Origin of the sequence: Caballeronia novacaledonica (assembly GCF_900258035.1) — a bacterium.
Classification (GTDB): domain Bacteria; phylum Pseudomonadota; class Gammaproteobacteria; order Burkholderiales; family Burkholderiaceae; genus Caballeronia; species Caballeronia novacaledonica.
On record NZ_OGTP01000004.1, the window covers coordinates 285,528 to 343,198 of the forward strand.

General features: G+C 61.6%; 49 protein-coding genes and 2 pseudogenes (2 of these 51 cut by a window edge). 33 read left to right on the plus strand and 18 right to left on the minus strand.

The genetic code is table 11. The features are described from left to right. The 6 genes from NOV72_RS09310 to NOV72_RS09335 all read left to right on the plus strand — a co-directional run. A protein-coding gene (locus NOV72_RS09310) for an acyl-CoA dehydrogenase family protein (protein ID WP_106854287.1) crosses the window boundary here: on the plus strand, positions 1 to 670 show its 3' portion. Its footprint begins 356 nt before the window's first position; 670 of the gene's 1,026 nt are visible here — the last part of the coding sequence; the start codon falls outside the window, past its left edge; it ends in the stop codon at positions 668 to 670. Between the two features lie 164 nt (positions 671 to 834). After that, positions 835 to 1,971: an acyl-CoA dehydrogenase family protein gene (locus tag NOV72_RS09315; RefSeq protein WP_106854288.1), complete on the plus strand. Its 1,137-nt coding sequence runs from the start codon at positions 835 to 837 to the stop codon at positions 1,969 to 1,971. Between the two features lie 90 nt (positions 1,972 to 2,061). Continuing rightward, on the plus strand, positions 2,062 to 2,508 hold the full coding sequence (locus tag NOV72_RS09320; RefSeq protein ID WP_106854289.1) for a MaoC family dehydratase N-terminal domain-containing protein: 447 nt from the start codon (positions 2,062 to 2,064) through the stop codon (positions 2,506 to 2,508). A gap of 11 nt (positions 2,509 to 2,519) precedes the next feature. Then, entirely contained in the window at positions 2,520 to 2,939 is a 420-nt protein-coding gene (locus NOV72_RS09325) for a MaoC family dehydratase (protein ID WP_106854290.1), read from the plus strand. Positions 2,940 to 2,981: 42 nt separating this feature from the next. After that, positions 2,982 to 3,815 (plus strand): SDR family NAD(P)-dependent oxidoreductase, encoded by an 834-nt coding sequence (locus tag NOV72_RS09330; RefSeq protein WP_106854291.1) that lies wholly within the window; start codon positions 2,982 to 2,984, stop codon positions 3,813 to 3,815. 83 nt (positions 3,816 to 3,898) lie between these two features. Beyond that, complete coding sequence (locus NOV72_RS09335) at positions 3,899 to 5,209, plus strand: MFS transporter (protein ID WP_106854292.1); 1,311 nt, start codon at positions 3,899 to 3,901, stop codon at positions 5,207 to 5,209. Positions 5,210 to 5,282: 73 nt separating this feature from the next. Here the strand turns inward: NOV72_RS09335 and NOV72_RS09340 are convergent, their stop codons facing one another. After that, complete coding sequence (locus NOV72_RS09340) at positions 5,283 to 8,138, minus strand: LuxR C-terminal-related transcriptional regulator (protein WP_245932957.1); 2,856 nt, start codon at positions 8,136 to 8,138, stop codon at positions 5,283 to 5,285. Between the two features lie 90 nt (positions 8,139 to 8,228). On the opposite strand from NOV72_RS09340, the gene NOV72_RS09345 reads away from it, so the two are divergent. Beyond that, positions 8,229 to 8,987: a TetR/AcrR family transcriptional regulator gene (locus NOV72_RS09345; RefSeq protein ID WP_181290937.1), complete on the plus strand. Its 759-nt coding sequence runs from the start codon at positions 8,229 to 8,231 to the stop codon at positions 8,985 to 8,987. A 226-nt stretch (positions 8,988 to 9,213) separates the two neighbouring features. On the opposite strand, the gene NOV72_RS09350 is transcribed toward NOV72_RS09345, so the two are convergent. Beyond that, the gene (locus NOV72_RS09350) at positions 9,214 to 10,329 is read right to left on the minus strand and encodes a porin (protein ID WP_106854295.1); all 1,116 of its coding nucleotides are present in this window, start codon (positions 10,327 to 10,329) and stop codon (positions 9,214 to 9,216) included. Positions 10,330 to 10,834: 505 nt separating this feature from the next. Here NOV72_RS09350 and NOV72_RS32220 point away from each other — a divergent pair. From NOV72_RS32220 to NOV72_RS09365, 3 genes are all read left to right on the plus strand, one after another. Further along, positions 10,835 to 11,071: a hypothetical protein gene (locus NOV72_RS32220; RefSeq protein ID WP_181290939.1), complete on the plus strand. Its 237-nt coding sequence runs from the start codon at positions 10,835 to 10,837 to the stop codon at positions 11,069 to 11,071. 361 nt (positions 11,072 to 11,432) lie between these two features. Continuing rightward, complete coding sequence (locus NOV72_RS09360; RefSeq protein WP_106854297.1) at positions 11,433 to 12,158, plus strand: hypothetical protein; 726 nt, start codon at positions 11,433 to 11,435, stop codon at positions 12,156 to 12,158. A 570-nt stretch (positions 12,159 to 12,728) separates the two neighbouring features. Further along, positions 12,729 to 12,977 (plus strand): type II toxin-antitoxin system ParD family antitoxin, encoded by a 249-nt coding sequence (locus tag NOV72_RS09365; RefSeq protein WP_106854298.1) that lies wholly within the window; start codon positions 12,729 to 12,731, stop codon positions 12,975 to 12,977. Between the two features lie 573 nt (positions 12,978 to 13,550). Here the strand turns inward: NOV72_RS09365 and NOV72_RS09370 are convergent. Beyond that, positions 13,551 to 15,617, minus strand: a complete 2,067-nt coding sequence (locus NOV72_RS09370) for a putative bifunctional diguanylate cyclase/phosphodiesterase (protein ID WP_106854299.1) — start codon at positions 15,615 to 15,617, stop codon at positions 13,551 to 13,553. Positions 15,618 to 16,449: 832 nt separating this feature from the next. Further along, entirely contained in the window at positions 16,450 to 17,031 is a 582-nt protein-coding gene (locus tag NOV72_RS09375; protein ID WP_106854300.1) for a nuclear transport factor 2 family protein, read from the minus strand. Positions 17,032 to 17,113: 82 nt separating this feature from the next. Between NOV72_RS09375 and NOV72_RS09380 the strand changes: the two genes are divergently transcribed. Next, on the plus strand, positions 17,114 to 17,656 hold the full coding sequence (locus NOV72_RS09380) for a MarR family winged helix-turn-helix transcriptional regulator (RefSeq protein WP_106854301.1): 543 nt from the start codon (positions 17,114 to 17,116) through the stop codon (positions 17,654 to 17,656). Positions 17,657 to 17,676: 20 nt separating this feature from the next. On the opposite strand, the gene NOV72_RS09385 is transcribed toward NOV72_RS09380, so the two are convergent. Beyond that, positions 17,677 to 18,888 (minus strand): IscS subfamily cysteine desulfurase, encoded by a 1,212-nt coding sequence (locus tag NOV72_RS09385; RefSeq protein WP_106854302.1) that lies wholly within the window; start codon positions 18,886 to 18,888, stop codon positions 17,677 to 17,679. 242 nt (positions 18,889 to 19,130) lie between these two features. Between NOV72_RS09385 and NOV72_RS09390 the strand changes: the two genes are divergently transcribed. The 10 genes from NOV72_RS09390 to NOV72_RS09435 are packed head-to-tail and all read left to right on the plus strand — an operon-like array spanning position 19,131 to position 28,364. Next, positions 19,131 to 19,661 carry a flavin reductase family protein gene (locus NOV72_RS09390; RefSeq protein WP_106854303.1) on the plus strand — a complete coding sequence of 177 codons (531 nt, stop codon included), beginning with the start codon at positions 19,131 to 19,133 and terminating at the stop codon, positions 19,659 to 19,661. Between the two features lie 32 nt (positions 19,662 to 19,693). After that, positions 19,694 to 21,175, plus strand: coding sequence for a 4-hydroxyphenylacetate 3-hydroxylase family protein (locus NOV72_RS09395; protein ID WP_106854304.1), 1,482 nt, complete (start codon positions 19,694 to 19,696; stop codon positions 21,173 to 21,175). A 42-nt stretch (positions 21,176 to 21,217) separates the two neighbouring features. Further along, a complete protein-coding gene (locus NOV72_RS09400) occupies positions 21,218 to 21,604 on the plus strand; it encodes a cupin (RefSeq protein WP_106854305.1) in 387 nt (128 codons plus the stop codon). A gap of 2 nt (positions 21,605 to 21,606) precedes the next feature. Beyond that, on the plus strand, positions 21,607 to 22,950 hold the full coding sequence (locus tag NOV72_RS09405; RefSeq protein ID WP_106854306.1) for an amidase: 1,344 nt from the start codon (positions 21,607 to 21,609) through the stop codon (positions 22,948 to 22,950). A 37-nt stretch (positions 22,951 to 22,987) separates the two neighbouring features. Next, on the plus strand, positions 22,988 to 24,214 hold the full coding sequence (locus NOV72_RS09410; protein ID WP_106854307.1) for an ABC transporter substrate-binding protein: 1,227 nt from the start codon (positions 22,988 to 22,990) through the stop codon (positions 24,212 to 24,214). A gap of 10 nt (positions 24,215 to 24,224) precedes the next feature. After that, positions 24,225 to 24,914, plus strand: a complete 690-nt coding sequence (locus tag NOV72_RS09415) for a DUF2848 domain-containing protein (RefSeq protein ID WP_106854308.1) — start codon at positions 24,225 to 24,227, stop codon at positions 24,912 to 24,914. Positions 24,915 to 24,924: 10 nt separating this feature from the next. Then, positions 24,925 to 25,695 (plus strand): ABC transporter ATP-binding protein, encoded by a 771-nt coding sequence (locus NOV72_RS09420; RefSeq protein ID WP_106854309.1) that lies wholly within the window; start codon positions 24,925 to 24,927, stop codon positions 25,693 to 25,695. Next, complete coding sequence (locus tag NOV72_RS09425; RefSeq protein WP_106854310.1) at positions 25,676 to 26,440, plus strand: ABC transporter ATP-binding protein; 765 nt, start codon at positions 25,676 to 25,678, stop codon at positions 26,438 to 26,440. Before NOV72_RS09420 ends, NOV72_RS09425 begins: the two co-directional genes overlap by 20 nt. Before the next feature lie 14 nt (positions 26,441 to 26,454). Next, positions 26,455 to 27,339, plus strand: a complete 885-nt coding sequence (locus NOV72_RS09430; protein ID WP_106854311.1) for a branched-chain amino acid ABC transporter permease — start codon at positions 26,455 to 26,457, stop codon at positions 27,337 to 27,339. A gap of 8 nt (positions 27,340 to 27,347) precedes the next feature. Next, the gene (locus NOV72_RS09435) at positions 27,348 to 28,364 is read left to right on the plus strand and encodes a branched-chain amino acid ABC transporter permease (protein WP_106854312.1); all 1,017 of its coding nucleotides are present in this window, start codon (positions 27,348 to 27,350) and stop codon (positions 28,362 to 28,364) included. 356 nt (positions 28,365 to 28,720) lie between these two features. On the opposite strand, the gene NOV72_RS09440 is transcribed toward NOV72_RS09435, so the two are convergent. The 4 genes from NOV72_RS09440 to NOV72_RS09455 form a co-directional block, all read right to left on the minus strand. Beyond that, positions 28,721 to 29,776: a beta-keto acid cleavage family enzyme gene (locus NOV72_RS09440; RefSeq protein ID WP_106854313.1), complete on the minus strand. Its 1,056-nt coding sequence runs from the start codon at positions 29,774 to 29,776 to the stop codon at positions 28,721 to 28,723. A gap of 155 nt (positions 29,777 to 29,931) precedes the next feature. Beyond that, positions 29,932 to 31,230, minus strand: a complete 1,299-nt coding sequence (locus tag NOV72_RS09445) for an MFS transporter (protein WP_342753376.1) — start codon at positions 31,228 to 31,230, stop codon at positions 29,932 to 29,934. Between the two features lie 208 nt (positions 31,231 to 31,438). Continuing rightward, positions 31,439 to 32,257, minus strand: a complete 819-nt coding sequence (locus NOV72_RS09450) for a GntR family transcriptional regulator (RefSeq protein ID WP_106854314.1) — start codon at positions 32,255 to 32,257, stop codon at positions 31,439 to 31,441. A gap of 119 nt (positions 32,258 to 32,376) precedes the next feature. Beyond that, the gene (locus NOV72_RS09455) at positions 32,377 to 33,723 is read right to left on the minus strand and encodes an MFS transporter (RefSeq protein ID WP_106854315.1); all 1,347 of its coding nucleotides are present in this window, start codon (positions 33,721 to 33,723) and stop codon (positions 32,377 to 32,379) included. A gap of 244 nt (positions 33,724 to 33,967) precedes the next feature. On the opposite strand from NOV72_RS09455, the gene bktB reads away from it, so the two are divergent. From bktB to NOV72_RS09470, 3 genes are all read left to right on the plus strand, one after another. Continuing rightward, entirely contained in the window at positions 33,968 to 35,155 is a 1,188-nt protein-coding gene (gene bktB, locus NOV72_RS09460) for a beta-ketothiolase BktB (protein WP_106854316.1), read from the plus strand. A gap of 210 nt (positions 35,156 to 35,365) precedes the next feature. Next, the gene (locus NOV72_RS09465; RefSeq protein WP_106854317.1) at positions 35,366 to 36,487 is read left to right on the plus strand and encodes a porin; all 1,122 of its coding nucleotides are present in this window, start codon (positions 35,366 to 35,368) and stop codon (positions 36,485 to 36,487) included. Positions 36,488 to 36,623: 136 nt separating this feature from the next. Further along, entirely contained in the window at positions 36,624 to 37,595 is a 972-nt protein-coding gene (locus NOV72_RS09470; protein WP_106854318.1) for a quinone oxidoreductase family protein, read from the plus strand. A gap of 2 nt (positions 37,596 to 37,597) precedes the next feature. On the opposite strand, the gene NOV72_RS09475 is transcribed toward NOV72_RS09470, so the two are convergent. Continuing rightward, entirely contained in the window at positions 37,598 to 38,611 is a 1,014-nt protein-coding gene (locus NOV72_RS09475; RefSeq protein WP_106854319.1) for an AraC family transcriptional regulator, read from the minus strand. Between the two features lie 118 nt (positions 38,612 to 38,729). Here NOV72_RS09475 and NOV72_RS09480 point away from each other — a divergent pair, with 118 nt between their 5' ends. Then, the gene (locus NOV72_RS09480; protein ID WP_106854373.1) at positions 38,730 to 39,287 is read left to right on the plus strand and encodes an RBBP9/YdeN family alpha/beta hydrolase; all 558 of its coding nucleotides are present in this window, start codon (positions 38,730 to 38,732) and stop codon (positions 39,285 to 39,287) included. A 47-nt stretch (positions 39,288 to 39,334) separates the two neighbouring features. On the opposite strand, the gene NOV72_RS09485 is transcribed toward NOV72_RS09480, so the two are convergent. From NOV72_RS09485 to glaH, 3 genes are read right to left on the minus strand one after another with little or no spacing between them, the layout of a single operon-like run. Continuing rightward, positions 39,335 to 40,177: a TauD/TfdA dioxygenase family protein gene (locus tag NOV72_RS09485; protein ID WP_106854374.1), complete on the minus strand. Its 843-nt coding sequence runs from the start codon at positions 40,175 to 40,177 to the stop codon at positions 39,335 to 39,337. A gap of 56 nt (positions 40,178 to 40,233) precedes the next feature. Beyond that, positions 40,234 to 41,490 (minus strand): L-2-hydroxyglutarate oxidase, encoded by a 1,257-nt coding sequence (lhgO, locus tag NOV72_RS09490; protein WP_106854320.1) that lies wholly within the window; start codon positions 41,488 to 41,490, stop codon positions 40,234 to 40,236. Then, the gene (gene glaH / locus NOV72_RS09495; protein WP_106854321.1) at positions 41,487 to 42,407 is read right to left on the minus strand and encodes a glutarate dioxygenase GlaH; all 921 of its coding nucleotides are present in this window, start codon (positions 42,405 to 42,407) and stop codon (positions 41,487 to 41,489) included. The genes lhgO and glaH overlap by 4 nt, the downstream gene beginning before the upstream one ends. A 95-nt stretch (positions 42,408 to 42,502) precedes the next feature. Here glaH and NOV72_RS09500 point away from each other — a divergent pair, with 95 nt between their 5' ends. Further along, positions 42,503 to 43,396 (plus strand): LysR substrate-binding domain-containing protein, encoded by an 894-nt coding sequence (locus NOV72_RS09500; protein WP_106854322.1) that lies wholly within the window; start codon positions 42,503 to 42,505, stop codon positions 43,394 to 43,396. 203 nt (positions 43,397 to 43,599) lie between these two features. Here the strand turns inward: NOV72_RS09500 and NOV72_RS09505 are convergent, their stop codons facing one another. Next, a complete protein-coding gene (locus NOV72_RS09505; RefSeq protein WP_106854323.1) occupies positions 43,600 to 44,364 on the minus strand; it encodes an IclR family transcriptional regulator in 765 nt (254 codons plus the stop codon). A 159-nt stretch (positions 44,365 to 44,523) separates the two neighbouring features. On the opposite strand from NOV72_RS09505, the gene NOV72_RS09510 reads away from it, so the two are divergent. The 6 genes from NOV72_RS09510 (at position 44,524) to NOV72_RS09535 (ending at position 52,497) form a co-directional block, all read left to right on the plus strand. Beyond that, positions 44,524 to 45,795, plus strand: a complete 1,272-nt coding sequence (locus tag NOV72_RS09510; RefSeq protein ID WP_106854324.1) for an aromatic ring-hydroxylating dioxygenase subunit alpha — start codon at positions 44,524 to 44,526, stop codon at positions 45,793 to 45,795. 60 nt (positions 45,796 to 45,855) lie between these two features. Then, a complete protein-coding gene (locus NOV72_RS09515) occupies positions 45,856 to 46,635 on the plus strand; it encodes an SDR family NAD(P)-dependent oxidoreductase (RefSeq protein ID WP_106854325.1) in 780 nt (259 codons plus the stop codon). Positions 46,636 to 46,646: 11 nt separating this feature from the next. After that, the gene (locus tag NOV72_RS09520; RefSeq protein WP_106854375.1) at positions 46,647 to 47,612 is read left to right on the plus strand and encodes a PDR/VanB family oxidoreductase; all 966 of its coding nucleotides are present in this window, start codon (positions 46,647 to 46,649) and stop codon (positions 47,610 to 47,612) included. A 98-nt stretch (positions 47,613 to 47,710) separates the two neighbouring features. Beyond that, on the plus strand, positions 47,711 to 48,961 hold the full coding sequence (locus NOV72_RS09525) for an MFS transporter (RefSeq protein ID WP_106854326.1): 1,251 nt from the start codon (positions 47,711 to 47,713) through the stop codon (positions 48,959 to 48,961). Positions 48,962 to 49,057: 96 nt separating this feature from the next. Continuing rightward, positions 49,058 to 50,143, plus strand: a complete 1,086-nt coding sequence (locus tag NOV72_RS09530; RefSeq protein ID WP_106854327.1) for a porin — start codon at positions 49,058 to 49,060, stop codon at positions 50,141 to 50,143. 413 nt (positions 50,144 to 50,556) lie between these two features. Then, positions 50,557 to 52,497 carry a phage integrase family protein gene (locus tag NOV72_RS09535; protein ID WP_106854376.1) on the plus strand — a complete coding sequence of 647 codons (1,941 nt, stop codon included), beginning with the start codon at positions 50,557 to 50,559 and terminating at the stop codon, positions 52,495 to 52,497. Between the two features lie 43 nt (positions 52,498 to 52,540). On the opposite strand, the gene NOV72_RS09540 is transcribed toward NOV72_RS09535, so the two are convergent. Then, positions 52,541 to 53,710: an MFS transporter gene (locus tag NOV72_RS09540; protein ID WP_106854328.1), complete on the minus strand. Its 1,170-nt coding sequence runs from the start codon at positions 53,708 to 53,710 to the stop codon at positions 52,541 to 52,543. A 257-nt stretch (positions 53,711 to 53,967) separates the two neighbouring features. Beyond that, a pseudogene (locus NOV72_RS09545) lies at positions 53,968 to 54,099 on the minus strand (DUF3562 domain-containing protein); the annotation flags it as partial. 208 nt (positions 54,100 to 54,307) lie between these two features. On the opposite strand from NOV72_RS09545, the pseudogene NOV72_RS32675 reads away from it, so the two are divergent. After that, positions 54,308 to 54,400, plus strand: a pseudogene (locus NOV72_RS32675) (FAD-binding protein); the annotation flags it as partial. Between the two features lie 163 nt (positions 54,401 to 54,563). Here the strand turns inward: NOV72_RS32675 and NOV72_RS09555 are convergent. Beyond that, positions 54,564 to 55,334: a DUF3047 domain-containing protein gene (locus tag NOV72_RS09555; protein WP_106854377.1), complete on the minus strand. Its 771-nt coding sequence runs from the start codon at positions 55,332 to 55,334 to the stop codon at positions 54,564 to 54,566. Positions 55,335 to 55,402: 68 nt separating this feature from the next. After that, a protein-coding gene (locus NOV72_RS09560) for a beta-galactosidase (protein ID WP_245932958.1) crosses the window boundary here: on the minus strand, positions 55,403 to 57,671 show its 3' portion. Its footprint extends 77 nt past the window's final position; only the last 2,269 of its 2,346 coding nucleotides appear in the window; its start codon lies beyond the right edge, outside the window; its stop codon occupies positions 55,403 to 55,405.

A 57,671-nucleotide genomic window follows, 5' to 3' on the forward strand; every position in this document is an offset into this window, starting at 1 on the left:
CGTGCCGGGCGCGCAGATCGCGAGTCACGTGCTGGTGGGGGCCGGCGACAGCTGGCTGCTAATGCCGCGCGAAAGCGCCGAAGCGACCCCGGGCGCGTACCGGCCGCAGGTGTCAGCCTCCTTGCGATGGCGCTCGGCGCAGGCGGCCGTGGCACGCTTCGCGCGAGGCGCGGAGCGTGCCGAAACGATCGCCAATGCCGTGCACGCGGCGCAGATGGCGGGCACGATGCGGCGCGTGATGGCGCTTTCGGTCGGCTATGCCAACGACCGTACCCAGTTCGGCCGCCCGATCGGCCGCTTCCAGGCAGTGCAGCAAGAGCTGGCCGTGCTGGCCGCGCAGGCTGCCTCGGCGACGACGGCGGCGCGCATTGGCTGCGCGACGGCCGAGCCGTTTCCCGAGCCGCTGCGCGCGGCTCTGGCGAAGCTGCGCGCGAGCGAGGCTGCGCAGAAAGTCTGCACGGTCGGGCATGCGGTGCATGGTGCCATCGGCATCACCGAGGAGCACCCGCTGCGGCTCTACACCAACCGCCTGCACGAATGGCGCGCGGCGCCCGGTACGGCCACGCGCTGTGCGGTCGAACTCGGCGACGCGCTGATCGCCGCCGAAACGTGTACGTTCGCCGAGTTCCTGCGCGGGCCGCTGGCGCTCGGCGTCGCCGCGCCTATCTGAGCTAAAGGCGCCGACCCTCCCCGTTTCGGGTAGGCGGCGCTTTCACCCAGCCCGGAGAAGATCATTAGCACGCGGCGAACGTGACAGCGATACCGGTACACCGCAACACGCGACAATGAAGGCCGCTTTTGGGCGCCTGGTGAGACAAGGAAGAGGAGTCGTCGATGAATGTCATCCGCAACATATATCGTGAGGATCACGAACAGTTTCGCGCCACCGTGCGGCGCTTCCTTGAAAAGGAATGCGTGCCGCGCCAGGAGAAGTGGCTCGAGAGCGGCATCGTGGATCGTGACGTCTGGCTGAAGGCCGGTCGCGAAGGGCTGCTGTGCACGGCGCTGCCCGTCGAGTACGGCGGAGGAGGAGGCGATTTCGGCCACGCGGCCGTCATCGCTGAAGAAATGGCCTATACGGGTTGCAGCGTGTCGTTCGGCCTGCACTCGGACATCGTCGCGCCTTACATCGCGCGCCTCGGCACGGAAGAGCAGAAGCAGAGGTGGCTGCCGGGCATCTGCGCGGGCGAGACCGTTCTCGCGGTCGCCATCACCGAGCCGGGAGGCGGCTCGGACGTGAAGGCCTGCCGCACAACGGCCGTGCGCGACGGCGACGAGTGGGTCATCAACGGCAGCAAGACCTTCATCTCGAACGGCTTCATCTCCGACATGGTGATGGTGGTTTGCAAGACCGACCCGTCGGCGGGCGCCAAGGGCATCAGCCTCATCATGGTCGAGACCAACCGCGCGGGCTTCCGGCGCGGACGCAAGCTGCACAAGGTCGGAATGCACTCGCAGGACACCGCTGAGCTCTTCTTCGACGACGTGCGAGTGCCCGTCGGCAATCTTCTCGGCGAGGAGAACAAGGGCTTCCGCTACATGATGCAAGACCTGGCGCAAGAACGCTTCATCATCGCGGTGACGGCGGCGGCCAAGGTCGAGCGCCTGCTCGAGCAGACCATCGATTACGTGAAGGACCGCAAGGCCTTCGGCCAGACCGTGTGGGACTTCCAGAACACGAAGTTCAAGCTGGCCGACGTAAAGGCCCAGTCGGTCGCGATGCGCACGATGGTGGACTACTACCTCGCCGAGCACATGCGCCGGCGTCTGACTGGCGAGGAAGCCGCGATCGCCAAGCTGCACGCGACCGAGACGATGTGGAAGTGCATTGACGATATGGTGCAGCTCCACGGCGGCTATGGCTACATGCTGGAATACCCGATCGCACGCGCCTTCGTCGACATGCGCGTGGCGCGCGTGTACGGCGGCAGCAACGAAGTGATGCGCGACATCATCACCCGCAGGATGTGAGTGCAGGGCGTGAGCACCACCAGGCACCTCACGCAAATCCATTGAACAAGCGGCGCCGGGCTCCGGCGCCAATAATCAGGAGGAGTGGAAATGGCGGATAGCAGCATGATCGGTCTCGTGACATCGCACGGCACGATCGAAGTGGAGAAGGGGCGCCTGGCATTCTTTGCCAAGGCGATTGGCGAAACCGATCCGGTGTACACGGATCTGGCGGCCGCGCGCGACGCGGGCCATCCGACGCTGCCGGTGCCGCCGACGTTTCTCGTGTGCCTGAACGGCGAGGTGGCGCGGCCGTTCAACGTGCTGGCGAAGCTCAAGCTCGATCTCGCGCGCATTCTGCACGCCGAGCAGGCCTGGACCTATCACCGCATGGCCTATGTGGGCGACACGCTCAGTTTCGAAACGAAGATCGACGAAGTCTACGACAAGAAAGGCGGTGCGCTTCACTTCGTGGTGCAGAACACGCGCGTGACAAACCAGAACGGCGAGCACGTGGCGGACCTGCGTAGCGCGCTTGTCGAACGCAAGATGCAATAAGGGGAGAACTGATGACTGCACCTCGTTACAACGACGTGAAGATCGGCGACGCGCTGCCGTCGCTCACGCTGCCCGCGATCAATCGCACCACGCTTGCGCTCTACGCGGGTGCCTCAGGCGACCACAACCCGATCCACATCGACATCGACTTCGCACGCAAGGCGCGCATGCCGGATGTGTTCGCACACGGCATGCTGTCAGCCGCCTACCTGGGCCGTCTTGTGGCCGGGTGGGTGCCACAGACGCAGATCCGGAGCCTCGCGATCCGCTTCACGGGCATCACGCATGTGGGCAACCAGCCTACCTGCACGGGCGAAGTGGTGGAGAAGTTCGAGGCGGACGGCGAAATGCGCGTGAAGGTCAGCATCAAATGCTCGAACCAGTACGGCGAAGACAAGTTGATCGGCGAGGCCGTGGTCGCGCTCGCGTGAACCGCCGTGGTGCTTTAACGGAATAATCAAGGAGCAGAAATAATGAGCAAACTGGCAGGCAAATCAGCCTTGGTGACGGGTTCGGGTCGAGGCATCGGCCGTGAAGTGGCACTGAAGCTGGCGTCGGAAGGCGCGCGCGTAGTGGTGAACGATCTGGACGCCGAACCGGTCCAGGAAGTCGTCGAGCTGATCCGCTCGGAAGGCGGGGAAGCAGTCGCGTGCGTGGGCAGCGTGACGGCGCCCGACTTCGCCGAGCGCTTTGTCAAGACAGCTGTCGACCACTTCAAGGGTATCGACATCATCGTCAACAACGCTGGCTTCACGTGGGACAATGTGATCCAGAAGATGAGCGACGAGCAGTGGTACGCGATCATCGACTGCCATCTCACCGCGCCGTTCCGCATCCTGCGCGCGGCGCAGCCGGTCATCAGCGCGGCCGCGAAGGCCGAAGCCGCTGAAGGCCGCGAAGTGTTCCGCAAGATCGTCAACATCTCGTCGGGCGCCGCGGGCGGCAACGTGGGTCAAACGAACTATTCGTCCGCCAAGGCAGGTCTTCTCGGCATGACGAAGACGCTCGCGAAGGAATGGGGCCGCCTGAAGGTCAACGTCAACGCCGTCGCGTTTGGCCTGATCGAGACACGCCTCACGCAGGCACTGGCCGGCGAACAGTCGAAGACCGTGAACATCGAAGGCCGCGAGATCAAGGTGGGCGTGCAGCAGTCGCGCCTCGATAACGCGAGCCTGACGATTCCACTCGGCCGCCCGGGCAAAGCGCATGAGGCAGCGGGCTCGGTCTACCTGTTCTGCGTGCCTGAATCGGATTTCCTGTCGGGTCAGGTTGTATATTGCGGCGGCGGACCCGGCTCGAACTTCTAAGGACTTGCGCCGGTACTGTACCCCTGAGGAGGCGGCCGGTGTGAAGCTGCCGCCTTTCTTCCATCGCCCGCCTGGATGTGACAATGAACGATCATACTCGCTACCAGCCTCGCATGGCCTGGCTCATCACCGCAATGATGCTGTGCTTCATGCTGGTCAACTTTCTCGACAAGGTCGTGCTCGGCATGGTCGCGGTGCCGCTGATGGCGGAGCTGCATCTGTCGCCCGCGCGATTCGGACTCGTCGCCGGAGCGTTCTACTGGTTCTTTTCGCTCTCGACGGTGCTCGTCGGTCTGATCGTCGACCGCATCGCGACGCGTTGGCTGCTGCTCGTCATGGGAATTGGCTGGGCCTGCCTGCAAATCCCCATAGCGTTCGCGGGCGGCGTCGCGAGCATCATCATATGCCGGGTGCTGCTCGGGATTGCCGAGGGGCCAGCATTTCCGGTCTCGGTGCATGCGGTCTACAAATGGTTTCCCGACGACCGGCGCAACCTCCCGGTGGCCGTCATTGCGCAGGGCGCCGGTCTCGGGCTCGTGCTCGCGGGATTTCTGATTCCCGCAATCAGCGCGCATTGGGGCTGGCGCGCGAACTTCATCGTGCTCGCGGCGGCGGGCACGGCGTGGAGTCTCATGTGGGTGTGCTTCGGCAGCGAGGGCACGCTGCGCGACGGCGCGCGGCCGGCGTTCGGGCTCGCCGCAACACACGCCGGCGAGTCGCAGCGGCTGCCCTGGCAGAAGCTGCTGCTCGACCGCTCGGTGGTACTGCTTTTTCTGATGGGATTCTGCGCCTACTGGCTACTCGGCGTGACGCTCACCTGGGTGCCGGCCTACCTCGAAAAGGGACTCGGCTTCGACAGTATGGCGGCAGGCCGCTGGTATGCCGTCGTCACTGTCGCGGGCATGCCGTGCACGCTCATCATGAGCGCGCTCTCGCAGCGTCTTTTGCGGCGCGGCGTCGTCACGCGCGTGGCGCGTGCGTGGGTGGCCTGCGGCTGCATGGCGGTGGGCGCGCTGCTGCTCGGCGTGCTCGTCACAGCGCCGCTGCCAGCCACGTTCAAGCCGCTGCTGCTCGCGTTCGCCAGCTCGATGCCCGGAGTGGCCGTCACGTTGAGTCCCGTGATGCTCGGCGAGATCGTGCCGTTTAGCCAGCGCGGCGCCTGTCTGTCGTTCTTCACGGCGTTCGGCAATATCGCGGGTCTAGTCGCGCCGATGGTCATGGGCCTGTTCGTCCAGCACTACGGCGCCGACGACGTGCGTGGCTACGAAGCCGGCCTGCTCTCTGGCGGGGCGCTGCTTGCGGTGGTGTCCGTCGCGGGATTCTGCTGGCTCGATCCGGCGCGCTCGCGCGCAGCACTGCTGTGCTCGTCGGCGCGCAGCGTCGCGACAGCCTGACTCAAGTGGCAACCCCTGGCCTCATGCCGAGCCGATCGCGACGCGGGGGGGCTTTTCCGAGCGTGGGGGTGGTTCAGGCCTGCTTCAGCCTCAACCCCACCATCTCGGGCTCGCGCAGGGCGATCGACATGTCGCGTGCCCGGCCGACTGCCTCGTCGCGGCCGCTTACGTCGAGCTTGGCGAAAATGTTCTTGAGATGCCACTTCACCGTCTCCGGTGAGACGTTGATGACGCGCGCGATCTTCTTGTTTGGCATGGCTTGTGCCACTAGGCTGAGCACTTCGATTTCTCGCTCGCTGAGCGCCTCCATCCGTAACGGTTTGCGGTGAGGCGCGGGCATCGGCGCGCGCTTCGATGCCGCCAGGACGCGACGCACGTAGAACGCGATCACGGGATCCAGGACATCGTCGCGAAGCATTCGGTCGAGCAGGTTCGGCGCAAGCGGTGTTGCGTCGAGCAGCGAGCGCACGACTCCGGCGCGATGGGCGAGTGTCACGGCCGTGTGCAAATGCGCGCGCGCGGCTGCACCATATCCCCGCGCCTCCTTGGCAACGGCAGCCTGCATGTGCAACCCGACCAGACGCCGTCGCTTGTTCGAGCGCGTCGCGCGCTCTAGGAGGTCGTCGATCGCGAGGGACGCGCCGGTATAGTCGTGCTCGCTTAACATCACGAGCACACGGCCATGCTCCGCGAGCGCCTCCAGCTCCGCCTTCACGATTTCGCTCGGACCGAGGTGATGCGCCGCGGCTGTCTCGATACGGCGCAGCGTCGTGTGGGCGAGATCGGTTTCGTCCAGCGCCAGTTGCGTGCGCAGACGCATGATCAGCGAGAACACGATCAGCCGGTCGAGTCCGAGACGGGTGCCGTGGTCTTCGAGGCGGTCGAGCCAGGCCTGCGCTTCGAGGTGACGCCCGCTGAACCAGTGCGCTCCCGAAAGTGCGAAATGGGCGCGCAGGACGATGTCGGGGATCGCCGTGCGCTCGAGCAGGTCGATGCGTGGCTCGAGGAGCTTGCCGACGGCGTCGAGCTCGTTCATTTCGTAGAACACATGGCCGAGCGCGCCGGCCGCCATCGATGCCATCGCAACGAGCGGTGCGCCGGCTTCTTCCGCTTCCTTGAGCACGCCGCGCAGCACCGGCTCGGCCTCATTCGTACGGCCGTCGATCATCAACGCAATACCGTTGATGCAGCGGCAGGCGAGCGACTGCATCGGCGCGCCGTGGTGGACGTTGGCAGCGTCGAGGATCTTCCGCATCGATCCGAATTCGCCGCGGCACATGTACATCCACGACAGCACCGTGCTGCCGCTCGTCTTCATGCGGTCGGTCGCACCCGGCGGCGCGTCAAGCAGCCGCTCGTGCATCGCATGGATCGCATCCGGGTCGTCGCGTTGCAGCGCAAGGCCCGCGCGCATCGCATCGAGCGCGTAGCGCTCGTTCGCGTTTGCACGCTGCGCCTTCGACTCGAGTTGGTGCAGTGTGCACTCGAGCGCCTCGTACTCGCGGGCGTAGAGCTGGAGCTGGCCCGTTGCCATCAGCAGCTGGAAACGCGTCTGTAACAGGGTGTTGGGCAGGTGGCGCAGAAGTCCGGCGAGCTGGCTCAGGTTGCCGCGAGCCATCAGATCCTCGCAGCAGCCTTCCACCATGTCGGCGGCGGCGGCCGGGTCGTCGGCCTGCACCGCGTGCTGCACCGACTCGTCGACATAGCCGTGCTCCCCGAACCATTTCCAAGCTGTGGCATGCAAGGCGCGACGACGTTCTTCGGGCCACGCGCCAAGGCGCTCGAGCAGCACTTCGCGCAGCAGCGGGTGCAGGCGATACCAGGTTTCGCGGTCGTGGCTCGGAATCTGCGCGATGAACAACTCGTCGGCGTCCATGCGATGCAGCCAGTTCATCTTCTCGGCGACCGCCCCGGAATTTTCCGCGAGACGCGCAGCCAGCGACGCGCAAAAGCGGCTCGTCACCGCCACGCGCGTTAGCAGGTCGAGATCGTCGGGAGAGAGATGGACGAGCACTTCGCGCTCAAAATAGCTCGCGAAAGCCTGTGCATCGCGTATCCGCACGCGCGCGTAGGACCCACCGCCCCGCTTGGCCTTCAGGTCGATTGCGAACAGTTGCAGGCCCGCGACCCATCCGTCGGCGAGCTCGTGCAGCGTTTGTGCGTCGCGCGCCTCGATGGCGCCGAGCTGTTCGCGCAAGAACTGCTCAGACTCCATCGGAGTAAAGCGCAGGTCGTTCAGATCGAATGTGGCCACCATATCGTGTGCTTCGAGACGGCTAAGCGAGAGAGAGACCGGCCGGCGCGAGCCTAACGCGAGATGCAGCTGTGGCGGCGCGTAGTCGAGCAACCATTGCAGCGCGCGTGCGATGCGGCTGTCGTCGAGCAGATGGGCGTCGTCGAGCACGAGAACGAGTTCGCGGTCGCGTACGGCAATCGCTTCTACGAGCGTGATGATCCAATGTTCGGCGGCGGCGAGGTTGTTGTTGTCGCGGCCCATCAGCAAGGTGGCTTCGCTCACGATTGCGATGTCGATCTCGGCGAGGCTCGCGAGCAGGCAGTCGAAAAAACGCGCGAGCGTGTTGTCCTCGGGCGCGAGCGACAGCCACGCGACGTCGAATTCGTGGCGCATGAGCGCCTTGCGCCATTGCAGAAGCGTCGTTGTCTTGCCGCTGCCGGCAGGACCGTGAATCAGCACGCAGCGCGCGCGGCGAGCGTCGAAGAGCCGCGCTTCGAGCGAGGCACGAGATATCAGCTTGCGGGCGCCTCGCGGGGGCATCAGCTTTGCACTGGGCACGTGCTGTCCGCAAAGGGAAGGGACGGCGGGCGCTTGTATGACGGTGTGGACATCGGAAATTCGGCCATCGTCGACTCGCGCTGCGGGCGCGGATGCCCAGGAAGTCGTGAAGGCGCATTTGTGCAGGGCATTCACGGTTAACACCTCATGACAGCATCAATATAGAATCGTCATTCTATGTTTGGGTCACGTCGACTACAATCCCGATCGGCTCGGGGTTTGCCCTTGGAAGAACAAGCAAGCCCGCCGTTCTTTGGTGGATGCCACGTCATGAGCAGTCTGACTCGCAAGATTCCGCGTGGCACGGCCACAGAGGCTCCTGCCCTTGCCACACTTGCCGAACTGCGCGCGTGGAGCGACGCGGGCCAGCTTCCGGAACTGCTTCCGAGTCGCCAGGAGCGCGGGATGCGCGCGGCACTCGCCATGCTCGAAGCCGGCATCGTGCTGCTGCGGGATCGCTCGCTCGATGCGCTCTCCGTCGAGGCGGTGTGCCGGGCGGCAGGCTCGACTGTTGGAGCTTTCTATGCGCGCTTCGAAAGCAAGCGGGCCTACTTTCTCACGATCGAGCGGGTGATCTGCCTGCGCGCGCAGGCGAGGCTCGAGCGCTTCGCGGAATCCCTCTCACACTTGCCGGCGAGCGTTGATCGATTTTGCGAGGAACTGGTGCAGAACAGCGTGCAAGGGTTCAGGACGAACTTCGGCGTATTCCGCGCAGCCTTGCTGCATAGTCACGAGGACATGTGGACCCTCCTCCAGGCTACGGGTGACGATTTCCGGCGCGTGCTCGGCGCGCGAATGGCGCCGCTGCTCGTTCACGTGCCGCGCGCGCAGCGCACGATGCGCGTCCAATTCGCATTTACAGCACTCATGGGCACGATGGTGCACATCGTGCTGAACAATCCCGGTCCGCTCGGACTCGCCGACGACACGCTGGAACAGGAGCTCGCGCGGCTCGTTCGCCACTACCTGCGTGCGGAAGATTGAGCGGGCCCTGGGGGTATCGCGTCGCAGCTTGTGTCGGGACGCCTGCGTTTTGCTGTTCGCAACGCCCCCGTAATGCGTGCCCGCTGTGTGACTGGTCAAGCATCGGGGGCGGATTTCGTTGATAGAAGGGGCTATCGCGCGCAATGGCGACGTCGTGCCGTTAGAGCGCGAGGCGCGTCCGTCGCGCCTTGTGGGTTCTAGCGCTTTGCCAAGGGAAGTCGTGCCCTCAGAATCGATGGGTCATACCGAGGACGCCAAGAATCTGTTTTGTCCCCGTCTGACTGACGGTGTTGCCAACCCAGCTCATTGTCGAAGAACCATTGTTCTTGATGAAGCCAGCTCGCAGATATACGCTTGTTCGCTTCGAAAGATTGTGATCGTAGCCGAACTGAAAACCTAGCGCGTTGTCGTTCTGCGGGGAGCGAACCGCCCGTTCGATGAATGCGAGTTCGATCATATCGGCCGCGCTTGCCTGGATGTTCGCACCTGCTTCGATCACACTGAACGAGTGCGCGAGCCCAGCGACGGCGACGGGCGAACCAGTCGGTGCGGTACCCGGCTGCGTGTAAGTGTAGTTGGCCATCAGTTCCACGATGCCGATGTGGTAGGCGAGCCCGGCCACGTATTGCGTGGTGCCCGGAAGAGAAACCGGCACGGGGGCGAGCGCGGTCGTTTGAGAGCCGTGCTGGTACTTGTAGCCAAGGCCCACGTACAGGTCGCCGATCGTATAGTTCAGGCCCACATTGAGCATGTTGCCAGTCGTGCCGGGCAATGGGACGTTGGTGGACCCCGATAGTGCATACATCGCATACAGCTTGGCCCCGTAGAGGTTCGGCGACTGGTACATCACCGAATTGCTGCTGCGGCCCGTTGCGAACTGAGTAGCGAGCGTCGAGCGATCGAAGGCGAGCAGCGCTGCGGCGAGCGGCGAAAGCAACTCGTTCGCAAAGAATGGTTCGGTCGGATAAATCGCGTAGAAAGAGGGCTGATACTGACGTCCAAAGGTCAACGCGCCATACCTCGCATCGTTGAGGCCCACCCATGCCTGCCGATAGAACATCGTCGTGCTGTCGGCGAAAAACCCGCCGTTATTGGTCGTGAAGCCATTTTCGAGCGTGAAGATTGCACGCAGGCCATCACCGAGGTCCTCGCTTCCGCGCAGACCGAATGCGGACGCCGACGAGCCTCCGCTTCGCTCCGAGAAAGAATGGGTGCCCCCCCCGCTCAAATACTGCGCGAAGACGTCGACGGTTCCATACAGCGTGACACTCGACTGCGCCGCCGCGCTGCCCGCCGCGACGAAGAGCGCGGCGCCGCAAATACCGTGTTTCATGAAACGCATTCGTGTCTCCTCTTTCTCATTTTTGGGGCCTGCTGGGGTGGGAAGAAGGCGAAGCATCCAGCGCGCGAGTGCCTTTAACTGGACAGAGCGGCTGCTCCGAGGCGCCCGTGCGCGATGTTTTGGCTCAGTAGTCTGCAACGATCACGGAGCGCGCCACGCCGCCCTGCGCAGTTCATCGGGCGCGTCATTGACCCGCGCGAGCGGCAGACGCCGCGAGATCATTGCCTCGAAGCAGCGCTGTCTGTTCACGTGGAACGAAATACGGCGTGACCGTGGTTCGTAAGCTAAAGGGGGGGTGGTAGGCACACGCCTCCCCGAAACGGGGAGGGCGGGTTATCCCGGGCGCGTTTTTTGTTTCGTGACGGGGCGGGGAGTGGTTGGACCTTTCCCCCCAAACCGGGTAGGCGCCTTCCCTTGCCGGGTGGTCCATCATGACCACGACCTTGCGACGCAGTTTTTTTCCAGCGCCGGCTGTCGCGTCAAATCTAGGGAACTCGTCGCTCAGTTGAACCGCACCGTGTCCCGCGAAGACCGTCGGACCCTCCGCGAAACGGTGCACTGCTTCTTTGAACGCGAGTGCGCGCCGCGCCTCACGCGGTCGACGACCGTCGAGAAGATGGCCAGCATCGACGGTCTTTACATCGAGATCGGCGTGCATCCCGACCAGATCGTCCGGGACGGAAAGGAACTTGCGTTGATTTGGCCCGACCGGTGTGGGGCAGGGTCCGTGTACCTATTCTGATCCCTCTGTCTAACTACCTAATGGGCCCGAGGCTGATCTCCGGAAGCGAACGCGGAGGCTTCCGAACCCGAAAGCACCCCGCGGTCGCGGCCGCAGCGTGGGTAAAAACAAGACGGAGGCACTCCTTTGCGTGTGAGTCAGGCGTTACATCGTTCGATCAAACAGCGTCCCAACAAGGTTCCGACTCGCTTCCGGCGAAGGGACCAGACCGATCTTCGGCTAGGCGACTTTGTCCACGTCTGGCCGCAACACTATGCGGTGCAGGACCGTTACCCTGGGGGACGGCCCATGATGCGCGACCCTCATCGGCAACTAGCCGTTTTACGCGGCGCGTTTCAGCTTCGTGTGCAAGGAGAGTGCGATGAATAGACGCAAACCCGTGATGCAGTTTCTCATCGCCTTTGCGGCGCTCCTGACATTTCTATGTGGACTCGGCATCTGCTGCCTGTTGATGGTGCAGGACGAAATCGTGCATGTGGCGGCGTGGCGCGAGACCTGGCTGCCTGCTGTACGCGCGACCCTCGAGATGCGCGCTGATCTCAGGGGCGTGCGTCTTGCAGAATTCCGTCTCGCGACGCACTGCGAGACGGATCTGTCTGTCGCCGCCGAGCGGGCCGACGCGTTGCTCTCTCATATCCGGCGCGCGGCTCAAGCCTGGAAGGAAGAGAACGAGCGAATCGGGCGCAACCCCGTATTTGACGATCTAACGGCGCGCATCGCGCATTACCTCGAGCTGGATCGTCAGGTGCGCACCCTCGCTGTGCAGAGCCGCGAGCATGAAGCGCTGGCACTGCTGGCCGGTGCGGCAAACGTGGAAGGCGAGGTGATCGAGGCAGATCTGGACTTGCTCGAGGAGCAGGGCCGCAGTGCGACACAACTCGAGGCGCGCGCGGCCGGGAGGATCTATGGGTATCTGTTCGCTATGGTGACGGGCCTGTTGGTCGCCGTTATGCTGATCGCGCTCGCAGTTGTCCTTATCATCGTTCGAAGCATGGCCGCTCAGCAGGGAAATGCGCGCGCCGACAGCGCGCCTGCCACGGGCGTTCCCTCGACGTTTCGATATCCAGCACGGCGTGCCGACAACTGAGGCGTCCTCCACGCCGCAACTGGTTTTCGGGTGCCCCCGGCGTTCCGGCCATTCCAACGTCTTGGCTTCACTGCCGAGCCAATAGATGTGGCGAGTGCCCACCACCCACGTGCGCGGCAGCGGCGTCGGAATGCAGTCGCGTCGCAACTGTGCATCGCGGTCGAGATCTCGGCTGCGACCCAGCATCTGGGTGGCTCGATTTGTTCTTTGAACTCGCAGGGGCGCCAGTCGTCACCAGGTAGTTCGGTTGTTCAGGTGGCCGCCGCTTTTTGGATGCGAGCATCCGGCGTCGAGTTCCAGGGCTGAGTCGGACTTCCGCCGACAAGCGACGACCACGGCGCTCTTGCAGGCCTAGTCGCTTCGATATATAAGCCGGCTGAGCTGAATTCAATCGGCCGGCTTCCTTCTTTTTCGGTGTCGGACAAGGCCGATTTTTTTACATAAATCTACTTGTCCCCGTTTTCAAGCGGGCAGTGTGAGATTGGGTAAGTAGGGAGTCCAGGCCCGCAGGGATCGTTGCACGCGAGAGAGGAAAGGAGAAGGATTAAATCCTACTTACCGGAGGCTGGCATGAGAACGACCCAGCAAATGAGCATCACTTTACCCAACGAGATGGCCGAGTTTGTGCGCACAAACGTCGCAAGCGGCGATTACGCGTCTGACAGCGAAGTGCTGAGAGACGCGCTTCGCGCGCTCCGCGAGCGTGACCGTGCCGTCGAAGCGTGGCTGCGAAACGAAGTCGTCCCTACAGCGCAAGCAGGGCTGCGGATAGCCAGAACGTGTCAACGCCGAGATCGGCCACGAGCGGTCAGGTGTTGATCGGAGATTGCTGCCGTTTGAGCGACAGCAATACATCTGTAGCCGACGGACAACACCCTGTCTTACTCAAGTTGAAAGCGACCCTGATACGTCTCGCGCCCTTAACGTAAATCAAAATAAGTCTGTCAACCCGGAAAGTCCAGGCGGGAACGGACCCTTGGATCTTTCGATCGCCGAGTGAACACATTTATTCGCGATCCGAACTAAATAGAATCGTAAATTCGCATAATTCCGCATTAACTTTGTCAACTCGTATTCTTGACTCCGAGTCACTGACTTAAGTATCTGGTCCCATGGAACAAGCTAAAAAGCCTCTGGAGCCGATCAGCATCGTCCGGCCGCGTGGCTCGCATCGGATCGATACGTTCAGTCCGAAGATGAACCGAAGGCTGACGCTATATCGACGTGTGAGTTGGATTTGTAGGTTCGCATTTAGACGGACCCGACTATCCGCTCTTTTTGCGAGCGCGCTGAGTATGTTCAGTACGACGGGGATCGGCGGCTCGCGGATTTCTTGGTCGGGTATCAAGACAGTCAGGAGATTTTTTTCATCGCACGAACTTTGATCCGAAGCTACTCAGAGGAAATAACTGCCGCAAGGAACGCATCTGCGATCACCGGTCTGCCGAGCAGGAAGCCCTGCAACGTGTCGCAGCCCAGCCGGGTCAGATACATTTGTTGCGCGGCGGTCTCAACGCCTTCGGCAACGATCCGCAGATTGAGTGCCCTCCCCAAAGCTACGATGGATGAAATGATCGCCGCGTCCTCCGTGCCGTCGGCAAGGTCGCGCACGAACCCACGATCGATTTTGAGCTCGGTCGCAGGCAGGCGTTTGAGATAGAGCAAGCTCGAATAGCCGGTGCCGAAGTCGTCGATCGCGATCTGCACGCCGGTTCGGCGCAATTTTCGAAGAACCATCAAACTGAAGTCGACATCGCGCATTGCAGTCGATTCGGTTACCTCCAGGATCAGGCATTTTGCTGGCAGGCCGTGCCGATGCAACGCGTCCCGCACCGCCTGAGTAAGACCCTCATGGGCGAACTGTATGGGCGACAGATTGACAGCCATACTCCAGTCGGTGTGACCCAAATCGTGCCAAGCCTTCAACTGTCGGCAACTCTCGTCCAGCACCCAGGCGCCGATTGGCACGATTAGCCCGGTCTTCTCCGCAATCGGAATGAATCGCTCCGGGGGCATGAGCCCCCGAACCGGATGATCCCAGCGTAAAAGGGCCTCCGCTCCAACGGATGGCCCACTCGGAGCCCTAAACTTAGGCTGGTAATGAAGGATCATTTCGCCTCGTTGCAGTGCCGAATGCAACTCATGCGCGATCTGCATCTGTTCATACAAATGCGTTTCCATCGAAGTTTCGAAGAAGCAATAGCCGCCACTACCGAGCGCCTTGGCGTGATACATGGCCAAGTCTGCGTTGCGTAGCAGTTCTTCCTGATTCGCACCACCGTCAGGAAAGATGGCGATGCCAATGCTCACCGAAATTTCGACGTCGTGGCCGTCTACCAGAAACGGCTTTTGGATCGCTCCGATCAACGCTTCTGCGAATTCGGCGACGGCCGCCGCATCTTTGAGGGAAGACAGCAGCACGAATTCGTCGCCGCCTACGCGCGCAATTGTTTCGTGAGGCCGTAGACGCGCGCGGATGCGCGTGGCGACGTCGATCAGCAACTCATCACCAACGCGGTGACCAAATGCATCATTGACCGCCTTGAAACCGTCTAAATCCAAGAACATGAGCGTGAACCGGTCGTCGGCATGGATCGCGTTTCGAACCAATTCTTCGAGCCTGTTCTCCAACTGCATGCGATTGGGAAGTTCGGTCAGGCTGTCGTGCAGTGCAAGATGCGCAAGTCTGTCGTTCGCCGTTGCCAGCGAGGTCGCCAGCGCGGCGGTTTGAGCCTCCATGCGTATGTCGAACAAAGAAATCGTCAACGCGATCGCAATGACGGCCAGCGTCACGACCATCGTCACCACCGCAAGCCAGCCATGGTTTGCGCCGTTTTCGGCTACGCTACACACACTGCCTATGGGGAATCGGGCGGCCGCCATTCCAACGTAATGGATGCTCGCGAAGACAACGCCCATCACCAGGGAAGCACTGCTGCGACGAAATAGCATCATCGATGTGCGGCCCCGCAGGCGAAACGCGAGCCAGAGCGCGGCGCCAGACGCGATGATCGCAATCGTCACCGACATTGTCGCCAGCGTCGGGTCATAATCGATTGCCGGCCGCATTCGCATGGCCGACATGCCGGTGTAGTGCATACCGGCGATAGCGAGGCCCATCATCACCGCGCCGACGATCAGGCGCGGTATCGGCAGTACGTCCTGACGAACGAGCCATAGCCCGAGTGCCGATGCTGCAAATGCTAAGAGCAACGATGCGACGGTGGTCAGGGGGTCGTAGCCGAGCGGGATCGGCAAATTGAAGGCCAGCATGCCGACGAAATGCATCGACCATATTCCCAGCCCCACCGCGCACGCGCCGCCGAGAAGCCACCACTGGGTCGTCCGGTCTTTGGCGCCGGCAATGCGCCCGGTCATATCAAACGCCGTGTACGCAGCGAGAACGGCCACGAAAAGCGAGCAAACGACCAACAGCGGATTGTATGTATGCGGAAGCATCGATCGTTTTTCGTGCGAACACTGCTAGAAAATCGCGTCATGAGCCTATTGAGGCGGCACACGATTCGTCCGATCTGAAAGCAAAGCACCAGTCCGGTTTCGTCACTCGTTAGACGGAAAATGCCCAAGACGCGGGCTATAACCCGTGAGCATCAGTCTGGCAGAAAGCGCCTTCTGGCGCTAAGGCGTGCCGAAAGGGGGCCGTCACTGACGCGTTACATAGCTATCGCGCTATGGAGAACTATCGAATCGGCAAACCAATAGCTAGCATTATTCGCGCCCGCTCGCCCTTTGCCACCGGTAGTTCACTATCCAAGATGGGAGGTAGTCGCGAGCTTCCTGGAAGGGCTCCAGAGGCGTAAGTCGCGCGCGCAAGACGGTTCTGATCGTCTGCGTGAACCCCACGGTTATTCTTGGCAACACTCGCGAACGCCCGTTAAAGCCGAAGTGCACGTATGGATGTTAGACAGGGTCGGCCATGAAGGGACGGTCAAGATCGTCGTCCAGTTCGGATGGCCGAGGGCTCATCTGCCCTCATTCAATGGCCGTTTTTCAGCGAACGAAATGCGGGTGGTACCGCCTCAAGCGGCCACGAACCGTCGTTCAAGATCGACCGCGAGGCGGCACGCAGAAGTCCGCTTCACGTCCGAGACCAGGCAGCGGATCGTTGGACTCTCGATGCTCGAGATCTCCGATATCGAGCATGCGCGTGTGCCGGTTGGTTCTCAGCTAAAGATCGTTGCGAGGAGCGAGTATGAGCGTACCCGACGAAGCATGAACGCGTGCAGCGCGCGATGAGCGCTTTCCAACGTCCCGTCCTCCTGCCTGCCGTTCAATGTTTGGAATGGCGTCCAAACGAAGTTGTAAAGGCCGAATCCGGATACATTGCCAGAAACGACTCCATACGCGGCGTCAGTTCCGTTAGTGGAAGCCACGGATACATCAGCAACTCCTGTAATGTCTTGAGCATCACGGCGCCCGGATCGTCGATCACATCCATGCGCTCGATGCAAATATGCAAGCCGACGATTTTGTCGGCCCCGTCGGGCATGCGCTCGATGCGCCACCGGTACGTACCCTTGCCGAGCCGCAGGGCACCGTTGTCCTTTTGTCGCATCGCGACGAGCCACGGCATCGTGCAGATGCCATCGTTATTGACTTCCGGCGAGGTACACACGTAATAAGTGCGGCAACGTTCGAACCGATCGCCGAAGTCAGCGACCAGTGTTTTTGCGATCGCAGTCGCGCCGGTTACGCTGCGGGGAAAGTCGATTGCATCGGTTTCGATCGAAAACGTCAGTTCGGCATCGCCGGCGAAGCAATCAAAGATGAACTCTGGCCGGTTCTGGTCCTTTGCGCGGATATAGCATTCCAGAAGCGAGCGGACGGAAGAGTTCGAGATTGCAGGGTTCATGGCTAAAATCTCCATTTTTAAGCTTTACCGTATAATTATTTTTAAAAGGTAACTACCATTAGCATCTAGGAGTTTGAGTGTCATGCCGAAACAGATCGACGAATCCGCTCTGACGATTACCAATCCAGCGTGCCTCGTCGACGGGACGGACACCGAATTCCGCCATCTGATCAATGGTCTGCTGCCGTTCGCGGCACGGCTCCTGTCCGTGCGCGACGGCTTTGGGACACTCATCGGGCTGACCGGCATCCAGTATTCGCTGCTCGTCTCCGTCTCGCATCTCTCGCACGGCGAGTCGGTCACGGTGAATCGTCTCGCGGATCATCTGCATCTGAGCGGGGCGTTCGTCACTATCGAAACCGGCAAGCTCAAGAAGCTCGGCTACATCGACAAGCGGTCGGACCCCCACGACAAGCGCAAGATGCGCCTGACGGTGACATCGAACGGGCTGAAGCTGCTGCGCGAACTCGCCGCGACGCAGCAGCGCATCAATAACGTGCTGTTCGAGGGCGTGACGAAGACCGAATTCAGGGCGCTGTGCTCGGTCGTCGACAGGCTCGTCGCCAACGGAGATCGCGCGACGCTTGATCTGTCGCATCTGATCGCACGACGGGAAAAGTCTTGACCGCGTCGCGCACCGCATGACTAGTGCGCGGCCCATTGAATCGAGTTCGGATCGATGCCTTCGAGATGCATGTCCCATAGCGGACTCAGCGCGCGCAACCTGATCACGGTCTCCTGAACTTGCCGGATCACCTCGTCAATTTCCGCTTCGGTGGTGAAGCGCCCGAGCGTGAAGCGAATCGAGCTGTGCGCCAGTTCATCGCTGCGTCCGAGCGCGCGCAACACGTATGACGGTTCGAGCGAAGCCGACGTGCACGCCGACCCCGACGACACCGCCACACCCCTGATGCCCATGATGAGCGACTCGCCTTCCACGAAGGCAAAGCTGACATTCAGGTTATGCGCGATACGGCGCGTCAGGTCGCCGTTGACATAGACCTCGTCCAATTCCAGAAGCCCCGCGAGCAGCCCGTCGCGTAACGCGCGCACGCGCCGGCTCTCCACTTCCATCTCTTCCTTCGCGAGCCGAAACGCTTCGCCCATGCCGACGATCTGATGCGTCGGCAGCGTGCCCGAGCGCATGCCGCGTTCGTGTCCGCCGCCGTGCATCTGCGCTTCGATGCGCACGCGCGGCCTGCGTCGCACATACAGCGCGCCGATGCCTTTCGGGCCATAGACCTTGTGTGCGGTCACCGTCAGCAGATCGACGCCGAGCGCTTCGACGTCGATCTCGATCTTGCCCGCCGCCTGCACCGCATCGCAATGAAACACGATGCCTTTCTGCCGGCACATCGCGCCGATTTCGGCGATCGGCTGTATCACGCCAGTTTCGTTATTGACCATCATGACGGAGACGAGGACCGTATCGGCGCGCAGCGCCGCGCGTAACGTGCCGATGTCGAGCAGCCCGTGTCGTCCGACATCCAGGTACGTGAGCTCGAACCCTTGCCGCTCCAGTTCGCGGCAGGTATCGAGCACTGCCTTGTGCTCGGTTTTCGTCGTCACGATGTGGCGGCCTCGTCCCTTGTAGAAATGGGCCGCGCCCTTGATCGCGAGATTGTTTCCTTCGGTCGCACCCGACGTCCAGACGATTTCGCGCGGGTCCGCGTGCAGCAGACCGGCGACATGCCTGCGCGCTGACTCCACTGCCGCTTCCGCTTCCCAGCCGTAGGCGTGGCTGCGCGAAGCAGGGTTGCCGAAGCGCTCGTAAAGATACGGAATCATTTTCTCGGCCACGCGCGGATCGACCGGCGTCGTGGCACTGTAGTCCATGTAGATGGGGCGTGAGGTCATTGACCGTGTTCTCTCGTAACGGAAGTTGGCCACAGTGTAGCCCGGACGTTTGCTTCGTCAGCCCGACACCCATTCGCCGAGTAGGGTTGTCTTTCATACAAAGCTTTTTTAACGAGGGTAAACGATAGCTTGAACAGCTTGCTCTGTTGTCATGTAATAAAAGCTATAGAACAAAGCTAAAAAAGAATACTTTATGGGTCTGATAAAGGCGACGCGGGAGACGCGGCGCGAAGGAGAGCGAGATGAAAGACAGCATCGTACGGCCGTGCGGCGATCCGGAAGTGCAGCGTCAGTTCCGGTCCGCATTGTCCATGTTTGCCACGGGCGTCGCGGTCATCACGGCGCCGAGGCACGAAGGCGCGCCGATCGGCATGACGGTCGCGTCGTTCAATTCGGTGTCGCTCGATCCGCCGCTGATTCTGTTTTCGGTGGATCGCCGCAGTCTGAGCCTCGCCGATCTGTGCGCGGCCAGCAGCTACGCGGTCAACGTGCTCGAAGAATCGCAGCAGGACATGTCGAACCGATTCGCGAAGGCCAACGGCGACAAGTGGAGCTGGCGCGACGCCGCCACGAACCCGTGCGGCGAACCGGTCCTGCTCCCTGACACGCTCGCGACCTTCGAATGCGAGCCCTATGCGCAATACGACGGCGGCGATCACGTGATCTTCGTCGGCCGGGTGATGCGTCATCGAACGCGCTCACAAGGACGCCCGCTCATTTTCTTCGGCGGCCGCTATCACACGCTCAACGGCGTTCACGCAGCGTCGGCCTGACACGACGAACCCACTTATTTCTGGAGAACATCATGATCAAGAACGGCACTCAGCACATTGCGTCATTGCGCGACGGACGACAGGTCTATCTCGACGGAAAAGCGGTCGGCGACGTCACCGCGCATCCCGCGTTCCGCAACTCGATTCGCAGCTACGCGAATCTGTACGACTACCAGGCGCGTCCGGAAAACGTCGAGAAGATGACTTTCGTTTCGCCCGATTCGGGCAATCGCGTGAGCCGCATCTGGGAACTGCCTACGTCCTACGAACAGCTCGTCGAGCGGCGTTCCGCGCTCGAAGCGTGGACGGAACTGCACTTCGGCTTCATGGGCCGCTCGCCGGATCACGTCGCGTCGTGCATCTCGGGCATGGTCATGGGCATCGACCTGTTCGAGCAATACGACCCGGCGCGCGCCGGCGCGTTGCGCGACTACTACAAGTACGCCCGCGACAACGATCTCTTCCTGACCTACGTGATCGTCAATCCGCAGGCGAATCAGTCGAAGTCGGCGCACGAGCAGGAGGACAAGTATCTGGCGGTCGGGATCGTCGATCAGGATGCGGAAGGCATCACCGTGCGCGGCGCGAAGATGCTCGCGACGAGCGGCATCATGGCGAACGAAGTCTTCTGCAGTTGCATTCAGCCGCTGCGCGAAGGCGACGAGATGTACGCGCTGTCGTTCGCGATCCAGATGAACGCGAAGGGCATGAAGGTGATGTCACGCAAGTCGTACGAGGAGCACGCGCAATCGGTGTTCGACAACCCGCTGTCGAGCCGTTACGACGAGAACGACGCGGTGCTGTACTTCGACGACGTCAAGGTGCCGTGGGAGCGGATCTTCGTCGCGGGCGATGTGTCGATGTGCGCGAAACAGTTTCATGTGACGCCCGCGCACGTCTATCAGAACTATCAGTGTCAGGTGCGCCTGATGACGAAGCTGCGTTTTCTCGTCGGGCTCGGTCTCAGGATTTCAGAAGTCAACGGCACGAACGCGTTTCCGCAAGTGCGCGAGACGCTGGGCCAGCTCGCATCGGAAGCGTCGATGGTCGAAGCCTATGTGTACGGCATGGAAGCGAAGGGCAGCGTGGTCAACGGTTATTACGTGCCCGACCGCAACATGCTGTACAGCTCGCAGGTGCTCACTCAACAGCTCTATTCGAAGATCCTCACGGCGCTGCGCGAGCTCGCGGGCGGCGGAATGATCATGCTGCCTTCGAGCGTGCACGACTTCGAGAACCCGGACCTCGCACGCATCATCGAGAAGACGCAGAAGTCGCGTATCTGCAGTGCGGAAGAACGCGTGAAGTTCTTCAAGCTCGCGTGGGACGCGGTCGGCTCGGAGTTCGCCTCGCGTCATAACCAGTATGAGTTGTTCTACGCGGGCGCGTCGTTCGTGACCAAGGGTCATGCGTATCGCAGCTACGACTGGCGCCGCGCGACCGGTCTCGTCGACAACATGTTGTCGAGCTATTCGCTTGATTCGGAACTGGCGAAGACGCGCCAGGCCGCCTGAGACCGATTCGACGCAATCACCGATTCCCCACAGGAGAAGCACATGGCTATCAACAAACTTCACGACGAGTTTCATGGACTCGACATGGCCGAAGGCTGGCAGTTGCCGGAAGGCTATGCGCCCGGCTCCGGCGCACAGGAATTGATCCTCTCCGGCGCGCTCGATACCGGCAACAAGCGCGGCAGCCGCACGCGATTGCTGCGCCTTCCCGCCGGCATGCACACGACCAAGCCGTTCGTCCACGACTACTGGGAGGAAGTGTTTCTCGTCGAAGGCGATCTGACCGTCGGCAATGACGAGAAAGGCGAGGGCGGCAGGCCCTTCGAGGGCTACACGTACGCGGTGCGTCCGCCGGGCGTCTGGCATGGTCCGTTCAAGTCGAGCGGCGGCTGCGTGCTGCTCGAAGTTCACTACTACGATCCGGCCTGATCATGCTGCCCGCTCTCGGTTCATTGCGTGCCCAACTCGCCGATGGCCGTCTCGATGCCGCGTCGCTTCTCGCGTCGTGCGTCGAACGAATCGGCGATGACTCGGGCGAAGGCAAGCGCGTCTTCCCGCACGGCGTGAGTGCCGCGGCAACGGCCCAGGCGACGGCGAGCGATGCGCTGCGCCGTCAGGGCGTCGCGGGTCCGCTCTCGGGCATTCCGGTGTCGGTGAAGGATCTCTTCGACGTACAGGGCGAGATCACGCGCGCCGGCAGCCGGGTCCTTTCCGAGCAGGCCGCCACGCGTGACGCCGTCGCGATCGGCAGATTGCGTGCGGCGGGCGCGGTGTTCGTCGGGCGCACCAACATGACCGAGTTCGCGTACTCGGGCCTCGGCATCAATCCGCAATACGGCACGCCCGCGAATCCCTTCGACAGAGACGCCGCGCGGATTCCCGGCGGATCGTCGTCGGGCGCGGCCGTGTCGGTGACCGATGGCATGGCTGCGGCCGCGATCGGTTCGGATACAGGCGGCTCGTGCCGGATTCCCGCAGCGTTGTGCGGACTCGCGGGCTTCAAGCCGACAGCCGCGCGCATTCCGCTCGAAGGCGCGGTGCCGTTGTCGTCGAGCTATGACTCGATCGGTTCCATTGCGCCAGGCGTCGCGTGCTGCGCCGCGCTCGATTCGATCATGGCAGGCGATACGGAACCCGCGGCGATCCTGCCGCTGCCGTTGAGCGGGCTGCGGCTTGCGCTGCCCACGCACATCGTGCTCGACGACATGGACGCGCACGTCGTCGCCGCGTTCGAGCGTGCGATTGCGCGTCTGACGGCGGCGGGCGCGATCGTGCGCGAAGTCTCGTTCGACAGCTGGCGGCACCTTGCGGCGATCGGCCAGCATGGCGGCCTCGTCGCGGCTGAAGCATGGGCGTGGCACGTCGGACTGATCAAGCGTCATGCCGATGAGTACGACCCGCGTGTGATCGCCCGCATCCGGCTCGGCAGCGAGCACAGCACCGCCGAGTACCTGCGCAATCGGGCGCTGCGTGCGCAGCTATGCCGTCAGGCCGACGAGGAGTTGCGTCCCTTCGACACCATCGTCTGCCCGACAGTGCCGATCGTCGCGCCGCGTATCGCGGACCTCGACGAGGAGGCCGCGTACACGTCGACGAATCGCCTGCTGCTGCGCAATCCGTCGATCGCCAACATGCTCGATCTTTGCTCGGTATCGATTCCGTGTCACGCGAACGGCGACGCACCCGTGGGACTGATGTTGATGGGCCGGCACATGAACGATCGCCAGTTGCTCGCGATCGGCATCGGTGTCGAGGCTGTCGTGCGTCCGCAATGATGCGGCGTTCGTCGCAAATACATATCAGGAGACTTCCATGTACAGACAACTCGCGTGCACCGCCATGTGCGCCGCGGCCGCGATGACGGCGAATGCGGCCGGCATCAGCGACGGCGCGGTGAAGATCGGCGTGCTCACCGACATGTCGTCGATCTTTTCCGATATCGGCGGGAAAGGCTCGGTCGTGGCGGCGCAGATGGCCGTCGACGATTTCGGCGGCCAGGTGCTCGGCTCGCCCGTCAAGGTGATCAGCGCGGATCACCAGAACAAGACCGATGTCGCCGCGACCGTCGCGCGGGAATGGTTCGACAATCAACAGGTCGACATGGTGCAGGACCTGTTGCCGTCGTCGGTTGCGCTTGCCGTGTCGAACTTGGCGAAGGAGAAGCACAAGATCGCGATCGCGAGCGGCGCGGGCACGACGAAGCTCAGCAACGAGGCGTGCTCGCCGTACACGATCCAGTACTCATACGACACTTACGCGCTGACGACAAGCCTCGTCAAGGCGATGGCGCGCGCCGGCGACAACTCCTGGTACTTCCTGACCGTCGACTATGCGCTCGGCGCGTCGCTGAAGAGCGATTCGGCCGCTGCGCTGAACGCGGCGGGCGGAAAGGTGCTCGGCGAATCGAAGCATCCGATGCATGCGGCGGACCTCTCCTCGATTCTGCTGCAGGCGCAGGCCTCGCACGCGAAGGTGATCGGCCTCGCCAACGCGGGCGCCGATACCGTCAATGCGATCAAGACCGCGCGCGAGTTCGGTATCAACGCGCCGGGCAAGCAGAAGATCGCCGGCCTGCAAATGTTCATCAGCGACGTTCACAGCCTCGGCCTCAAGTCCGCGCAGGGCATGATGCTGACGACGCCGTTCTACTGGGACCGCGACGATGCGAGCCGTGCATGGTCGCAGCGCTTCTTCGCAAAGACCGGCCGCATGCCGACCTTCATCCAGGCGGGCGTCTATTCATCGACGATGCATTACCTGAAGGCCGTGCAGGCGAGCGGCACCGATGCATCCGATGCCGTGCTCGCGCAGATGCGCAAGACGCCCGTCAACGACTTCTTCGCGACCCACGGCGTGATTCGCGCGGACGGACTCATGGTGCACGACATGTACATCGCCGAGGTCAAGAGCCCGGAGCAATCGAAGAAGCCCTGGGATTACTACGCGATCAGGCAGACCATTTCAGCACAGGACGCTTATGCGCCGCTCGGCGCTGGCCATTGCCCGCTCGGTGCGGGAAAAGTCGCCGCGGGACAATGAGGAGCTACTGATGAAGGCCATCACATTCAACATCGAAACGCGCGACGGCAGCGTCGAGCGCCCCATTTCAATCGACACGCTCGTCATCGCGGGCTGGACCGGACGCGACACGGAAGCGATGGAGAAGCATATTCGCGAACTGGAAGAACTGGGCATCAAACGGCCCGCTTATACGCCAGTGTTCTATCGCGTCGCGGCCGACCGCTTCGGCCCCGCATCGATGATGCAGGTGACGGGCGAGGAGAGCAGCGGCGAAGCGGAATTCGTGCTTGTGAAGGACGGCGGCGAAGTGTTTGTCGGCGTTGCCTCGGATCACACGGACCGGCAGGTCGAAGCCTATGGCATCACCGTGTCGAAGCAGATGTGCGACAAGCCGTGCTCGAACACACTATGGCGCTTGAGCGACGTGGCCGGTCACTGGGACGCGTTGCTGTTGCGCTCGTACGCGACGATCGGTGGCGAGCGCGTGCTCTATCAGGAAGGCGAGGTGACCGCGATGCGCTCGCCGCGGGACTTGCTCGACCAGTTCGCACAACGCGGCGGCGAGTTTGTTGACGGCACCGCGATGCTCTGCGGCACGCTGGCGGCCATCGGCGGGATTCGTCCGGCGCGGCGCTTCGAGACTGTGCTCGAGGACCCGGTGCTCGGGCGCGCGCTGCGGCACGCATATGAGATCGAGACGCTGCCGGTGCTCGGCTGAGGAGAGCGCGATGACGCATGCGGACATGATTTTGGAAACAAAGGGTTTAACCAGGCAGTTCAACGGCTTCACGGCCGTCAAGGACATCGATCTTCGCGTGCGGCGGGGCACGATACACGCGCTGATCGGGCCGAACGGCGCGGGCAAGACCACGTGCTTCAACCTGTTGACGAAGTTCCTGACGCCGACTTCGGGGCAGATCTTTTTCGACGGCCATGAGATCACGCGCGCAGCGCCCGCGGCGATCGCCCGCAAGGGCGTGATCCGCTCGTTCCAGATATCTGCTGTCTTTCCGCATCTGACGCCCGTCGAGAACGTGGCCATCGCCTTGCAACGGCCGCTCGGGGTGTCGTTCCGCTTCTGGAAAAGCAGTGCGATGCTGACGCGCTTGCGAGAGCGCGCGCTCGACTTGCTCGGCGAGGTGGGCCTCGCCGCCTACGCCGATGTAAAGACCGTCGAACTGTCATACGGCCACAAGCGCGCGCTCGAAATCGCCACGACACTCGCGATGGATCCAGTTTTGATGCTGCTCGACGAACCGACGCAGGGCATGGGTCACGAGGACGTCGATCGCGTGACGGCGCTCATCGCGAAAGTATCGAAGGGAAGGACCATTTTGATGGTCGAGCACAACATGAAGATGGTGTCGAGCATCGCGGACACGATCACGGTGCTTCAACGTGGCGAGATTCTGGCGGAAGGCGATTACGCCGCCGTCGCCGCGAACCCGCAAGTGAAGGAAGCGTACATGGGGACCGAAAATGAATCGCTTGCACATTGAAACGCGGGATGACGCCGGCGTCGACACTGTGATATGCGAAGACGCGCTGCGCGTCACGGGCCTCGAAGCGTGGTACGGCGAATCGCACATCCTGCACGGCGTGGAACTGCGTGCGGCGCGCGGCGAGGTGGTCACGCTGCTCGGGCGCAATGGCTCGGGCCGCAGCACGACGCTGAAGGCGATCATGGGCTTGACCGATGCCCGTAGCGGCTCGATCCGGATCGGTGGCCGCGAGACGATCGGCCAGGAGCCGCAGGGCGTAGCGCGTCTCGGCGTCGGCTATTGCCCGGAGGAACGGGGCATCTTCGCGGGACTTTCGTGCGAGGAGAATCTGTTGCTGCCGCCGCGTCTGCCGAATGCGGAAGGCACGCCGATGTCGCTCGAGGAAATCTACGCGCTGTTTCCGAACCTGGCCGAGCGTCGCGCGAGTCAGGGCACGCGTCTGTCGGGTGGCGAGCAGCAGATGCTTGCGATCGCGCGCATTCTTCGCACCGGCGCCGACCTGCTTCTGCTCGATGAAATCTCGGAAGGGCTCGCACCCGTGATCGTGCAGACGCTCGCAAGGGTCATCAGGCTGCTGAAGTCGCGCGGCTTCACGATTGTGCTCGTCGAGCAGAACTTTCGCTTCGCCGCACCGCTCGCCGATCGCTTCTATGTGATGGAGTACGGACGCATCGTCGATGCTTTCGAGTCGGCCCGTCTTCCTCAAAAAGCGGCCACGCTGCAAGCGCTGCTCAACATCTGACCGGAGCGAACGTCATGGAAATCCTTGGTATGCCGCTGCAGGCGGTATCGGGCCAGCTCGTGCTCGGTCTGATGAACGGTTGCTTCTATGCGGTGCTGAGTCTCGGCCTGTCGCTCATTTTCGGCCTCTTGAACGTGATCAACTTCACGCACGGCGCGTTCTTCATGCTCGGCGCGCTGTTCGCCTGGATGGGCACGAACTATTTCGGCTTCGATTACTGGCTGATGCTCGTCATCTCGCCGCTGGCGGTGGGTGCGCTCGGCGTGCTGGTCGAGCGTTCGATGCTGCGGCATCTGTACAAGCTCGATCATCTTTACGGACTGTTGCTCACGCTCGGCGTCACTCTGATCTTCGAGGGGCTGTCGCGTTCCGTCTACGGCGTCTCTGGAATGTCGTACGCCGCGCCAGACAGTCTCGCGCGCGCCGTCGATCTCGGTTTCATGATGCTGCCCGCGTATCGCGCATGGGTTGTCGTCGCGTCGCTTGCCGTGTGCGGTGCGGCGTGGTGGGCGATCGAGCGCACGCAGCTCGGCGCGCTGTTGCGCGCGGCGACCGAGAATCCTCGCCTCGTCGCTGCATTCGGCGTCGATGTCCCGCGCATGGTGTCGCTGAGTTACGGCTTCGGCGTAGCGATCGCCGCGTTCGCGGGCGTGCTGGCTGCACCGGTCATGCAGGTGTCCCCGGTGATGGGGCAGGGCGTGATCATCACCGTGTTCGCCATCGTCGTGATCGGCGGGATGGGCTCGATCGCCGGATCGGTGCTCACGAGTCTCACGCTCGGCATCCTCGAAAGCCTGACGAAGCTGTTCTATCCGGAGGCGTCGGCGACCGTGGTGTTCGCCGTCATGGCGCTGGTTCTGCTCGTGCGTCCCGCCGGGCTGTTCGGTCAATCGAAATGAGGTGTCTCATGCATAACCGCTTTGCATTCGTCGTCGCATTGGCCGTCCTCGCCGCCGGGCCATGGCTCGGCGCGTATCCGGTCTTCATGATGAAGCTGATGTGCTTCGCGCTGTTCGCCACCTCGCTGAACCTGCTGCTCGGCCATGTCGGCCTGCTCTCGTTCGGTCATGCGGCGTTCTTCGGCGTGGCGGCATACGTCGCGGGCAGCGCGTTGCACGATCACGGCTTGCCGCCCGAAGCCGCGTTGCTGCTCGGCGCGTGCGTCGGGGCGGCCCTCGGCTTGGTAATGGGCTTGCTCGCGATTCGCCGCAAAGGCATCTACTTCGCGATGGTCACGCTCGCGCTCGCCCAGATGATCTATTTCTTCTGCGTGCAGGCGCCGTTCACGGGCGGCGAGGACGGCATGCAGGGCGTGCCGCGCGGGCGGCTGTTCGGCGTGCTCCCGCTCGACGACGACCTGACGCTCTACTACGTCGTGCTGGCCCTCGGTGCGATGGCGTTCGCTGTCATCGGCCGCGTGATCGATTCGCCGTTCGGCCGGATCCTCGGCGCGTTGAAGGAGAACGAGGCGCGCACGATTTCGCTCGGCTACGACGTCGATCGCTTCAAGCTGCTGGCGTTCGTCATATCGGCTGCATGCGCGGGACTCGCAGGCGCGATGAAGACACTCGTGCTCGGTTTCGCCACGCTATCCGACGTGCACTGGACGATGTCGGGCACCGTGATCCTCATGACGCTGCTCGGCGGTCTCGGCACGCGCCTCGGACCGGCAGTCGGCGCAGTGATCGTCGTCGGGCTGGAGACGAAGCTCGCCGGGTTAGGCACTTGGCTCGCGGAGGTCACGCATATCGCGTGGTTTCAGGGGCTGGGCGAATCCGTCAGTATTGTGACTGGGGTGATGTTTGTCGCTAGCGTGCTGCTGTTCCGGCGCGGCATAGTGGGGGAGGCAGCGCAGTGGCTCGGGCGACGTGACCGTGAAGGGAGCCGCTTGCGCGGGCGTCTGGTAACGCACGACAGCGCCTAACCCACCAAAGCACCATCATGCCGCCAGCACAGTGTCGGCTTCGCAGCCGGAAGTCGACGTTTAAATTCTCATTCGGCGAATGGCGTGAGAGAGTCGAGTACGGCAGTGCGAGTGGCATCGCCGCGGGGCTCAGCGCCATGTCTCGATTTTCTGCAACCGGCCAGTAACTGTCGTTCACATGGCGCCAGCGGACGCCATTCGAGCGGCCGGTACCCTTCAACTTGGGACGTCACCTGTCAAAAGAATAGGTCGCGCCTTTCTGTCGTCTTCAAAACGGTTGCCGTCTTGAAGGACCACGCGTCTGAAAAGCACGGCAACGAAGCGTCGACTCGATCACGAACTCGGGGCAGTGAACACTAAGCTGGCTTTCGCAGGAAGCCCTGGTTTCTACCTTGACGGTTCGGAGCGAAACCGTTAGCCTGAAGCGTCTCGTCCGCAGTTTCGTAAAACACGCCGATTTTCATGATCTCGCGCGCCTGCCGCGCTGTGGCAATTGGACGGCCGAATTCGCCCGCGATGCGCACCAGTTGCTTGATCTGTTCGACGGAACTCATCTTTCCCGTGCGCGTCTGGTTCCATAGAACGTCTTCGATTCCGCATCGCACGTGCAAGCCCAGTGCCATGCCGATCATGTTGATCGGCAACACGTTTAGCACCGAGCTCTCGACAGTAATGATCGCGCCGTCAGGTGCGGCGCGCAGGAAGTTGGCGAGATTGTAGATATTCGCTTGATCCATGCCGCCGCTGATCGCCACCCAGTTCATCACGAGAGGACCCTTGTATAGGCCACGGCGGATCATTCGCTCGATCGTCTCGAAGCTATTGATGTTGTAGCACTGGAACTCGCTCTGGATGCCGGCGGCGGTGAGCCGACGGATATGTTCCTCGACCCAGCTCGGGTTCGAAGGCACGATCATGTCCTTGTACGTCGCGTACAAATGCGGAAATCCGCGCGACACGCCCCGAAAGTCGTCGAGCCCGGCATGTTCCGTTACATTCATTTGCGTGGTGTTTACGGTAACGGTCACCTGATCGGGCTTTGGGTCAAGTTCGGCGAGCATATGGCGCGTATCGTCGCTCAGCCACTTGGCGGCCTGGCCTTCTTCCGGCGCGAAGCTGATCGAACCGCCGACCTGAATCACCATTTCCGGCACGCGTTCGCGCACGCCGGCAATAAGCTCGTTGAACATGGACAGCCGTTTGCTGCCGCGTCCGTCCGCTTCGCGTACGTGCAGATGCAGGACCGTTGCGCCGGCTTCGTAGCAATCGACGGCCTTCTGAATCTGATCCTCCATCGTGATCGGAATGTCTTCGGGGAAGTCAGCCGGAATCCAGCCAGGCGCATACGGCGCGGCCGTGATAATCAGCGGTTGTTGGTTCTCGGGATACAGGTGGCCATCAAGAAAGTTCATGGTGATGTCTCGATCAAAGTTGAGAGGTCCTATGACTCGATGATCCGGCATCAAGGAACGTTCCACTTTACCTCCGATGCCTGTGATTTATCGTTTCACGACTAAAGTACAACTAACTAGATAAAGTAGCCAAGTCAGTGTTAGCGTCGACGGGATCAGTCTGCCCGCTTCGCTTCCGCGATGCTAAAGCGTCTGCCAAGGATGAACACTGAAAGGGGCAACACTGCAAGTAACGGAAGCCAGTGCAACGCATCCCTGAGCCCGAAAGCATCGGCTGCCGCGCCGGTCAGGAAAGGACCCGCCGCAAGTCCAAGAATATTGTTGAAGAGTGTGAGTGTCGCGAAAGCGGAACCGTGAATGGCGGGCGACGTTGCTCCCGCGACGATCGGGCTGCACGTGCCGAATGAACTTGCAAGAAAGAACACCGCTGCGCCGAGCAGCACGAGCTGAAACGTACCTTGGGGCACCCGAAACGCAATCGTGAGCAACACACCCAGCGCAAGGCAATAGGACGCGGCCATGTTCCATCGCTTGATCGACGAACCGCCGCATACGCGATCGGTGATCACGCCGCACAGGAGTTGTCCCAGTCCGCTGACGAGGACGAGGGCCGCCGCCGTCAAAGCCGCCTTGCTCACGGACATGCCCCAGTAACGGTTCAGGTAGCTCGGCAACCACACGAACAGCGTTCCCTGGATAAAGACCTGCAGCGCACAGCCGAGATAGGCGCAGAACACCGATCGACTCGGAAAAATGGCTGCGATCAGCGTGCGTAGCGGCATCTTCGCGGAACCGTAACTGACCGGCTCGGCATCGTCGGGATGAGCGCGTGCGAGCCTTTTCTCGCTGACCACGCAGCAGTACACGACCAGCAGTGCAAATCCAAAAATCGCCATCGCGCCCATCGACCAGCGCCAGCCGAACTGTGTCGCGATGACGCCGGACAACGAGACGCCGAGCACGGAGCCGAACGCGGCAGCCGATGTGAAGCCGCCAGCGATGCTCGAGCGCATATGCTTCGGAAAGATGTTCACGAGAATCGCAATACCGACGCTGCCGTACGCCGCCTCGCCGACGCCCACGAAGAAGCGGGCGACCAGCATTTCTTCATAAGTGCTCGCGATAGCGCATCCCAGCGTGGCGACGCTCCACAACCCCGCCATCAACGCGATGCTTTTCACGCGTCCCCAGCGGTCCGCGAAAATCGAAAACGGCAGCGTGAGCAGGCCGACCGTGAACGGAACGACGCTGCTGATCGTGCCGAGATGCGTGTCCGACAACTTCCACTGCGTTTTCAGAATCGGGAACAGCGCATTGAGTGCCTGTCGCGACATGTAGTCGGACAGCAACAGGCAAAACATCAGGGCGAATACGATCCACGCATAGGTTCGTGCGGATGCGCGTGGGGCGGCGGTCGTTTCGGCTCGCATATCCTCGGCCGTGTAGAGATTCATCGGGGTGTCTCCTCCTGTGATTGAACCACTTCTTCGGAGAAAGCGTATCACTCGATCTGATTTATGTCGACATTAAACGATTAGGGGTTAGACCTCACGTTTGCACGCACACGGGATGAGCGATGTCGCCGGCGAAGCCTGGCGCGACTTGAGCTGAGGATTGGTATGAATGCACAGCGGGCGCACCGGTCGCGCCGGCGCGCGGGCTTCAGTCCTGCAAAGCGGGCGAGGTATCGGGTTTGGATCGCCCTGACCGTCTGGTCGCGGAGCGGGAGACGGGCGTGACCGCCTGAACGGCGGCATCGCGCGCTTCGTCGAGACGTTGCGCGGCAAGAGAAAGCAGCGTTTTATTGTCGCGTCCGACAATGGCCTTATGCAAGGCGCGCCAGCGCTTGAGCGAGAGGCGGATGGACTGAGGTTGAGCCACCATGCTTAGCCGCAGATAGCGCAGCGTTCTGAGAGAAATGGATTGCAGCAAATCGACGAGCAGTCGATTGCCGCACAGATCCACCGTCGCGAAATTTAAAAGAAAGCTCTCGACCGCATAGGCGTCCGGCGATTCATCGGCCGCTTTGACTAGTCTCGGTAGCCGATCGGCCAACAGCGTCTCCAATGCCTCGGGGCTCTCCTCGGCGACCTGTTCCAGCATCGTCAAGTAAAGCACGCTGCGCACGCGAAAGATGTCGCGAAGCTCTTTCTCGTCCGGCTCGGTGACGATCGCGCCACGTCGTGCCTGAAATTCGACCAGACGATCGCGCTCCAGGATGCGAAGCGCTTCGCGCACCGGTGCGCGGCTCACGTGCAGCACTTCGCTGATGTCCTTCTCGAGCAGGCGCTGGCCTGCCTTCAGCAGGTCGAGTGTGATTACGCCGGCAAGCCGCGCTGCGATCTGCTCGGCAATCGGCGCGGAAGCGTAAGCCCAGTCCTGGCCGCGCAGCACGGCGCGCTCGACAGCGAGCATCAACGGATTTTTCGGCGTCAGCAGCGCGGTAAGGTCGGGGAGATTCTCGGTCTTGTGTCGGGGCATGCAGAGTGAGTGACGCACTTTAACGGTGATGTCCCGATTTTATGATCCCGATCGGAGTAATGTCGACAAAAATCTCGTCTAATTCCGGTTGGCGTACTCTCCGCCCGCGAGTGCGATAGCTAGGCCGATGTTACGCCTTCGGTTTCCGACAAGCGATCGTCCGTCGCGATTGGTGCAAGGTTTTCTTCAGCCGCAACGATACGCAAAACATCGCGATCATAGCTTTGCATCGCAACTACGAAGAACAGGGCCGCCAGAAGGCTGCACAGCGGCGTGAGCGCCAGTGCGTGCTGCAAACCCCATCGATCGGACAACACCCCTGCGAGAAACGGTCCGACCGCCAGTCCGAACATGTTCTGAAATAGCGACATAACTGCTGCGCCGGTCGAGCGCATGCCGGGATGGACGACGTCCATTGCGACGCCCGCCACGATACCGACCGTACAGTTCATGAAGAAAGCGCCGATCACGATCAGGATGAATTGCGCACCGCCGATAAAGGAACCGCCGAACGCCACGATGAAAATCGCGCAGGTTGTCACGCACAACATCGACAAAGCAGGCAGCTTGTTGCGTGGCGTGCGTTGCGTGAGACGCCCGACCGTGATGCCCCAGAAAGTGCAACTCAGCGCGCTGACCAGCACGACGCCGGCGGCCGCTTTTGCCGCTGCTTCGACGTTCATGCCGTGATAGCGATTCAGATAACTGGGAAGCCACGCCCACAGCGCGGAGATGGTAATTAATTGCGCGGCCGCGCCTGCACAAACGAACAGCAAGGTGCGCGTGCGCAGCATGGTCTTGAAGATATGCGCGAGCATGCCACCGGTTCGCGGCTTCTCGAATATCAACGTGACCGTATTGTAGTCACGTACGCGCAGATAGATCAGCGCGAGCAACAACCCGGGTACGCCGACTACGCCGAATGCAGCTTTCCAGCCCCAGTGCGCCGCGATCATGCCGCCGGGAAACACGCCTAGAACGGAGCCGAGCGTCGGTGCGGCAAAAAACACGCCGAGCGCCGCGCTGCGCAGCCGCTGCGGGAACAGCGTCGCAATGAGTGCCGCGCCCACCGAGCCATAACCCGTTTCCCCGAGTCCCACGACTGCGCGCGCCGCGAACAACTGACCGTAGTTGCCGGTGAACATGCACGAAATCGTCGCGAGGCTCCACGCTATCGCCATCGCAACAATGCTTTTCACCCGGCCAGTGCGATCCGCTATCAGCGCAACCGGAATGCCGCCGGCCGCGACCACCACCGAAACGATCGACACCAGCGAACCGAGTTGCTTGTCGCTGAGGTTCCATTCGCTCTTGATATGCGGAAAGAGCGAGACGATTACTTGCCGGTCGATGAAGTCGAACAACATGAGCGCGAAAGTCATGGCGAACGCGAACCACGCTTCGCGGCGGCCCGTCACGTAGCGATCGCGATGGATGGCCGATTGAAGATCGGGACTCAAGTGCATGCGTCGTTGTCTCCTAGAATACGCGTCGGTGCCGACGCTGAATCCGAATCTAACGCGCATCGAATCCGGTCACTTCGCGAGTCGCGCCAGACACTTCACATTTGATGCCATGTCGACTCCGTTCAGCGTTAACCCGCGCTGTCAGGAAATGTTTAGTGGATGACCCCATCGGTCAAGTCGAAAACAAGGCACGACTCTAGACTGGCTTCACCGAGTGACTGTTTTTAGTTCGATGAGGCAGGTCATGCTGAGCAGACGTGAAGTAGTGGTATTGAGCGCGGTGCGCTCCGCAATCGGAACCTTCGGTGGTGCGCTGGCCGGGTTTGACCCGGTGGATCTCGCAGGAAGGGTCATGACGGAAGCGATCTCGCGTTCAGGCGTGGATCCGCAGGCGATCGAGCACGTGATCGTCGGCAACACGATCCCGACTGACGGCCGCTTTGCCTACGTGGCCCGCGCCGCTGCAGTTCAGGCCGGATTGCCTATGCGAAGCGCGGCAATGTCCGTGAATCGACTGTGTGCGTCGGGGTTGCAGTCCATTTTGACGACCGCCCAGAACATCAGGCTGGGCGATTGCGAGTATGGCGTGGGCGGAGGTGTGGAGGTGATGAGCCGCAGCGGGCATCTGCTTGCATCGTTGCGTAACGGCGTGCGTATGGGCGATGCGAAACTCATCGACATGATGCTTGCAACGCTGACCGATCCGTTTGGTGCGGGACATATGGGCGTGACTGCGGAGAATCTCGTCTGCAAGTGGAATATCACCCGCGACGAGCAAGATGCGTTCGCGGTGGAGTCGCATCGGCGGGCGGCGCAGGCGATTGCGGAAGGGCGCTTCGCATCGCAGATCGTGCCGATCGTCACGCAGAAGCGTACCGGCGAAGTGGTTTTCGATACCGACGAACATGTGAAGCCTGAAACGACGATGGAGTCGCTCGCGAAGCTCGCGCCTGCCTTCAAAAAGGACGGCTCGGTCACGGCCGGCAGCGCGTCGGGCCTCAACGATGGTGCGGCCTTTCTAGTGCTGGCCGATGGCGCTGTCGCAAGGTCGGCGGGGCATGTGCCGATGGCGCGGCTCGTGTCGTATGCGGTCGTGGGCGTGTCGAACGAAATCATGGGTGAAGGACCGATTCCCGCGACGAAACAAGCGCTGAAAAAAGCGAGTTTGTCGCTCGGTCAGATGGATGTGATCGAAAGCAACGAAGCATTCGCTGCACAGGCGATAGCCGTGACGCGCGGCCTCGAACTCGATCCGCAAAAGACTAACCCGAACGGCGGTGCGCTCGCGCTAGGGCATCCTATCGGCTGTTCTGGCGCGGTTCTCGTCACCAAAGCAATTTATGAGCTGCAGCGTATCGCAGGCCGATACGCGCTCGTGACGATGTGCGTAGGCGGCGGGCAAGGGGTCGCGGCGATATTCGAACGCTTGTAGGCCCAGGGTTTATCTCGGGTCGTTTTCGAATGATGGTCGTCTTGATGACGCACTGATAGTCGCGATTCTCCGTCATTTGTCCCCGCATGGAGCATCGCGGTTACGCAGTCGGATCATCCTATCGATAGAAAAATTCGGTATGCAAATAAAAAATATCGAGTCAGGGAGGTTTGCCTTCAATAAAGCCGATGCGAACCAAACGGAGACGAAATGAGGAGTGCACGATTTGCGATTTTTGTGCTTGCGCCGCTGGCCTGCGCGCCGGCATTCGCGCAGAGCTCGGTCACGCTGTATGGGATCGTCGATACGGGCGTCGAATACCTGACGCACGCCACACCAAGCGGCGGCGCGGTCGCACGTATGCCGGTGATCGGCGGCGGGGATGTTCCTTCGCGCTGGGGTTTCAAGGGATCGGAAGATCTCGGCGGCGGGCTCAAGGCAATTTTTACGCTGGAGAACGGCTTTTCCGTCTCTAACGGCGCCTTCCAGCAGGCGAGCCGGCTCTTCGGGCGTCAGGCTTATGTCGGTCTGAAGAACGATTGGGGACAGCTCACTTTTGGCCGCCAATACAGCATGATGACCTGGGCGATGATCGATGCGAATATCGTAGGCGCGGCAGGGATCGGCAGCCTGGGATCGCTCGACAGCGCGCTGCTCGCGGATCGCTTCGATAACGCCGTCTCCTATACGGGCACGTTTTATGGTTTTACCTTGGGCGCGACCTATTCGTTCGGGCGCGATTCCTCCACGACCGTGAGTTGCGGAGGGCAGGTCGCAGGCGACGCGGTCGCATGCCGCGGTCTGTCCGCAATGATCAAGTACGACGCGAGCAACTGGGGTGTTGCAACCTCATACGAAGAATTGCGTGGCGGACCAGGCTCCGCGTCCAATGCCGTGGTGCCGGGCGCGCCGGGCGTCGCGTTCACCAATTCCGGCGACACGGACCGCCGCTATCAGGTGAATGGCCATCTCGCCCTCGGGCCGGTGCGCCTTGGTGCGGGCTGGATTCATCGCCTGCTGCATGGCGACGTGCGATCGGTCAAGACGGATATCGAATGGCTTGGTGCATCGGCGTTGTACGGCGTGTGGCAGTTCGATGCGCAGGTTTCCCATATCGGCAACGCCACAGACCAAGCAGACGGCACGCTCGCCGTGCTCCGCGCCAATTACTACCTGAGCAAACGTACGTCCGTGTACGGCGTCGCGGGTTATATGAAGAACCACGGCAGGAACGCGATCTACTCCGTATCGGCGGGCACGGCTGTCCCGGCTGCCCCGTTTGGCGGATCGAATCAAATGGGCTTCGAACTCGGCATTCGTCAGACATTCTGATCGCGGCCACAAAATACCGCCGAGGCAGAAGGCTCATCGATATATTAATGTCGGCATAAAACAATATTAACGTTATGTTTCATGAGAGGACGCTCGCGGCGCGACCCGTCCGCTTCATCATCAAGGACTCTTCAACATGGCAAAAGCAATTCGCTTCAGTGAAACCGGCGGCCCCGACGTGCTGCGTCTGGAAAGCGTTCAAGTAGGTGAACCCGGCCTTGGCGAAGCGCGCGTGCGGCATACGTACGTTGCGGTCAATTTCATCGACATCTATTTCCGTACCGGACAATATCCGCTGTCGCTGCCGAATGGTCTCGGTTCCGATGCCGTAGGCGTGGTCGAAGCCGTCGGCGAGGGCGTGGGCGATATCAAGGTGGGCGACCGCGTCGGCTATTTGCTCGGACCGCAGGGCGCGTATTCCGATGTGCGCGTGATGCCTGCCGACGTGCTGATTCCGCTGCCCGATGGCGTCAGCGACAAGACGGCTGCGACACTCATCATGAAGGGCATGACGGCGCAATATCTGTTTCGTCAGGTCTATCCGCTCAAGGGACACGAGACGATTCTTTATCACGCGGCGGCGGGCGGTGTTGGTCTGATCGCATGTCAGTGGGCGCGCGCGCTGGGCGTCACCATGATCGGCACCGTCAGCACCGACGAGAAGGCCGAGATCGCCATGGCGAACGGCTGCATGCATACCATCGTGACGTCGCGCGAAAATATCGCGGAGCGGGTGCGCGAACTGACGGATGGGAAGGGCGTGGATGTGGTGTTCGATTCGGTCGGCAAGGACACATTGGACGCCTCGATCGACAGTCTTCGGGTGCGTGGCACGCTCGTAAGCAACGGAACGTCGTCGGGTCCCGTACAGATCGATACGCGCGTGCTGGCGCGCAAAGGTTCGCTGTGGGTGACGCGCCCAGCGATGATCCATTACGCGACGCCGCGTTCGCACATGCTGTCGATGGCGCGTGAGCTGTTCGATCTCGTGCTTGCCGGAAAGATCAAGAGCGAACCGGGTCAGATGTTCGCACTCGCCGAAGCCGCCGACGCGCATCGCGCGCTCGAAGCGCGCAAGACGGTGGGTTCCACGGTTCTCGTACCGTGATATCAGTGTCGACGCACGGCGCGACGCCGTGCGCGACTTTCCTTCGCGCTGCATCCGAATTGCGAGTGATACCAGCGCGAAAACGCGCTCGGTGACGCAAAGCCGAGCAGCGCCGACACCTCCGTCAAAGGACGATCACCTTCGATCACATGCCGCGTCGTCAGTTCGCGGCGCACGTCGTTCAGAATGGTCGAGAAGCTGTGGCCTTGATCGGCGAGCCGCCGTTGCACCGTGCGGCACACCATGCCCATATGCTCGGCGACTTGCTCGATGCTGCATCGTCCACTCGGCAGCAGTTGCAAAATGGTCCGCTGCACGGCTTCGAGCGTGGTCGCGTGCGAACGGATCGATGCGTCGACCAGTTGTTGCGCGTAGCGCGCCATTGCGACGTCGGCCAATGGATTGCGTGCATCCAGATCGGCCTTCGAAAAAATGATCGCATTGAAATCACATTCGAATTCGACACAAGGCCCGAAAAAGCGCAGATGTGTGCGTGCATCGCGCGGCGCAGTATGTTCGAAGCACACTCGCCGCGGACGCCAGTCGTCGCGGATGAGTTGGCGAATCAGGCGCACCATCACGCCGAGCGCGAGTTCGATACGCTGACGTGTCGATTGATGCGCATTGCCCGCCCTGACGGATTCGCGAACGATGACGAGCCCGTCGCATTCTTCGATTGTCAACGAGAGTGCATCGTTGAGAACCGGTTGATAGCGCATCAACATGCCAAGCGAATCGCGCAGCGTCGGTTGATCCCGCACGAGCAGACCCACTGCACCTAGGTTGGACAACCAGCGCGTTTCGGCCATGCGCAAGCCAAAGCTCTCGTTTCCGGATAACGTCGCGGAGGCCTGGAGCAATTGACCGACACGTTCGACAGGAATCAAGACATCGGGATCGTCGAGCACGGAGGGTCTGAGTGCGGCATCGAGCAGCATGCGCACGGGGTCGAGTGCCGAAGCACGTGCCACCTCACGGTAGTTGGTTAGGCAAGCGGCGCGAACGAGGGATGACATGTTGAAAGTAAAATCGTTGTCGTTAGTGGATAACGCCGTGACGTTCATCGTCAAGCGCGCCAAGCCCGGCTCGCTCACACTGAGCGTGCATTTCAATCCCTATTTGCCGACTCAGGACATGACAGAATCGATTACCGTGCTTATCGTTCCAGGTCTGCGGGACCACGTTGCGGACCATTGGCAAACCCTCCTTGCGGCGAAGCTGCCGCGGGTTCATACCGTCGAGCCGCTCGAACACAACAAGCTCGGTTGCACCGCGCGCGTGGTGGCGATCGCGCGCGCAATCCAGTCGATCGACGGTCCGGTGATCGTCGTCGCGCACAGCGCGGGCGTGATGATGCTCGCGCATTGGGTTAGTCGTCACGATTCGTCGATGATTCGCGGCGCCTTGCTCGCGGCGCCCGCCGATCTGGAAACACCGATGCCCGCGGGTTATCCGACCATCGACGCATTGAGCGAGCATGGATGGCTGCCGATCCCGCGTGCAATCCTGCCGTTCCCGAGTATCGTCGCGGCGAGCAGTAACGATCCGCTCACGCGCATCGAGCGCGCGCGCGATTTCGCGCAGGCATGGGGAAGCCGCTTCCTCGAACTGGGCGCGGCAGGGCACCTGAATCCTGCGTCCGGACATGGTGAATGGCCTCGTGCGGAAGAACTGTTGAGCGAACTGCGGTAGGCGATCGACACGGCTCTTGAAGCGTGTCGTCATCCTTAATAAATAGATCAGTAAGGACGGTCTCCCACGATCCCCGCGCGCTCCATCTTGCGCGGTGCAGGCCAGTAGTCCATCACCGCATAATGCTGTGTCGAGCGGTTGTCCCAGACGGCGATGCTGTTCGGCTTCCATCTGAAACGCACCTGATACTCCGGAATCAACGCCTGGCTTTGCAGATAGTTGAGCAGGAGGCTCGCGCCGGGTGTCTTGTCGAGTCCGTAGCGAACGTTGTCCGGCGTGTGATAGTTGACGAAGTGCGTGGTGAAACTACCTACATAAAGGATCTTTTCGCCGGTTTCCGGATGCGTGCGCACAACGGGATGCTCGACATCCGGATTCTGCGCCGCGAGCTTTCTGCGTTCGTCCGGTTCCATTGCCGCACCGAACGAATGTTCGATGCTGCTCTTCGCTCTTAACCCTTCGATTCGCCGCTTGACGTCGTCCGGCAATTGCCGGTAGGCCTCGACCATATTTACCCAGATCGTATCGCCGCCCGTTTCGGGACACTCTATGCAGCGCAACACAGCCCCCATCGACGGTTCCGGCCGCCACAACCCATCGGTGTGATAGTTGTTTTCGTAGGGGTTTTTCGCTTCGGAGCGGTAGATGCGCACGAGGCCCGGATGCTCCGGATCGCTTCCCGCCACCGGATGATCCTCGAGGTCGCCGAAGCGGCGTGCGAAGGCGACGTGTTCCGCACGCGAAATGTCCTGATCGCGGAAAAACAGCACGCGATGCTGCAACAGCACCGTCCTGACCTCCGCAAAAAGCGAGTCGTCGCGTGACACCTCGCCCAGGTCGACGCCCGACACCTCCGCGCCGATGCAGGCGGTGAGTTTTTCAATCTTCATCATCTTGCGTGTCTCCATCGTTCTTGGATTTACTTCAGCATAGCGTCTTTATTTATTTATGTCGACATAAATAAATCTGAGTGAGGCTGTACACCGAACGCCTTCGAGAAAGCATCGACGAGATATTCGCCGATAGGTAGCGCCGAGGTCGCCGCAGGCGAGGGCGCGTTGCACACATGCAGGCTGCGTTTCGACGGACGAATTAGGAAATCATGGATCAATGCGCCATTCGACGACACCGCCTGCGCGCGCACGCCGGCGGGATACGGTTCGAGATCGTCGATGGAGAGCTCGGGGCAATACTTCTGGCACAGCGCGAGATAGCCGCTTTTCCAGAGCGAGTTGCGCACCTCGGACAGGCCGGACGGACCATACGTTTTGAGCATTTTCCAGAAGCCGCCGAACGTAGCCATCTCCGCCAGATCGCCGAAGTCGATATCGCGCCAGCGGTATCCTTCACGCGCCATTGCAAGCACTGCGTTCGGGCCGACAGTCACATACCCGCCGATCATGCGCGTCAGATGCACGCCGAGAAACGGCAGCGCGGGGTCCGGCACCGGATAGATCAGATGCCGCACGATATCGTTTTTCGACGCGGGCAGACGGTAATATTCGCCGCGAAACGGTACGATGCGAAAGTCCACGTCGAGCTTGCACATGCGCGCGAACCGATCCGCCATCAGGCCCGCGCAGACGATGGCGTGCTTGGCGCGAAAACGCGCTTGCTTGGTCGTCACGGTGACGCCGTTCTCGTCTTCGCTCATGCCGATCACCTCCTGACACAGGAGCAGGGTGGCGCCGTTTTCGTGCGCCACGCTCGCCATCGCGCGGGTTACGGACGGGTAATCGGCGATTCCGCTCGATGCCACGCGCATCGCCGCTTCGCCGACAATACGCGGCTCCTCGCGCGTCAGTTCATTGCGATCGAGCCACTGCGGCCGGAGTTGGTTCTGCCTGCATCGCTCGAACAGGTCTTTGAGACGCTGCACTTCGATCGCATTGGTCGCGACGATCAGCTTGCCGCACTGCTCGAATCGAATGTCGTGGCGCCGAGAAAACGCGTAGGTCGCGGCCGCTCCACGTCGGCAGAAATCCGCCTTCAGACTGCCGGGCGCATAGTAGACGCCCGCGTGAATCACGCCGCTGTTGTGCCCTGACTGATGCACGGCGAGCGCATCTTCTTTTTCGAGCACGAGCACCTTGAGCGACGGATACCGCTCAGTCAACTGCATCGAGGTCGAGGCGCCGATGATGCCGCCGCCGATTACGATCACGTCCGCATCGGCATTTCGCAGGGAGACATGAGCGTTCATTGCGCGAACACTCCGCGCTGACGCATCAGTTCCCGGTGGAGTTCCGGATGCTTCTCGAACGGTGCACGTCCATGCAACCAGAAATAGTTGTTGGCGACGATCAGTTCGCCCACGGGCAAGCTGATTTCCTCCGTCGCCGGCGAGGTCTCCATCGAATTCGACATCGCGTGCAGATAGCGCGCTTCGTCGAGTGTGCGCGGTTGCACGAACTGGTCGATGAACGACATCGACAGACCGAACGCCGATTGGAAGAACAGCGGACGTTCGACAGCGCTGCTCACGTTCTTCGAACCGGGCGCCTTGAAGACGAAGGGCAATGCGCCCATCGGATCGAGCGCGAAATCGTCGCGTTCGGCCCAGTCGTCGAGATGCAGCAGGCGCGACTCGCCGCCGGTCGCGTTGGTTTCGTCGAACTTCATCATCAGCAACCAGTGCGTTGCTTCTTCGACGTAGGTCCCGTCGGTGTGGAGCGAGAACAGGCGGTAGGCTTGGCGCAGATACGAGTCGCTGGCGTCGGTGTCCTTGACGAGAAAGCGGGCGTAGTAGGTGCCCGACATCGCATCGTGATTGCTCGGGCCGATCAGATGCGCGACGGCGGTGCCGAAGCGCACGTAATCATCGCTATCGGATGTGGTGCCTTGCACGCCGAGCGTAAAGCCGCCGCTAGTGCGGTCGCGGACAATCTGCGTGAGCAGTGCGCCGAACTCGTCGCCGAGCACGCGGTTCAGTTCGTGCGCCAGCATGAAGCGCATGTAGGGCACGTATTGCAGGTTCTGCACGTCGACGTTCTTCACGGCTTCGAAAAACCGCTCGAGCGCAGTTCGATCGAGTTCGATGCGGCGCAGGCGATCGTGCTGTGGATGCGCGTGAATGCTGAATAGGGGCTGGGTAACGTTGCCTTCGACAGGTGCGTTCATATTCGACTCCGTTTGATGGGTGTCGATATTTCACGCTGTTATGGTGTTCGATTAAACTGGCTAAAGTGAGATTTTTAATCGGGAAGAGCGAATAAATGGACAGCCGTCAGTTGAAGGTTTTCGTATCGCTGGCTGAGGATCTGCATTTCGCGCGCACGGCTGATCGACTGAACATCGCGCAGTCCGTGCTGAGCGATCAGCTCAGAAAACTCGAAACCACGCTCGGCGTACGGCTGTTGAACCGCAACAAGCGTGCAGCGGTTACGCTGACGAATGCCGGCGAAGTTTTTCTGCAGGAGGCGTTGCTCGCGCTGCGTCAGCTCGAACGCGCGGAAGCTGTAGGCCGGCTCGCGGCACGTGGTGAGGCCGGGAATGTTTCGCTCGGCTATGTCGGCTCCGCGGTGTCCACGGGTTTGCTTCCGGCGACACTCAAGCGTTTCCGTGCCGGTTGCCCTAAGGTCGAAATGGACATCATGGCGATGGAAACACCCCGCCAACTCGAAAGCCTGCACGACGGCCGACTCGACGTAGGTTTGCTGCGTTCGCGCTCCCGTTACCCCGACGGTGTGGCGGCAACAGTGTTAATGCGTGAGCAATTGATGATCGCACTGGCGGCGGATCATCCGCTGAGCCAATCGGCAACGATTCGTCCGAGCGCATTGCGCGATGCGGCCTTTATCGTGCCACAATTCAGCGAAAGCGAAGGCTTCGCGGAGAATTTGTCGAGTCTCGGCCGTCTTGGCGGATTCGATGCTGCGCCGCGCCAGCGCGTCGCTGATTTCATGACAGCGCTGTGCATGGCGGCAGCGGGCTACGGCGTAGTGCTGGTTCCCCAATCGATGAAAGCGTTTGCACCAGCGGACATCGTATTCCGCCCGATCGCGGGTTACCCTGAGCAAGCGGAACTTGCCGTTGCCTACAGGGCGCGCGAGAACGCACCATCGGTCAAGCGTTTTTTGGAGACCGCACTCGGTTTAGCAAGGCTATGAGATTGAGTGTTGTCTGGCGGGTTAGCGGGGAGATCGCAACGACGTAACCGGTCACGAAAGGGCACCCGCTCGGACCGTCAAATTGACATTCGCGTGTCCAGTCCTTACTTGAAGCGGCCGTTGACATCGCGCTGACTCTAAAGGCGGTTCAGGGTCGCGATGTGCCGTCGATTAGCTAAGTATCCGCGATGGTGCTCGCTGACCTACAACGAAGGCCCTTGTTGTCCCAGCAGACGAGAAAGCCTTACTGATGCCTGTCTGAGCAGTTCTGCGAATTGTTCAACTCGTTGTTTCGTAACCCGGACGCTCGGACCAAAAATACATAGCGAACCGGCTACCTGATTGGCGCCGTTGAAGAAAGGCGCTGCGACGGCCACCGCCCCTTCGATCAATTCGTGATGACTCGTGCCGAAGCCCTGTGCGCGAATTCGTTCGATGTCGCTCAGCATCGCTGCCATATCTTCATCTGGATCGACGAGATAGCGCCGCAATTCGTCGGGCGTGAGCTGCATCTGCGAAAGAATGGTGCGGCCGCTCGCTCCGCGCACGAGCTTCTCGCGATAGCCGATGCCGCGTCGAAAGCTAAGCGGCTGATTGCTCTCCAGTTCCGCGACGCAAAGCCGATACGTATCGTCTGGAACGAAGAGCGCGACGGTTTCGGACGTGGCCTCCCAGAGACTTCGTAGCACCGGCTGCGCGAGCTCGGCGATTCTATGGTCGCTCAGCCAGACATGTGCGAGCTGGGCGACCGAGCTTCCGAGCCGGAAGCGCTGAGGTTCCCCCGACGATGCCAGAAAGCCGGCCTGCTCCAGCGTATTCAACAGCCGATACAACGTCGGACGGCTCAGATTCACTCGCGTGAGCAACTCCGCGACGGTCAGCGATTTGTCTCCCGGCCGGAACGCCAACAGTATCTCCAACGCCCGCTCCACCGCACGAACGCTTTCGTGCGCCTTCTTTTCTTCCATTTTTTTCCTGTCCCTTGTCGTCTTTTCGGACTCGCGCCGTCAGCGCCATTGTAGAGAAATCCCCTATTTCCCAACGCTTGAACTTCTCGCGCGTTGTCCGTAGAATGAAATCACAGTTTCATCAGGCGGACAATCTCACATCTGATCTGGAGTTTGAGCATGGACAAGAACATGTCGGAAACGCTGGTGCGCACCGGGCCCGCCACGGCGATGGGCAATCTCATGCGGCGCTATTGGGTGCCGATTCTGTTGGCGAGCGAAATCGCCGAGCCGGATTGCGCGCCGGTGCGCGTGCAAATCCTCGGAGAAAAGCTGCTGGCATTCCGGGATTCAGACGGCAATGCGGCGCTGATCGACGAGTTCTGTTCACATCGCGGCGTGTCGCTGTATTTCGGGCGCAACGAGGAAAACGGCATCCGGTGCTCGTATCACGGCCTCAAGTTCGATCGGAACGGCAACTGCGTCGATGTGCCGTCGGCGCCGCAGGCGTGCAAGCACATGAGCATCACGGCGTATCCGTGTATCGAGCGCGCAGGCATCGTGTGGGCATACATGGGTCCGAAGGACAAGCAGCCGGCGCCGCCCGACCTCGAATGGTGCAACCTGCCGGCGGACCAGGTGTTCGTGTCCAAACGTCTGCAGGAGTCGAATTATCTTCAGGCGATGGAAGGCGGCATCGATACCAGTCACGTCTCGTACGTGCATCGCTACGAAGTCGACGAAGACCCGATGCATCAGGGCACCAAGGCGCTCGAATACATCAAGGCGGACGGCAACGTCATCTTCGAAATCGAGAAGCAGCCGTTCGGCCTCACGCTCTTCGGGCGTCGCAATGGCGAACCGGAATCCTACTACTGGCGCATCACGCAGTACCTCTTTCCGTGGTACACGCTCATTCCCCCGTTCGGCGATCACTCCCTGGCCGGCCACGTCTGGGTGCCGATAGACGATCACACGTGCTGGGCATGGAGCATCAACTTCCGTCCGGATCGCGCGCTGTCCGAGGAAGAGATGAACGACCTGAACGCGGGCAAGGGCATTCACTGCGAATACGAGCCGGGCACGTTCCGTCCGAAGGCGAACAAGGACAACGACTATCTGATCGACCGCCAGGCTCAGAAGGACAAGCGCGCGTACTCGGGCGTGTTCGGCTTCGCGATGCAGGATGCCTCACTGCAGGAAAGCATGGGTCCCATTCAGGACCACAGCAGGGAGAAGCTGCTGCCGACGGATCGCGCCATCGTCATGGCTCGACGCATGCTCTATGAAGCGGCCACCGCCTTGCAGATCGACACCGATCCGCCGGCCATCGATTCGAACCAGCAGCGCGTGCGCGCGGCCGGCGCTCTGCTTCCGCGCGATCAGAAACCGCAGGAGTGGGCGGTCATCCATCTTTCGGATGGCAAGGGCCAGCCGATCTACTCCATCTGAGCAAGCTCGACGCTCATCGTTCGTCTCTGTACAAGGAGGCCGGCATCGCGCCGGCGTGAGATGCAAGGTTCAAGACTAAGAGACAAGGTCGCGCTGATCACGGGCGGCGGAGGCGGCATCGGCGCAGCCACCGCACGCGTATTCTGCGACGAAGGCGCAGCAGTCATTCTCGTCGATGCGAACGCGCAAGCCCTCGCGAACGTCGCCGATGCATTGCTCAGCCGCGCCCCCGCGACAAGCGTTCACACGTTCGTGGCCGACGTCGCGAATGCCGATCAGGCGACTGAGGCAGTGGCACTCGCGCAAAGCACGTTCGGCAGGCTCGACGTGCTCGTCAACAACGCCGCGATGCGCAACTACAGCGCGCTCGCCGATGCCACGCCGGAGGAATGGCAAAGCATGGTGTCGGTGAATCTGGTGGGCACATCGAACTACTGCAGGGCGGCTTTGCCGTTTCTGCGCCGGGCGGAATCGGCGAGCATCGTCAACGTGTCGTCGTGTTTCGCGGTGATCGGCCGCAAGGGCATGGGTCTCTACGATGCGACCAAGGCCGGCATGCTCGCCATGACGCGCACGCTGGCGTTCGAAGAGGCGGCCCACGGCGTGCGCGCCAACGCGATATGCCCCGGCTCGACGCTGACCGATTTCCACGTCAACCGTGCGCAGGCAGCGGGAAAGAGCGTGGAGACGCTCAAGACACAAAGGCAGGACACATCGTTGATCGGACGATGGGCGTCTCCCGAAGAAGTCGCATGGCCGATCCTCTGGCTTGCGAGCGACGAGGCCTCGTTCATCACCGGCGCTACGCTGATGGTCGACGGCGGTCTGTCGATCATGTGATGGTGGCGGCCATGAACGATTCCACAATGACCGTGCGCGTGGCACGGCGCAATATCGAGGCGGACGGCATCGTCAGTTTCGAACTCGCGAGTCTGGACGGCGGTGATCTGCCGGCATTCGATGCGGGCGCGCACATTGACGTTCATCTGCCGGCGGGACATGTGCGGCAGTACTCGCTGTGCAGTGCGCCGCATGAGCGGTCGCGCTATCAGATTGCCGTTTTGCGTGAAGCGCAGTCGCGCGGCGGCTCGGCTGGCATGCACGACGCGATCAAGGAAGGAGACGAACTGCGCGTGAGCATGCCGCGCAATCATTTCGCGCTCGCGTCCGGTCCGGCGAAGCATCTGCTGCTGGCGGGCGGCATCGGGCTGACTCCGCTGCTTTGCATGGCGCAACATCTCGACCGCAGCGGTGGCGATTTCGAACTGCACTACTGCGCACGCACGCGTTCGCGCGCGGCCTTCCTGGGGCGGCTCGCGAACGCGTCCTGGGCCGGGCGCGTTCAGTATCACTTCGATGACGAAGAGGCGCATCAACGTCTTCATTTCGGTGCGCTGTTTAAAGAAGCACACGCGCATACGCATCTCTATGTCTGCGGGCCGCAGGGCTTCATGAATGCGGTGCTCGAAGCGGCGCGGGCGAACAGTTGGCCGGAGAACCGGCTGCATTACGAGTTCTTCTCGGCCCCCGCCGTCGATACGTCGTCCGACGGCGCGTTCGAGGTATGTCTTGCACGCTCGGGAAAGACAGTGACCATCCCGGCCGACCAATCGGTGACGCAGGCGCTCGCGGACGCGGGCGTCGATGTGCCGGTCTCGTGCGAACAGGGCATTTGTGGAACCTGCGTCACGCGCGTGCTCGATGGCGAACCGGAGCATCGGGATCTGTATCTGTCTCCCGATGAGCAGACGCGCAACGATCAGTTTTTGCCGTGCTGCTCGCGCTCGAAGTCGAGAAGACTCGTGCTGGACCTGTGACGCTGCAACCCCGCAATACACGCCCGGCGCGCCTCGTGTGCCGGATGCCGAAACGGAAGAAGATAGGGCGGCATACGCACGCTCTGCATGGAGGAGTCGTGGAAAAGAACCTGGCGTCATCGAGTGACGCATCGGGCGCGGACTGGGCCGCGCCGGGCGCTGGCGAAACGGAGGTGAGCCCTTATCGCTGGGTCGCCCTGTTCATCGTGTGGGCGGCATTTCTTCTCAGCTACGTGGACCGCGTCGCATGGAGCACGGTCGCGGCGCCCGTCGGCGCGTCGCTCGGCATCAAGGTGTCGCTGCTGGGCGCCTTCGTCACGGCGTTCTACGCTGGTTATGTGGTGGCGAACATCATCGGCGGCATGCTGACCGATTTTCTCGGCGGGCGCGCCATGATGACGCTCGCCTTGCTTCCGCTCGGTGTCTTCACGTTCTTCTTCGGCGAGACGACGTCGTTGACGGTGGGCATTCTCATTCAACTGGCTATGGGCTTCGCCGCCGGAGCGGACTATTCGGCCGGCATGAAGGTGATTCCCGCATGGTTCACGCGCGACCGCGGACGAGCGATGGGCATCTACACCACGGCGACATCGCTCGCCGTCGTGCTCGCCAACGCCATCGTGCCGACCATTTCCGCGCAGTACGGCTGGTCCAGCGCGTTTCGCATGCTGGGTGTCGCCACGTTCGCGTGGGGCATCGTGTCTCTTCTGTTTCTCAAGAATCGGCCGGGCGGCGAGCGCGCTCCGGTGCGCAACAGCGCGAAAGAAATGCTCGGCCTCTTGCGCAATCGCAATCTGATCTTTCTGTCCATCGCCGGTTGCGGCGGCCTTTGGGCGACCGTGGGCTTCGGCGCATGGGGCAATGCGCTGATGACGCGGCAATACGGCATTTCCTCCGTCGTGGCCGGCTCGATCATCGCGTCCTTCGGCATCGGCGCGGTCATCGCGAAACCGACGCTCGGATGGATCTCCGACCTGCCGGGTGTCTCCCGCCGACTCATGTCCATTCTGGTGCTGGTCGCGTTCGCCATCACGCTGATGGTGTTCGGTATGTGCTCGACGGTCACGCAGTTCTATATCGTCGCACCGGTTCTGGGCGCGTTTTCATATGGCTATCTGCCGGTGTTGATGGCACAGGTGAGCGACGCATCCGGCAAGCGGCTGGCAGGCGCGAGCGCGGGATGGACGAACGCCATCTGGCAAATGGGCAGCGCCGTGTCTCCTCTGGCAGTCGGACATGTCTATGGCGGCACACATTCGATCGTGCTTGCCGTGCTCACGCTTGCCATCGGGCCGGTCGTCGGCTTGATCGCGATGCTGTTCGTGAGCAGGCGCATCGCACAGATCTGATTCGACGCCAGGTCGGACGCAAGTCGAAAAGAATCGACTTGCGTCGCGGCGTGATCAAGTTAAAAAAACTTCAAAAAGCAAAGCAAGGAGACGTGTTTGAAATCGAACCACGCCACGCGATGGGTGAGGACCATGCTCGCCGCTACGATAGGCTCGGCGGCGAGTATTGCAGCACACGCTCAGTCGTCGGTCACGCTATACGGCATTCTCGACTCGGGCGTCGAATATGTGACGCATGCCGCGAAGCAGGGGCCCGGCACCTTGTTTCGCCTCAACACCGGCAATCGCATCAATTCGCGTTGGGGATTCACGGGCCGGGAAGACCTCGGAGCGGGTTTGCGCTCCCTGTTCACGCTGGAATCCGGCTTCGCGACGAACAACGGCACACTGCAGCAGGGCGGCCGGCTGTTCGGCCGCCAGGCGTTCGTCGGCCTGGAAAGCGATAAATTCGGCGCCGTGATGGCCGGCCGGCAGATGACGCCGATGTATCGCTTCTTCCTGGCGCTCGACCCGCTCAATTATTCCAGCTATGGCTTGTCGGCTCAGGACGCGCAATTTGTCGGGCGTGCCGACAACGCGCTGGAGTATCTGGGACACGCCGGTCCGTTCGAGCTGAACGCGCTCTACAGCTTCGGCTACGATTCGACGATCGCAAATGGCGTGCAGGTGCCGGGAGAATTCCGTGTCGGCAAGCAGTTCGACATCGGTGCCCGGTATCGTCAGGGGCCGTTCAACCTGACGTTCGCCTATGAGCAACGACAGGGCACGACCGGTGCCTCGTCTGGCGACAGTGAGCGGCGCTATCTCGCTGGCGGATCGTGGGCTATCGGGAACGCGACGTTGTACGCTGGTTATGAACTTCTTCTGAACGACGTCGCGGCGACGATCGCCGCATCACCGCCGCAGACTATGGCATTCGGCGGCCTTCGCTACAAGATCATCCCCGCGTTTCAAGTGTCGGCGGCTTCCTACTATCACGCGTTTCGCACAGTGTCGGCTCACGCGGTAAGTTCAGGTGTCAACGCAGACTACCTGCTGTCCAAGCGCACCACGCTCTACACGGACGTCACGTATGTCATCAACAGCGCGAAGTCCGCCTTGAGCGCGACTGGGTCGACAACCGTAGTGGCGACCGGGGCTAATCAGCTTGCGGTCGTGGTCGGGATCGTGCACGCATTCTGATTCGCACGGCGACAGCGGATCGTCGGGTAACTGATCGGAGGGCGCACAATTGGCTGTTCCGCTCAGGAACCGGACGTCCGGTTCAGAGACGGTGGATGGCGGCTGTGGGTCCGTGAGGCGGCATTCGTCTTGACATGCATACCAACCTTCCAAGAACGCGTATCCCGCCGTGCGCTCAGAGCAACGGCCGGTTGGACTTTGACGTCGGCCTCATGCAGATAAACCGTAACCTCTGAAGCTGTTACATCGCGATATGCGTCTCAGGCGCGGTTTGCAGCGCGGTACTTTTCACATGCCGAGCGGCTATTTCAATAAGATTGATTATCGAAATAGCGCTGTTGGCGATGCGGGGTGGACAAGGGTAGCGACCGTGCCATAGTCTCTTGAACTGCTGCTCGCGTCAGGAGGCCAACGTGAAGCATTCGTCTCGAATCGATCTGCAGGGGCAAGCGTATGTCGGGTTTCCCGATCACGCCTCCCTCGCAGCACTGCGCACGTGGTACGAGGGCCTTTCAGCCCGTGTGGCCGTCGAGCGTCATTTGTCGCACAGGCGAGCTCAAGCGCAGTCCTCACGCGGCATTCTGGGTCGTATCCGGCGCCGCTTGATCGACATTGCTGAATTGAACGGACGAGACGATCTGGCCGCTGTTTTCGTCGATCGAAGCAAAGATCGCACTCGGCAGGGTATGCGGATTCATCGCGCGATCGAAGCATTGCGGGGACTCCATGACCGCGAGCCTCGGATCAACGACGACATCGCCTTCTGGCTGCCGCAACGGGCGAATCGGGTGCTAAAGAGCCAGGGCATCACGACGCTCGCCGAGCTGACGCTGCGGGTTCCTCGCCGTCATCTCTGGTGGACCGACATCGATGGTATCGGCGCAGCGTTGGCACGCGATATAGAAGCGCTCTTTTCGCGTCATCCGTTGCTGAACGAATCTGCGCGTCGACTGGTGGAACGGTTCCAACCGAATAACCGTGTCAGTTGGCGTCAGATCACGTCTCCCCGTAGCCGAGACGGTTCGAGAAATAAATATCGCGCTCCGAAGGCAAGGTGCCTGCTGAATGTCACGACCGATCGGCAGCCGATCGAAGCATGGCTGACGATGCATGAGACGGACGCTACGTCGAGGGCCTATCGCAAAGAAGCTGAGCGGCTCCTACTTTGGGCTAATCTCGAACGCAAGCGGGCGCTCTCATCATTGAACACCAGCGACGCCATTGCCTACAGAACGTTCCTGCGCTCTCCTGAACCGAGAGAACAGTGGGTGGGTGCCCGGCGATGCCGCCTCTCGGACGGCTGGAGTCCATTCTTCTCCCGACTACGACCGTCATCGGTCAACTACGCATTGTCTATGCTATCGGCGATGTTCCGGTGGTTCGTTGCACAGCAGTACGTGGTTGCAAATCCGTTCGCCGGCGTCACCGCCGGAGTCGTGCGTTCAACCGGCCCGATGCGGATCCGATTGCTTCAAGACGACGAGTGGCGATTCGCTAGGCAGATCGCCGACGATTTATCGACACATCACGGGTGGTCGGTGGAAGCAGCTCAACGGCTTCGCTTCATTCTTGACTTCGAACTCGCAACCGGGCTACGCGCAAACGAACTAATCCAGGCACGAGTCGGAGACGTGGTCTTCGGCGATGCCGCCGACATTTGGTTGCGCTTGATAGGGAAGGGGCGACGCGCTGCCAGAGTCGCGGTGCCGCCGCTTGGGATGCAAGCACTTCAAACCTATCTTCAGCAGCGAGGCCTACCCGGGGACCCACGCCGCTGCAATCGGAACCTCCCGCTTGTGCCCGCACTCGGCAACAGTCGATCAGCGAGCGTTTCCGGGACACGCCTGCGCGCCGTGCTGAAGCGATTCTTACGCCTTGTCGCCAATCAGATCCGGACGACCGACTCCTCTGTCGCACACAAGCTCGAACATGCAAGTCCGCATTGGCTCCGACACACGCACGCGACGTTCGCCTTGGCGCGCGGGGTAGAACTGCGCAACGTTCGTGATGACCTCCGGCATGCCTCCATCGCCACCACCTCGCAATACGTTCACGGCGCCGAGCTCCTTCGGATGCAACAACTCGGCGCGGCATTTGGCACGAATCTATGGTGGTTTCCCCGGATCCTGTTTTTTGACTGGACAGATGCGCGTTCCGCATCAAGGTTGATCGATTCTTTGATTAGCAAAACCAATTCTTCACGATCAGCGGGCCGCACCCAGAAATCGGCAAGGCGGCGGTTTCCCCGTGGCGCACCTGAACGAAGCGGGCGAGGCGGATTCGGTGGTCATCAATCATCGCCCGCTCGAAGCCGCGATGCTGTTTTCGAAGCTGATGCGCGAGCGTGTCGATGAGTGGTTCCGCGATTTGTATCTCGGCGATCGGGCGTGACGGATCTCAGGCGTTCGACAGTGCGTCGACGCCACGCCGGTCGCGCACGATCGCGAGCATGAGCGCCATCAGTCCGCATAGCGTGATGAGCGCCATCAGCACGCCCGCGCCCATGTGGACCAGCACCCAGCCGCCGAGCGCCGGAAAGCCGAACACGCCGAGAAAATACGACGCGACGAACCATGTCAGCGCGGCGTGGCGGTGCGTTGCGCCGGAATCGGCGACGACCTGCGTTTCGATGACCGGATAGACCAGTCCGAAGCCGGTGCCGAGCAACACCGCGCTCGCCGAATGGAACATCACGTGATAAGGCGCGGCGAACGTCGCCAGGACGCCGAGCACCATGAGCGTGAGCAGGACTTTCGTCGCCAGGTCGCGGCGCGCGCGAATTACGAACTGCCCGAGCAGCCATCGCGTCGCGGCGACCGTCACGGCGTAGACGCTGAAGAACGTGCTCGCATGCGCGCCCGTGCCCTGCATGATCGACATCTGAAAGGTCATGAGGCCCGAGAACACGCACGCGCCCAGCGCGATCATCACGATCGGATAGATGGCGCGCGTGCGAAATATCGCGTGCATGTCGCGCAGCTTTTGCGTTCCGATCGGGGTTGCATGAGTGCGTGGCGCGATTCTGCCGAAACTCTCCAGCATGAGCGCGCCGATGATGCACAGCCCGCCGATCAGGTACAGCACGCTGCTGACGGGCCAGTGCCAATAGCGGATCGCGAGCGCAGCAAGTCCCGGTCCGCCGGTCATGCCCGTCATTTGAAACGTGCCGAGGCGAAGAAACCAGCGGCCACGCTCGGCATCGGTCGTGCGCTCGGCAAGCGACATCGGCGCGGCCAGATAGAACGCGCCCCATCCGAAACCCATAAGGAAGCCGGGCAGCAGGTTCAGTGCACTCACGCGCTCGATGAAGCCGAAACCCGCCAGCCCTACGGCGATGAACAGCCCTGACAAGGCGGTCATGCGCGCGGCCCCGATGCGCTGCGCGAACCAGCCGACGAGCGAGACGCCGCTGAAAGTACCGAGCATGGCGCCTGCCAAAGCTTCGCCCGTGTCGAGATCGCTGCCGCCGATGAGACGGAAGTGCATCGACAAGAGAAAGGTTGCTCCATACCCGCAAGCGGTGAGCAGAGTGCCGATCAGCACGAGGACGGCGCTGAATGGACGCATGACGATCCTTCCGGGACACGTGACGGGATCAGGCAGGACGGCACGAACCTGCATCGCACGATCGCATGATAGCAGCAGCGATTACTCCCGTTGATTCATCGCCGTGTCCGCATTTTTTTCGTGGCTCATCGAGCTTTTTCGGAAGCGCGGCGCGGACTTTTACTCGAAAAAATTCCTCGTCGACGTGCATGTAGGTGCGTCGATTGATGACTTTGAAGGTTGTCCCGTACACGCCGGGCCACGAGGACCGACAATTAATCCATGATTCGTGCCCCTTCGCTGTACTCCGCCCAAGTCTCCTCGAACAACCTTGAGTCCGTTTCTTCAGGAGTATTGGTGTCCGCTGCGATCATCCGGACGATTTCATTGTCGACATTGGGCATGGTCATCGCAGACTCCTTTCGAACGTTACACGAGTCGGGTTGCTTGGTGGCGATCTCGCGCGTGGGCAAGGTGCCGCTGTCACGGCGAGACGCAGGCTGATGCCGACGCCGAACGCTAAGGTTCTTCACCACACGCTCTCGTGAAGCAAATTGAAGCTTGTTGGGATGAAAAACATAAAATGAGCGCGGTCTCCCATGGCTGCTCCCGACTGCCGGCGAGGTCGAAGTCGTCCCAACGGCGCATTACATGATGGGCGGCGTGGTGTTCAAGGCGGATTGCCAGACGGAATTGACCGGACTGTTTGCCGTCCTCGCGGAAGCCCGGAATCTCGGGACGCGCACCGACGAGCACATGTGGGAGGCGGAGCTTAGGCGAATGGAAGGCGAACTCCGGTGGATGCCAGAATGCCAGGTTATTCGAATTGCCGGCTGGGATCAGTCCCGTCCGGTCGTGGCTTTCGTTTTGGCAATCACTGGCCCGGCAGAGCCCGGATGTCTCCATACCAGGCGCGTGCGGTAGTGGCAGTGTTGTCGGTATCGGTCAGCAGGCCGTAGCCGGTGATACGCCCCGGCGGCTCATGAAAGACCTTTTCGTAGTCTTGCACGATGTTGCGGCGTAACGTTTGCCACTGGCCCGCATCGCCCGGTTGACCGGAGACGACGATCATCTGCACGCGACCCGTATGCGGGTTGGGGATGACGCTGCCCGGGGCGGCAGTGGTCGACCAGATGTACATCAGTGTCGCGTATGGCAGGTCTTGCCCGCCGATGCGCTTCGCCACTTCCATGCTGGCCCGGTCGAAAAGCGAGAGCTTGCTTTTGTCGCCGTCGAATACGAACACCAGTCGCGCCGGCGCGTCCTCCTTTGATCCGTTGCGGTTATCGGCGCCCTCGATACGCCCTTCCGCTTTCCAGCGCCATGACACGACCGGCGTTTGATTCAGATCGATATCACCCTCATGCATTAGCGCAGAGGCCGAGTGGTCCGCGTCCGCTTGCAGAACGGTCGTATGATCGTCGCGAACCAGCGTGTAATGCGTCATGGGTTTTCCTTTCACTACCGGCAGATTTTTCCACCCCGCGGGCAATGTTCCGCCCGCCTCCGCAGTTGAAAAGCTGACACCCGGGTTCTTGTTCTGTGCGAGGACGAAGACTGGCGAAACCACGAGCGCGCTGAACATGACAGCCCCAAAAAGACGGGCCGTTCTCTTCCGTGCTTTCGGGGTGAAAGGAAGATGCATGTCTTGCCTCATTCCGCCGTTCGTTGTCGTTCATTGTAGCGGGCCAGGCTTTGAGCCTCGCGTCGACGTCAGCCGGAAGGAAACGTGACGATCACTTCGTATTCCGGGGTCCAGCCTATTTTGCGCACTTCGGCGACGTGTTCTTCGCCAGACGGACGCGGGTCATGACGCACATCGAGATAAATCGGCGCATCGGTTCGCAGCGGCAACACGGTGAGAGTGAGCGGCGCGCGCGGATCGATCGCGACATTGCGAACACCAATACGCCACGGCAAGCCATTGCAGAAATGATCGTCGATCAGGTTCGTACCCGAGAACAGCCTCCCGATATCGCCGCTGTAATCGATCGTCAGATGAGCGTTGCAGAGGCCGTGCGCCATGAGCGCTTGTTCAGGCAGGTCGATACGCCATGCGCCTGCCTGACCGAAGGTTTCTGGCGTCGGCTCGATGGCCGCGTGCGCCGCGCCGCCGATTCGCACGGACGGAACGGCACGAGCCACGCGCACTTGTGTCACTCCGACATTCACATGAACCTCAGGCACCTCGACGAGAAAGCGCTGAAACGCATCGTCGCGCGGCAATGTAACGAGCGCGTGCGCCGTCTCAGGCGCGCGATCGAACGGCGGATAGACCGCGAACTCGAACGAAGCCACGCCCATCGAACGCATGACGAGCGTGCGGTCGCGTTCGAATACGAGCGCGTTCGAGAGAATCAGGTGACGCTTCCCGACGATCGACAGCACACTCGCGCGGGCGGCATCTTCGCGAGCGAGCAGCAACACGCCAATGTTCGTGCCGTCCGCGCACGCGATGTTCGTCATCTGTCCCGGCGTGGGACGAACGATGCAGACTGCTTCGTCGCGCGTAGCGTCGAAAGCAAATTCAGCCGCGACGCCGTCCGTTTCGACGAATACATACACGTCTCCGTCCAGTCGCGTGACAGGCTGCGCGGTCGCATAACGCAGACGTGCGCCGCCGAGCGTCAAGCCGAGCGGCCACACGAAGAACGCGCCCGCTGCGATGTCCACCGGTTTCTCGGGCAGCGTGATCGTGTCCGTCGCAAGCTTCACGGAAAACCGCACGTCTTCGCACGCGGACATCGAATGCTGGCGAAGGTGACGGTTGAAGAACAGAAAGCCGCTGTCGCCTTGCGCGCGCACTGAAAAACGCGGTGTGTGGAGATCGTCCGCGCCGCATGAAAGAACCTCGGGCGCATGCACGGCACACGGCGCGAGCGCATCGCCCCATTCCTTCAGAAAGAGATGTATGGGCCGCACCGCGCCCAGCACCGGATGCGCCTCGCCGTTCGCGCCGAACGGCGCCTGAAAATCGTAATGGATGATCGGCAGATCGTTATAGCCTCCGGTCGCGGTGGATTCCTGTCCGTTCAGATCGCCGGGCGGATTGCGTCCGCCGTGCAGCATGTAGTAGCCGTATAGATTGACGCCCGAGCCGAGTTGCACCGGTAGCATCGCGGCGATATCGGCGGGATCGAGTACCGGCCGCCGCCGATACATCGTCGGTACGCCGCCACCGAATTCCGCGCCCAGAAAGGGTGTTTCGTGCGCGACGGCATCGGCATCGCCGGGTTCGACGTTGTGTGTCTGCGCGCCGAGATCGCCGCCGACGCGGTTCGTGAAGCGAAAACCATACACCTCGTTCGGCGGCGACATCGATGTTGACGTGCCCCACGGCAGATCCGGATAGCCGCCGAAGACCGGCGTCACATCGCGATGCGGAAACACCGCGTTGTCCCATCCGGTCACCGTATAAAGCGGCACGTCGAGTCCGGCGTCAACGGCGAGACGCCCGAGCGTCGCGATGTGCGCCGGACCTTGTTGCGCGCCGGTCAGGTTGTACTCGTTCTCCAGTTGCACGCCGATCACCGGTCCGCCCTCCTTCCACAACAGACCGTCGAGTTGCCGCGCGATCGCATCGAAAAAACGCCGCACGTAGTCCAGGTAAAGCGGATCGTCTGCGCGCGTCGGCACCTGATTCACGATCCAGTCGGGCAGGCCGCCATAGCGCACTTCCGCGTGGACCCACGGACCGATGCGCATGAAGACAAGCAAGCCGCGCCGCGCGCAGCCCTGCACGAAGCGCCTCAAGTCGAAGCGCCCGCTCCAGTCGAACGTGCCGGCGCGCGGTTCGTGATAGCGCCACATCACATACGACGCGACGATATCCACGCCCGCCGATTCGACTTTCGCAAGCGTGTCGTCCCAATGCACATCGGGCACGCGCGCGTAGTGCAGCTCGCCCATCACGGGTAACCACGGCGCGCCGTCGCGCGTCAGATAGCGGCTGTTGATGCCGATCGTGCGTCCGTCAGGCGAT

What these genes read in the sequence shown, in the direction of transcription:
- NOV72_RS09375 (WP_106854300.1), bottom strand. Translation starts at nt 17,031, where the DNA reads ATGAACCCTGCAATCTCGAACTCTTCCGTCCGCTCGCTTCTGGAATGC.
- NOV72_RS09420 (WP_106854309.1), top strand. Translation starts at nt 24,925, where the DNA reads ATGACGCATGCGGACATGATTTTGGAAACAAAGGGTTTAACCAGGCAG.
- NOV72_RS09555 (WP_106854377.1), bottom strand. Translation starts at nt 55,334, where the DNA reads ATGCATCTTCCTTTCACCCCGAAAGCACGGAAGAGAACGGCCCGTCTT.
- NOV72_RS09425 (WP_106854310.1), top strand. Translation starts at nt 25,676, where the DNA reads ATGAATCGCTTGCACATTGAAACGCGGGATGACGCCGGCGTCGACACT.
- NOV72_RS09320 (WP_106854289.1), top strand. Translation starts at nt 2,062, where the DNA reads ATGGCGGATAGCAGCATGATCGGTCTCGTGACATCGCACGGCACGATC.
- lhgO (WP_106854320.1), bottom strand. Translation starts at nt 41,490, where the DNA reads ATGAACGCTCATGTCTCCCTGCGAAATGCCGATGCGGACGTGATCGTA.
- bktB (WP_106854316.1), top strand. Translation starts at nt 33,968, where the DNA reads ATGCTGAGCAGACGTGAAGTAGTGGTATTGAGCGCGGTGCGCTCCGCA.
- NOV72_RS09410 (WP_106854307.1), top strand. Translation starts at nt 22,988, where the DNA reads ATGTACAGACAACTCGCGTGCACCGCCATGTGCGCCGCGGCCGCGATG.
- NOV72_RS09470 (WP_106854318.1), top strand. Translation starts at nt 36,624, where the DNA reads ATGGCAAAAGCAATTCGCTTCAGTGAAACCGGCGGCCCCGACGTGCTG.
- NOV72_RS09505 (WP_106854323.1), bottom strand. Translation starts at nt 44,364, where the DNA reads ATGGAAGAAAAGAAGGCGCACGAAAGCGTTCGTGCGGTGGAGCGGGCG.
- NOV72_RS09415 (WP_106854308.1), top strand. Translation starts at nt 24,225, where the DNA reads ATGAAGGCCATCACATTCAACATCGAAACGCGCGACGGCAGCGTCGAG.
- NOV72_RS09515 (WP_106854325.1), top strand. Translation starts at nt 45,856, where the DNA reads ATGCAAGGTTCAAGACTAAGAGACAAGGTCGCGCTGATCACGGGCGGC.
- NOV72_RS09520 (WP_106854375.1), top strand. Translation starts at nt 46,647, where the DNA reads ATGAACGATTCCACAATGACCGTGCGCGTGGCACGGCGCAATATCGAG.
- NOV72_RS09485 (WP_106854374.1), bottom strand. Translation starts at nt 40,177, where the DNA reads ATGAAGATTGAAAAACTCACCGCCTGCATCGGCGCGGAGGTGTCGGGC.
- NOV72_RS09385 (WP_106854302.1), bottom strand. Translation starts at nt 18,888, where the DNA reads ATGACCTCACGCCCCATCTACATGGACTACAGTGCCACGACGCCGGTC.
- NOV72_RS09390 (WP_106854303.1), top strand. Translation starts at nt 19,131, where the DNA reads ATGAAAGACAGCATCGTACGGCCGTGCGGCGATCCGGAAGTGCAGCGT.
- NOV72_RS09400 (WP_106854305.1), top strand. Translation starts at nt 21,218, where the DNA reads ATGGCTATCAACAAACTTCACGACGAGTTTCATGGACTCGACATGGCC.
- NOV72_RS09475 (WP_106854319.1), bottom strand. Translation starts at nt 38,611, where the DNA reads ATGTCATCCCTCGTTCGCGCCGCTTGCCTAACCAACTACCGTGAGGTG.
- NOV72_RS09315 (WP_106854288.1), top strand. Translation starts at nt 835, where the DNA reads ATGAATGTCATCCGCAACATATATCGTGAGGATCACGAACAGTTTCGC.
- glaH (WP_106854321.1), bottom strand. Translation starts at nt 42,407, where the DNA reads ATGAACGCACCTGTCGAAGGCAACGTTACCCAGCCCCTATTCAGCATT.
- NOV72_RS09465 (WP_106854317.1), top strand. Translation starts at nt 35,366, where the DNA reads ATGAGGAGTGCACGATTTGCGATTTTTGTGCTTGCGCCGCTGGCCTGC.
- NOV72_RS09510 (WP_106854324.1), top strand. Translation starts at nt 44,524, where the DNA reads ATGGACAAGAACATGTCGGAAACGCTGGTGCGCACCGGGCCCGCCACG.
- NOV72_RS09540 (WP_106854328.1), bottom strand. Translation starts at nt 53,710, where the DNA reads ATGCGTCCATTCAGCGCCGTCCTCGTGCTGATCGGCACTCTGCTCACC.
- NOV72_RS09325 (WP_106854290.1), top strand. Translation starts at nt 2,520, where the DNA reads ATGACTGCACCTCGTTACAACGACGTGAAGATCGGCGACGCGCTGCCG.
- NOV72_RS09500 (WP_106854322.1), top strand. Translation starts at nt 42,503, where the DNA reads ATGGACAGCCGTCAGTTGAAGGTTTTCGTATCGCTGGCTGAGGATCTG.
- NOV72_RS09455 (WP_106854315.1), bottom strand. Translation starts at nt 33,723, where the DNA reads ATGCACTTGAGTCCCGATCTTCAATCGGCCATCCATCGCGATCGCTAC.
- NOV72_RS09395 (WP_106854304.1), top strand. Translation starts at nt 19,694, where the DNA reads ATGATCAAGAACGGCACTCAGCACATTGCGTCATTGCGCGACGGACGA.
- NOV72_RS09360 (WP_106854297.1), top strand. Translation starts at nt 11,433, where the DNA reads ATGAATAGACGCAAACCCGTGATGCAGTTTCTCATCGCCTTTGCGGCG.
- NOV72_RS09430 (WP_106854311.1), top strand. Translation starts at nt 26,455, where the DNA reads ATGGAAATCCTTGGTATGCCGCTGCAGGCGGTATCGGGCCAGCTCGTG.
- NOV72_RS09450 (WP_106854314.1), bottom strand. Translation starts at nt 32,257, where the DNA reads ATGCCCCGACACAAGACCGAGAATCTCCCCGACCTTACCGCGCTGCTG.
- NOV72_RS09350 (WP_106854295.1), bottom strand. Translation starts at nt 10,329, where the DNA reads ATGCGTTTCATGAAACACGGTATTTGCGGCGCCGCGCTCTTCGTCGCG.
- NOV72_RS09365 (WP_106854298.1), top strand. Translation starts at nt 12,729, where the DNA reads ATGAGAACGACCCAGCAAATGAGCATCACTTTACCCAACGAGATGGCC.
- NOV72_RS09370 (WP_106854299.1), bottom strand. Translation starts at nt 15,617, where the DNA reads ATGCTTCCGCATACATACAATCCGCTGTTGGTCGTTTGCTCGCTTTTC.
- NOV72_RS09405 (WP_106854306.1), top strand. Translation starts at nt 21,607, where the DNA reads ATGCTGCCCGCTCTCGGTTCATTGCGTGCCCAACTCGCCGATGGCCGT.
- NOV72_RS09445 (WP_342753376.1), bottom strand. Translation starts at nt 31,230, where the DNA reads ATGAATCTCTACACGGCCGAGGATATGCGAGCCGAAACGACCGCCGCC.
- NOV72_RS09335 (WP_106854292.1), top strand. Translation starts at nt 3,899, where the DNA reads ATGAACGATCATACTCGCTACCAGCCTCGCATGGCCTGGCTCATCACC.
- NOV72_RS09330 (WP_106854291.1), top strand. Translation starts at nt 2,982, where the DNA reads ATGAGCAAACTGGCAGGCAAATCAGCCTTGGTGACGGGTTCGGGTCGA.
- NOV72_RS09480 (WP_106854373.1), top strand. Translation starts at nt 38,730, where the DNA reads ATGACAGAATCGATTACCGTGCTTATCGTTCCAGGTCTGCGGGACCAC.
- NOV72_RS09380 (WP_106854301.1), top strand. Translation starts at nt 17,114, where the DNA reads ATGCCGAAACAGATCGACGAATCCGCTCTGACGATTACCAATCCAGCG.
- NOV72_RS09440 (WP_106854313.1), bottom strand. Translation starts at nt 29,776, where the DNA reads ATGAACTTTCTTGATGGCCACCTGTATCCCGAGAACCAACAACCGCTG.
- NOV72_RS09435 (WP_106854312.1), top strand. Translation starts at nt 27,348, where the DNA reads ATGCATAACCGCTTTGCATTCGTCGTCGCATTGGCCGTCCTCGCCGCC.